40 protein-coding genes and 1 pseudogene (2 of these 41 running past the window's edge) are annotated in these 57,671 nt (G+C 63.1%); 15 read left to right on the forward strand and 26 right to left on the reverse strand.

The window, feature by feature from the left end:
* Positions 1–1,788, forward strand: partial view of a BCCT family transporter gene (locus JFC09_RS09750; RefSeq protein WP_198393820.1) — the 3' portion only. 390 nt of this gene lie to the left of the window's left edge; 1,788 of the gene's 2,178 nt are visible here — the last part of the coding sequence; the start codon falls outside the window, past its left edge; it ends in the stop codon at positions 1,786–1,788.
* A 127-nt stretch (positions 1,789–1,915) separates the two neighbouring features.
* Here JFC09_RS09750 and JFC09_RS09755 read toward each other — a convergent pair whose 3' ends face one another.
* Entirely contained in the window at positions 1,916–2,863 is a 948-nt protein-coding gene (locus JFC09_RS09755; protein WP_332839724.1) for an SUMF1/EgtB/PvdO family nonheme iron enzyme, read from the reverse strand.
* A 44-nt stretch (positions 2,864–2,907) separates the two neighbouring features.
* Between JFC09_RS09755 and betC the strand changes: the two genes are divergently transcribed.
* Both betC and JFC09_RS09765 read left to right on the forward strand, forming a co-directional pair.
* Entirely contained in the window at positions 2,908–4,548 is a 1,641-nt protein-coding gene (gene betC, locus JFC09_RS09760; protein WP_198393822.1) for a choline-sulfatase, read from the forward strand.
* A gap of 278 nt (positions 4,549–4,826) precedes the next feature.
* Positions 4,827–5,360 carry a flavin reductase family protein gene (locus JFC09_RS09765; protein ID WP_198393823.1) on the forward strand — a complete coding sequence of 178 codons (534 nt, stop codon included), beginning with the start codon at positions 4,827–4,829 and terminating at the stop codon, positions 5,358–5,360.
* Between the two features lie 140 nt (positions 5,361–5,500).
* Here JFC09_RS09765 and JFC09_RS09770 read toward each other — a convergent pair whose 3' ends face one another.
* The 7 genes from JFC09_RS09770 to JFC09_RS09800 all read right to left on the reverse strand — a co-directional run bounded on the left by JFC09_RS09770 (position 5,501) and on the right by JFC09_RS09800 (position 13,721).
* A complete protein-coding gene (locus JFC09_RS09770) occupies positions 5,501–7,558 on the reverse strand; it encodes a TRAP transporter permease (RefSeq protein WP_198393824.1) in 2,058 nt (685 codons plus the stop codon).
* A complete protein-coding gene (locus JFC09_RS09775; protein WP_198393825.1) occupies positions 7,555–8,073 on the reverse strand; it encodes a DUF1850 domain-containing protein in 519 nt (172 codons plus the stop codon). The genes JFC09_RS09770 and JFC09_RS09775 overlap by 4 nt, the downstream gene beginning before the upstream one ends.
* Entirely contained in the window at positions 8,070–9,125 is a 1,056-nt protein-coding gene (locus JFC09_RS09780; RefSeq protein ID WP_332839725.1) for a TAXI family TRAP transporter solute-binding subunit, read from the reverse strand. Before JFC09_RS09780 ends, JFC09_RS09775 begins: the two co-directional genes overlap by 4 nt.
* A 156-nt stretch (positions 9,126–9,281) precedes the next feature.
* Positions 9,282–10,373 (reverse strand): threonine aldolase family protein, encoded by a 1,092-nt coding sequence (locus JFC09_RS09785; RefSeq protein ID WP_332839726.1) that lies wholly within the window; start codon positions 10,371–10,373, stop codon positions 9,282–9,284.
* Positions 10,330–11,523, reverse strand: a complete 1,194-nt coding sequence (locus JFC09_RS09790; RefSeq protein WP_198393828.1) for a cation:dicarboxylate symporter family transporter — start codon at positions 11,521–11,523, stop codon at positions 10,330–10,332. The genes JFC09_RS09785 and JFC09_RS09790 overlap by 44 nt, the downstream gene beginning before the upstream one ends.
* A gap of 132 nt (positions 11,524–11,655) precedes the next feature.
* Complete coding sequence (locus JFC09_RS09795) at positions 11,656–12,420, reverse strand: enoyl-CoA hydratase (RefSeq protein WP_232483389.1); 765 nt, start codon at positions 12,418–12,420, stop codon at positions 11,656–11,658.
* Positions 12,421–12,437: 17 nt separating this feature from the next.
* A complete protein-coding gene (locus JFC09_RS09800) occupies positions 12,438–13,721 on the reverse strand; it encodes a CaiB/BaiF CoA transferase family protein (RefSeq protein WP_232483390.1) in 1,284 nt (427 codons plus the stop codon).
* Positions 13,722–13,827: 106 nt separating this feature from the next.
* On the opposite strand from JFC09_RS09800, the gene JFC09_RS09805 reads away from it, so the two are divergent.
* Complete coding sequence (locus tag JFC09_RS09805; protein ID WP_198393829.1) at positions 13,828–14,586, forward strand: GntR family transcriptional regulator; 759 nt, start codon at positions 13,828–13,830, stop codon at positions 14,584–14,586.
* 15 nt (positions 14,587–14,601) lie between these two features.
* Here JFC09_RS09805 and JFC09_RS09810 read toward each other — a convergent pair whose 3' ends face one another.
* The 4 genes from JFC09_RS09810 to JFC09_RS09825 all read right to left on the reverse strand — a co-directional run bounded on the left by JFC09_RS09810 (position 14,602) and on the right by JFC09_RS09825 (position 17,600).
* Positions 14,602–15,012, reverse strand: coding sequence for a hypothetical protein (locus JFC09_RS09810; protein WP_198393830.1), 411 nt, complete (start codon positions 15,010–15,012; stop codon positions 14,602–14,604).
* 46 nt (positions 15,013–15,058) lie between these two features.
* On the reverse strand, positions 15,059–15,343 hold the full coding sequence (locus JFC09_RS09815; protein ID WP_198393831.1) for a hypothetical protein: 285 nt from the start codon (positions 15,341–15,343) through the stop codon (positions 15,059–15,061).
* Entirely contained in the window at positions 15,340–16,161 is an 822-nt protein-coding gene (locus JFC09_RS09820) for a helix-turn-helix domain-containing protein (protein WP_198393832.1), read from the reverse strand. Before JFC09_RS09820 ends, JFC09_RS09815 begins: the two co-directional genes overlap by 4 nt.
* Before the next feature lie 77 nt (positions 16,162–16,238).
* Positions 16,239–17,600 (reverse strand): 2-hydroxycarboxylate transporter family protein, encoded by a 1,362-nt coding sequence (locus JFC09_RS09825; protein WP_198393833.1) that lies wholly within the window; start codon positions 17,598–17,600, stop codon positions 16,239–16,241.
* 226 nt (positions 17,601–17,826) lie between these two features.
* Between JFC09_RS09825 and JFC09_RS09830 the strand changes: the two genes are divergently transcribed.
* Together JFC09_RS09830 and JFC09_RS09835 are read left to right on the forward strand one after the other, a co-directional pair.
* Entirely contained in the window at positions 17,827–19,479 is a 1,653-nt protein-coding gene (locus tag JFC09_RS09830; protein ID WP_198393834.1) for an ATP-binding protein, read from the forward strand.
* A complete protein-coding gene (locus JFC09_RS09835) occupies positions 19,469–20,170 on the forward strand; it encodes a response regulator (protein ID WP_198393835.1) in 702 nt (233 codons plus the stop codon). The genes JFC09_RS09830 and JFC09_RS09835 overlap by 11 nt, the downstream gene beginning before the upstream one ends.
* 39 nt (positions 20,171–20,209) lie before the next feature.
* Here JFC09_RS09835 and JFC09_RS09840 read toward each other — a convergent pair whose 3' ends face one another.
* From JFC09_RS09840 to JFC09_RS09855, 4 genes are read right to left on the reverse strand one after another with little or no spacing between them, the layout of a single operon-like run.
* Complete coding sequence (locus JFC09_RS09840; RefSeq protein ID WP_198393836.1) at positions 20,210–20,986, reverse strand: tryptophan-rich sensory protein; 777 nt, start codon at positions 20,984–20,986, stop codon at positions 20,210–20,212.
* Positions 20,987–21,012: 26 nt separating this feature from the next.
* Positions 21,013–22,569, reverse strand: a complete 1,557-nt coding sequence (locus JFC09_RS09845) for a cryptochrome/photolyase family protein (RefSeq protein ID WP_232483391.1) — start codon at positions 22,567–22,569, stop codon at positions 21,013–21,015.
* Between the two features lie 2 nt (positions 22,570–22,571).
* Positions 22,572–25,556: an FAD-binding and (Fe-S)-binding domain-containing protein gene (locus JFC09_RS09850; protein ID WP_198393837.1), complete on the reverse strand. Its 2,985-nt coding sequence runs from the start codon at positions 25,554–25,556 to the stop codon at positions 22,572–22,574.
* Between the two features lie 3 nt (positions 25,557–25,559).
* Positions 25,560–26,723: a pyridoxal-phosphate-dependent aminotransferase family protein gene (locus JFC09_RS09855; RefSeq protein ID WP_198393838.1), complete on the reverse strand. Its 1,164-nt coding sequence runs from the start codon at positions 26,721–26,723 to the stop codon at positions 25,560–25,562.
* Positions 26,724–27,086: 363 nt separating this feature from the next.
* On the opposite strand from JFC09_RS09855, the gene JFC09_RS09860 reads away from it, so the two are divergent.
* Positions 27,087–28,484, forward strand: a complete 1,398-nt coding sequence (locus tag JFC09_RS09860) for an SLC13 family permease (RefSeq protein WP_269770495.1) — start codon at positions 27,087–27,089, stop codon at positions 28,482–28,484.
* 248 nt (positions 28,485–28,732) lie between these two features.
* Positions 28,733–29,488 (forward strand): DUF429 domain-containing protein, encoded by a 756-nt coding sequence (locus tag JFC09_RS09865; RefSeq protein ID WP_198393840.1) that lies wholly within the window; start codon positions 28,733–28,735, stop codon positions 29,486–29,488.
* A 44-nt stretch (positions 29,489–29,532) separates the two neighbouring features.
* On the opposite strand, the gene JFC09_RS09870 is transcribed toward JFC09_RS09865, so the two are convergent.
* From JFC09_RS09870 to JFC09_RS16905, 5 genes are all read right to left on the reverse strand, one after another.
* Positions 29,533–32,790 carry a helicase-related protein gene (locus JFC09_RS09870; RefSeq protein WP_198393841.1) on the reverse strand — a complete coding sequence of 1,086 codons (3,258 nt, stop codon included), beginning with the start codon at positions 32,788–32,790 and terminating at the stop codon, positions 29,533–29,535.
* Entirely contained in the window at positions 32,787–34,628 is a 1,842-nt protein-coding gene (locus tag JFC09_RS09875) for a phospholipase D family protein (protein WP_198393842.1), read from the reverse strand. The genes JFC09_RS09870 and JFC09_RS09875 overlap by 4 nt, the downstream gene beginning before the upstream one ends.
* Positions 34,628–35,872, reverse strand: coding sequence for a DUF6361 family protein (locus JFC09_RS09880; protein ID WP_198393843.1), 1,245 nt, complete (start codon positions 35,870–35,872; stop codon positions 34,628–34,630). The genes JFC09_RS09875 and JFC09_RS09880 overlap by 1 nt, the downstream gene beginning before the upstream one ends.
* Before the next feature lie 78 nt (positions 35,873–35,950).
* Positions 35,951–36,592, reverse strand: coding sequence for a DUF6308 family protein (locus tag JFC09_RS09885; protein ID WP_198393844.1), 642 nt, complete (start codon positions 36,590–36,592; stop codon positions 35,951–35,953).
* A gap of 16 nt (positions 36,593–36,608) precedes the next feature.
* Complete coding sequence (locus JFC09_RS16905) at positions 36,609–37,826, reverse strand: PD-(D/E)XK nuclease family protein (RefSeq protein ID WP_198393845.1); 1,218 nt, start codon at positions 37,824–37,826, stop codon at positions 36,609–36,611.
* Positions 37,827–38,706: 880 nt separating this feature from the next.
* On the opposite strand from JFC09_RS16905, the gene JFC09_RS09895 reads away from it, so the two are divergent.
* A complete protein-coding gene (locus tag JFC09_RS09895) occupies positions 38,707–39,150 on the forward strand; it encodes a hypothetical protein (RefSeq protein ID WP_198393846.1) in 444 nt (147 codons plus the stop codon).
* A 953-nt stretch (positions 39,151–40,103) separates the two neighbouring features.
* On the opposite strand, the gene JFC09_RS09900 is transcribed toward JFC09_RS09895, so the two are convergent.
* The 3 genes and pseudogenes from JFC09_RS09900 to JFC09_RS09910 form a co-directional block, all read right to left on the reverse strand.
* Positions 40,104–41,480 (reverse strand): restriction endonuclease, encoded by a 1,377-nt coding sequence (locus JFC09_RS09900; protein ID WP_198393847.1) that lies wholly within the window; start codon positions 41,478–41,480, stop codon positions 40,104–40,106.
* A gap of 328 nt (positions 41,481–41,808) precedes the next feature.
* Positions 41,809–43,094, reverse strand: a pseudogene (locus JFC09_RS09905) (ISL3 family transposase); the annotation flags it as partial.
* Positions 43,095–43,350: 256 nt separating this feature from the next.
* Complete coding sequence (locus JFC09_RS09910; RefSeq protein ID WP_198393848.1) at positions 43,351–48,147, reverse strand: DEAD/DEAH box helicase; 4,797 nt, start codon at positions 48,145–48,147, stop codon at positions 43,351–43,353.
* A gap of 459 nt (positions 48,148–48,606) precedes the next feature.
* On the opposite strand from JFC09_RS09910, the gene JFC09_RS09915 reads away from it, so the two are divergent.
* The 3 genes from JFC09_RS09915 (at position 48,607) to JFC09_RS09925 (ending at position 52,126) form a co-directional block, all read left to right on the forward strand.
* On the forward strand, positions 48,607–49,827 hold the full coding sequence (locus JFC09_RS09915) for a coiled-coil domain-containing protein (protein ID WP_198393849.1): 1,221 nt from the start codon (positions 48,607–48,609) through the stop codon (positions 49,825–49,827).
* Positions 49,828–50,548: 721 nt separating this feature from the next.
* The gene (locus JFC09_RS09920; protein WP_198393850.1) at positions 50,549–50,701 is read left to right on the forward strand and encodes a hypothetical protein; all 153 of its coding nucleotides are present in this window, start codon (positions 50,549–50,551) and stop codon (positions 50,699–50,701) included.
* 684 nt (positions 50,702–51,385) lie between these two features.
* Positions 51,386–52,126 (forward strand): 3-hydroxyacyl-CoA dehydrogenase, encoded by a 741-nt coding sequence (locus JFC09_RS09925; RefSeq protein WP_198393851.1) that lies wholly within the window; start codon positions 51,386–51,388, stop codon positions 52,124–52,126.
* Positions 52,127–52,220: 94 nt separating this feature from the next.
* On the opposite strand, the gene JFC09_RS09930 is transcribed toward JFC09_RS09925, so the two are convergent.
* Complete coding sequence (locus JFC09_RS09930; RefSeq protein WP_198393852.1) at positions 52,221–54,260, reverse strand: ABC1 kinase family protein; 2,040 nt, start codon at positions 54,258–54,260, stop codon at positions 52,221–52,223.
* Complete coding sequence (locus tag JFC09_RS09935) at positions 54,260–55,225, reverse strand: NYN domain-containing protein (RefSeq protein ID WP_198393853.1); 966 nt, start codon at positions 55,223–55,225, stop codon at positions 54,260–54,262. The genes JFC09_RS09930 and JFC09_RS09935 overlap by 1 nt, the downstream gene beginning before the upstream one ends.
* Before the next feature lie 184 nt (positions 55,226–55,409).
* Here JFC09_RS09935 and JFC09_RS09940 point away from each other — a divergent pair, with 184 nt between their 5' ends.
* The 3 genes from JFC09_RS09940 to dctP form a co-directional block, all read left to right on the forward strand.
* Complete coding sequence (locus JFC09_RS09940) at positions 55,410–56,456, forward strand: NAD(P)-dependent alcohol dehydrogenase (protein ID WP_198393854.1); 1,047 nt, start codon at positions 55,410–55,412, stop codon at positions 56,454–56,456.
* A 342-nt stretch (positions 56,457–56,798) separates the two neighbouring features.
* On the forward strand, positions 56,799–57,383 hold the full coding sequence (locus JFC09_RS09945; protein ID WP_198393855.1) for a TetR/AcrR family transcriptional regulator: 585 nt from the start codon (positions 56,799–56,801) through the stop codon (positions 57,381–57,383).
* A gap of 13 nt (positions 57,384–57,396) precedes the next feature.
* A protein-coding gene (gene dctP, locus JFC09_RS09950) for a TRAP transporter substrate-binding protein DctP (RefSeq protein ID WP_198393856.1) crosses the window boundary here: on the forward strand, positions 57,397–57,671 show its 5' end (the start). It continues 1,006 nt past the right edge of the window; only the first 275 of its 1,281 coding nucleotides appear in the window; its start codon is at positions 57,397–57,399; the stop codon falls past the right edge of the window.

Consider the following 57,671-nt stretch of genomic DNA (forward strand, 5'->3'; position numbering starts at 1 on the left):
ACGGAGAGCGTGAGCATCGTCGCAGGTGCCGCCTACGACTGGGCGACCCGCAACCTCGGCTGGCTGTTCAACCTCGTCGCGATCGTCATCCTCGTCGCTCTGCTCGCGATCGCGATGTCGCCCTACGGCCGGATCGTGCTGGGCAAGGACGGTGAGAAGCCGGAGTTCTCCACGTTCTCCTGGGTGGCGATGCTGTTCGCCGCGGGCATCGGTATCGGTGTGCTGTTCTTCGGCCCGTCGGAGCCGCTGACCTACTACGTCTCCCCTCCCCCGCACACGAATGCGGCGGAGACCACCGAGGCCCTGCACCACGCGATGGCGCAGACATACCTCCACTGGGGCTTCCACGCCTGGGCGATGTACGCGCTGGTGGGTGGTGCGGTCGCCTATGCCGCCTACCGCCGAGGCCGCTCCCTCCTCATGTCCTCCATCTTCCGCAGCCTGTTCGGTGAGCGTCACACGGATGGCTTCGCCGGCAAGCTCGTCGACATCTTCGCGATCATCGCGACCCTGTTCGGCACGGCGGCGGCTCTGGGCATCGCAGCGATGCAGATCGGCACGGGTGTCTCGCTGGTGTCCGGTGCGGGCCCGCTCACGAACAACATGACGGTGCTCGTCATCCTCATCCTCACGGTGGGCTTCATCGTGTCCGCGGTGTCCGGTGTGTCCCGCGGCATCCGCTACCTCTCGAGCATCAACATCGTCCTCACGGTGGCGATCGTCGGCATCGTCCTCTTCGTGGGGCCGACGCTGTTCCTGCTCAACCTCCTGCCGTCGGGGATGATGGAGTACCTGGGGTCGATGTTCGACATGCTGGGCCGCTCCCTTTCCTGGGGTGAGGAGACGGTCGCCTTCCAGTCGGCGTGGACGGTCTACTACTGGGCGTGGTGGATCTCCTGGTCGCCGTTCGTGGGTGTCTTCATCGCCCGCATCTCCCGCGGCCGCACGATCCGCCAGTTCCTGCTGGGCACGATCTTCATCCCGTCGACGCTGCTGTTCGTCGCCTACGGCATCATGGGCGGCACGTCGATCTGGATGTACACGCAGGGTGCGGAAGGGTTCTCGAACGACATGGCCCCGCCCGAGGTCTTCTTCGCCATGCTCGACAACCTCCCGAACATGGGCTGGCTGTCCGTCGTGAGCATCGCGGTGCTGGCGATCTTCTTCATCACGTCCGCGGATTCCGCGTCCGTCGTCATGGGGATGCTCACGACCGGGGGCGATCAGGCGCCCCGACGCTGGATCGTCATCTTCTGGGGCCTGGTCATGTCCGGCATCGCGGTCGTCATGCTGCTGCTGGGCGATGCGACGGCGCTGGAGGGTCTGCAGCAGCTGGTCATCGTGACAGCTGTCCCGTTCGCGTTCGTCATGCTGCTGGCGATCGTCGCCTGGTTCCGCGACCTCCGCACGGACCCGCACACGATGCGCCACAAGTACGCGCAGGCGGTCATGGACAACGCGGTGGTCGACGGTGTGGACCGGTTCGGCGACGACTTCGCACTGCAGGTCGTGGAGACCGCGCCGGGTGAAGGTGCCGGTGCGATCATCGATTCGGAGGACGAGGACTACACCGCCTGGTACAAGCGCACCGACGAGTACGGCAATCCGGTCGGCTACGACTACGAGACCGGCGAGTGGGCCGACGGCTGGACTCCCGACGGGGAGGACTCCGCGACCGACGTCGCCGATACCGATCCGGCGGAGGACGACACCGCCGCCGAGGCGCCCACCACACCCGCTGCCCCCGCACCCGCAGCTGGGGAGGCCTCCGAGGATCCGGCCCGGTGAGCGTGCGATGCGCAGCGCAGCCCGCTCTCGCGGGTGCCTAGCCGGACGTGGGGTCCTCGCCTCTCGTGAGGTCCTGGCCGGTCGTGAGGTCCTCGCCCCGCGCGGGGGCCTCACCGGCCGGGGCGTGCTAGCCGGTCGTGACGGCCAGGCGGAAGCCGGTGTGCCCCAGCGACGTGTCCGCGGTGACCGCGGTACGCGCGGAGGTGCGGTACCGGCGGCAATAGGAGGCGTGGCACATGTACGACCCGCCGCGCAGGACCGGTCGCTGGTCGGTCGCGCGGAAGGGGCTCACGGTCCATTCCCACACGTTGCCGGTCATATTGTGCAGCCCGTACCCGTTGGGCGGGAACGCCTCCGCCGCCACCGTGCCGACCGGACCGGTGGGGCCATCGGGGAACTCACCGGAGAACGTGTTCATGCGGACCTCCCCGCCGGGCGTGCGCTCAGCACCCCACGGGTAGGGCTGCTGATCCAGCCCACCCCGGGCCGCGTACTCCCATTCGGTCTCCGTGGGCAGTCGCGCACCCACCCATCCCGCGTACGCTGCCGCGTCGCGCTGGGAGACGTGGGTGACCGGGTGGTCGACCCGATCGTCCACGCGGGAACCGGGACCTTCCGGTTCGAACCAGCAGGCACCGGCCACCTCCTGCCACCACGGGGTGGCGACCACGGTCGGGGAGGCGGCCCGCACCTTCGCGGGCAGCAGAGCGGTGAAGACCAGGGAGGTGCCGTGGGCCTCGGCGTCGGTGCGGTGCTCGGTCGCCGCGACGAAGGCCGCGAACTGGGCGACGGTCACCGTCGTCGTCGCGATCGCGAACGGGTCGACGGACACGGTGCGGACCGGACCCTCGCCGTCCTCGGCGTAGGCGAGCGGATCCTCGGCACCCATGCGGAAGGTGCCGCCGGGCAGCCCCGCGAAGCGCAGCTCCGACCCGGCCGCGGCACTGAGCCTCTCCAGCAGGTCCGGACCAGGGCCGCAGTCCTCCCCCGCCGGACCGGTGCGATCGGCAGCGGTGCCGGCGTGAGCCTCGGGCAGGTCGGTGCCCGTCCGGTCCGGGCCGCAGCAGGCACTCACAACTCTCACCTCGTAGACAGTTCCAAGAAAGGACGTGACGCCACGTGACGCCACCCAACATCGTAGTGATCCAGGCAGACCAGATGGCCGCGCAGGCGATGGGGGCGTACGGCGACGACGCCGCGCGCACCCCGCACATGGATGCGCTGGCCGCCGACGGTGCCGTGTTCGACCGTGCCTACTGCACCACTCCCCTGTGCGCTCCGTCGCGGGCGTCGATGATGACGGGGAAGCTGCCCTCGGAGCTGGGATGCTTCGACAACGGTGCGGACTTCCCGTCGTCGGAACCCACGTTCGCGCACCGGCTGCGGGCGATGGGGTACCACACGGCGCTCGTGGGCAGGATGCACTTCATCGGCCCGGATCAGCATCACGGGTTCGAGCAGCGGCTCACCACCGACGTGTACCCGGCGGACATGGACATGGTGCCGGACTGGGAGCGGCCGCTGGGCGAGCGGCTGCAGTGGTACCACAACGCGGACCCGGTGTACGAGGCCGGAGTGTCGACGGCAACCGTCCAGCAGGACTTCGACGACGAGGTGGGCTTCCGGTCGCTGCGGCACCTGGCGGACCGGGTGCGGGCGAACCGGGCGGCCGGGGAGGATCAGCCGTTCCTCATGGTCACCTCGTTCATCCACCCGCATGACCCGTACGAGCCACCGCGGGAGCACTGGGACCGGTTCTTCGCAGGGCAGATCCCGGATCCTGCACATCCGGAGGTGCCGGACGTGGAGCAGGACCCGCACAGCCACCGACTGCGGACGATGTGCGGGTTCGACCAGCGGGAGCCTACGCTCGAGGAGGTCCGGCGGGCGCGGCACGCGTACTACGCGGCGGTCGCCTACATCGATGATCACGTCGGCAGGATCCGTGACCGGTTGGAGGAACTGGGGCTGGCGGAGAACACCGTCGTCATCGTCACCAGCGACCACGGGGACATGCTGGGTGAGAAGGGCCTCTGGTACAAGATGTCGCCGTATGAGCAGTCGGCACGGGTGCCGCTCATCATGTGGGGGCCCGAGGACGTGGTCCCGAAGGGGCGGTTCGCGAACCCGGTGAGCCTGCTGGACCTCGCACCGACGCTGGTGGAGCTGGCCGGTGGCGGTGGTTCCGGTGCGGGCGCTGCGGGGGCGGATGCTGCAGGTTCAGGCGCTCCGGGTGCGAGCGGAGGGTCGGAAGCTGTGACGTCTCCGGTGTCTGCGACGGATGAGGTGGTGGCGAAGGGTCAGGCGGGGCTGTCCCTCTTCGAGTCGATCCGCCGGGAGACGTCCGGGACGTCGAAGCCGGATGATCGGGATGTCGTCATCGAGTACCTGGCGGAGGGCACATACCGGCCGCAGGTGACGCTGGTGCGGGGGCAGTACAAGTTCGTGCTGTGCCCGGGCGATCCGGATCAGCTGTTCGACCTGGTGGCGGATCCGGATGAGCTGGTGAACAAGGCGGCGGACCCTGCGTATGAGGGGATCGCGGATCAGCTGCGGACGGAGTTGGAGGGACGGTACGACTTCGGGGCGCTGGAGTCGGAGATCCTGGGCAGTCAGGAGAAGCGCCGGCTGGTGGCGGAAGCGCTGCAGGCGGGGACGTCACGGCCATGGGACTTCAACCCGGATCCGGAGCAGCGGTATGTGCGCGGCGATTTCTGGGGTGCACTGTCGTATGGGCAGATCAAGGACGTGTCGCGGTAAGAGAGGCGAGTCCCGAACCGCACGTGCGTCGTGCGGTTCGGGACTTTCTGTGTTCACAAGTCGTTGTGTGACCATTCGTGTGCGTTGTTTACGTCCAGCCGTTGGGGGCGGCGGGTCAGTCCTTAGCGTGGGGCTCACGCTCAACCACACAGGCGCCGAGGCCGCGGGGTCATCTGAGCTCGACAGGTCTCGCGGGCACGGCTCTGTCTGTATCGACAGGGTTCACTCGGCGTCACGAGTAAGTGCCATGTGCACGACTTCGACGATTGGACTCAATCATGGCAACAGCGCTCGCGCAGCCCACGCTGACTGACCAGTTCGTGACCGCCTTCCGCAACCACCCCGCTGGCGTCGCGCTCGTGACCGCGGATCCGGGAGACGGTCCCGTCGCGATGACCGCAACCTCCGTGATCTCTGTCGACGCGAATCCGCCGACCGTCGCGTTCTCCGCGTCGGCTCGGTCGTCGAGCACTCCTGCCCTCCTGCGCTCGTCGGGGGTCGTGGTCCACCTTCTCAGCGCACGCCAGCTTCACCTGGCGAAGCTCGGTGCGACGAGCGGCATCGACCGCTTCGCGGATACGAGCCTGTGGGATCGTCTGCCTACGGGTGAGATCGTCTTCCGCGACGCGGCCGCATGGATCCGCGGCCGCATCATCGGCAACCTGCCGGCAAAGGGCGCCACCCTCTTCATGGTGGAGGGTGACGAAGTGGGTGGGCTTCACTCCGTCCCGGAGAGGGATGCGGAACCGCCGCTCGTCTACCACAGCCGCGCGTGGCATTCGCTCAACGCCAGTTCGCTGATCCACGACTGACGAGGGCGTTGACGCACGACACGGCGCACAGCGAGGTGAGGGGTTCATCATCCACGCGTATGATGAACCCCTCACCTATATACGTCACTCGCGGCGATACGCCCGCAGTGAATACGCGCCCACTTTCCGCGGTTCCTGCGTCAGATCGCTCGGAGGCTCAGATTGTCATTCTGCTTCGCCTTGTACATCTGGACTGCGAGCACGATCGCCACAAGGGCTGCTCCGCCGAGGTCCTGGAACATGTCCGGTGTCAGAAGAAGCACGGCTCCAGCTGCGATGACGATACGCAGGTACCACGCCATGTCCTCCATGAAGTGCCCCTCGATCGCAGTCGACAAGAGAAGGACTGCCAGCAGCGATGTCGCAACGACGATGATACCGGTCATGACGTCCACGTCCCTCAGCAGGAGTTCGGGGCTGAACACGAAGATGTAGGGAATCACGAAGCCCGCGGCGGCGAGCCTGAGTGACGCCATTCCCGTCGCCATCGGCTTGCCTCCACTGATCCCCGCTGCGGCGAACGCAGCGAGCGCCACCGGCGGAGTGATATTGGCGAAGAGACCGAAGTAGAACACGAACAGGTGCGCAACGAGCGGTTCGACGCCCAGCGTGACGAGGGCAGGGGCCGCCATCGTCGCGGTGATGATGTAGGCCGGGATGGACGGCAGTCCCATTCCGAGCACCAGGCAGGCGACCATCGTGAAGACGAGGGTCCAGAACAGGATTCCACCCGAAAGCGCGACGATAGCGCTGGCCAGTGTGACGCCGAAGCCGGAGATCGTCACGACTCCCACGATCACGCCCACGGAAGCACAGGCGATCGCAACGCTCAGTGCAGACAGCGTCCCCTCTTCGAGTGCTTCGAGGATCTGACGGAACGACATGCGCGTGCTCTTCCGCAGCATCGCGATGACGATGGTCACCAGGATCGTGAGGAATGCGGAGAAGAGGATAGTCCTACCCGAGAAGAACAGCATGTAGAGCAGGAAGATCAGAGGCAGGAGCAGATGCCCCTGGTCTTTGAGGACATCCCGCACTGCCGGCAGGCTGTCTCGCGAGATCCCCTTGAGACCCATTCTTGTGGCGCGAAGGTGGATCTGTGCGATGAGGCTGATGTAGTAGAGCAGTGCAGGGACGATAGCGGCGAGGGCAACCGTCGTGTAGGGGACGCCGATCGTCTCAGCCATGATGAAGGCGGCAGCACCCATAACGGGTGGAAGGATCTGCCCACCGACAGATGCGGTCGATTCCACGGCACCGGCGAAAGTACGGGTGTATCCCACCTTTTTCATGAGCGGAATCGTGAAGGCGCCGGTCGAGACGACATTCGCGATCGCGGAGCCGTTGATCGAGCCCATGAAGCCGGAGGCGAGCGTTGCGACTTTTGCCGGTCCGCCACGCGTCTGGCCGGCGATCGCCAGTGCGAGATCGTTGAACATCTGGCTCATCCCGGACTTCGCCAAGAAGGCTCCGAAGAGGATGAAGAGGAAGATGTAGGTGGAGGACACTCCTACCGCAGTGCCGAAGATGCCTTCGGTCGTGGCGAAGAACTGATAGGCGAGGGTGTCCCAGTCGTAACCGCGGTGGCGCAGCAGCCCCGGCATGTCCCGACCATAGAGGCCGAATCCGATGAACAGGAGTGCGAGGATCGGCAGCGCCCACCCTGTGACGCGGCGTGCTGCTTCCAGGACGAGCACAACCAGGAGCGTCGCCACGATGATATCTGTCGAGGTGAACCGTCCTGCTTGGATCACCACCTGCTCGTAGTTCTGCCAGAGGTAGATGGTGGGCACGATCGCCAACAGTGCCAGTACAGCGTCGGGGATTCGCCACCATTCCGCTTTAGCGCGCTTCGCGGGGGGGTGCAGCATGAAGGTGAGGAACAGGATGAGGCTCACATGCAGCGAGCGGTGGATCAGCGTCGGAGGTGTCCCGAAGTACGCGGTATACATGTGGTAAAGCGCGGTGAAGATCGCGACACCACTGATGAGAAGCGCCAGCGGCTTCCACTTCGTCGTCCTGATCCGCGACTCTTCGTCGTACTTCGCGGCGGCCTCGGCGGCATGTGCCTCCTGCGCACGCCGGGTTGCTTCGTCCATCGGTTCGAGCGTGATGCTGCCTGTAGGCGCACCACCGCTTCCGCCAGCGGAACTCGCGGCTGTGCGGCCGTCGCCCTTCAGCTTCTTCTCGTCGGTCATATTGGCCTCAGTTCCAAGGGTTCGTTATCTGGAAGCTCGTGAGGATCAATGGCATCCTCCATGTCGTCAATGCCGATCCGGTAGTCGACACGGTGCGAATGGATCCACGTGATGGCTTCGAAGGTACGGTCGATGTCTTCGATGACGACCCATCCGTCTTCCATCCGGATAGTGCCTTCGTCCAGGGGCATCCCCGCCCCGTACTGCTTGAATCGCGTTTCGACCAGCTGAAGCTGTGTGCCGTCGAATTGGAAGGTATCGGTCCACCGCGAGAGTTCGATCGAATGGATCCACGAATGGGTGATCCGGGTTCCTTCTGCAATCGGGAAACGTGCATACTCCTCGCCGGTGCGCTGATGACGACAGACGAGGACTGGTCCCTGTGGAGAGCACGCAGTCAGTCCCACTCCGAGGCCGACGACTGCGAGTCCCCAGCGGAACGCTGCCCGTCTCGAGGGTGTGGGCCGCGCGTCGAAGGCACGGCCCACACCCTCAGGAACGGGGACGAGCGTCACTCGTCAGAAGCATCTGCCTCGGCGGCTCCGTCGCTCCCGGGAACGGAGCTGAGGTCGAGCCCCTGCTCTTCGTAGTACTGCGCTGCACCGGGGTGCAGCGGCACGACCAGCCCCTCTGTGATGGTCTCCAGCGTGATGTTCTCCGCTTCCACGTGTGATGCATGCACCCGGTCGATGTTGTCGAAGATCGCTGCGGTGATGTCGTAGACAGCTTCCTCGCTCAGTTCTGTGGACGCGAGGAGGTGATTCGTCACGCTGACCGTGTCGACGTCGTCATCGTTCTTGTAGGTATCTGCGGGAATCGTGGCTTCCTGGAAGAACTCGTACTCGGACAGCAGATTGTCCCTCCCCTCACCATCGATGGGGACCGGGATGAAATCTGTGCTCGTCGCGAGCTCGGTGAGCGCAGGGTTCGGCAGTCCGGACGTGGCGAAGAGTGCTTCGACGTGGCCGTTCGCCATCTGGTCCGTCGCCTCACCGTAATCGAGGTAGTCCGCGTTGAGGTCGTCGTAGTCCATGTCGTAGGCGCCCAAGACCATCTGCGCGTTGAGTTCCACACCGGATCCCACATCGCCGACGGCGACGTTGCGGCCCTCGAGGTCTTCAACGGATTCGATTCCGGAGGCCTTGGTCGCGATGAGCTGGACCGTGTTTGGGTAGAGCGCGCCGATAGCAGCCAGGCCTTCGCGGGGTTCGCCTTCGAAGGGACCAGTGCCTTCTAGAGCCTGGACCGTTGCGTCACCCATCGTGAACGCGAGTTCGGCGTTCCCGTCCGTGATCAGATTGATGTTCTCCGCTGACGCGCCGGTCGCCTGGACTGACGTGTCGGACCCCAGCTCGTCCGCGAGCATGTCCGACAGTGTGGCGCCGATCTGGTAGTACACGCCCGACGAACCACCCGTTGCGATGGTGATGAATTCCGTGTCCAGATCCCCGGCTTCCTCCGCCGTGGCAGCGGAGTCGCTGCTCCCACCACAGGCCGCGAGTGTCAGGACGGACACCGAAGCGATTGCGGTACCCAGAAGTGTGAGGCGTCGTTGTCTCGTTGTCACAGTGCGATTCCGTTCTCTGTTGCTGACCGTTGTCTGTGAAGTAGATCAGATAACACTGTAACGGATCGAGAGGGGCACGTGACCCGTTCACGGAGCATCGTGGCTCAGTCGGAGAGGCAGCGGGACTGACTACCCGTTTCACCGACGCGGACGTCTTCACCGGCCTGAATCGGCGACCGCGGTGAGGACCTTGACCATTGTTTCCGCACAGAATGCAACGTCGTCGGCGCTGAGCGACGAGTGTGTCACCGCACGAAAGGCCGCAGGGCCTATGGGTTTGACGTGGATCCCTCGCTGCGAGATCTGCTGCTCGAAGTGCTTCGCTTCCGACCGCGACGCCGCAAGAGAGAAACTCACGATGTTCGTCTCGATCGGATCGTTCATGAGGGTGACACTCTCCACGGAACGCAGGGCGGACGCGAGCACCGCGGCGTGCGCGCGGTCCTCAGCCATCCTTTCTCGCCAGTCCTCGAAAGCCAGCAGGCTGGGTCCCGCGATGAAACCGGTATGCCTCATCCCGCCACCCAGACGTTGACGGATCATGGCGGCTTCACGCACGAACTCCGACGTTCCCACGAGGATCGACCCCAGAGGTCCACCCAAGCCCTTGTTCAGGCAGAATTGCAGCGCGTCAACGTGCTGAGCGATCTCCGAGAGCTCGACACCCAGCTTTTCTGCCGCATTGAAGACTCTCGCTCCGTCCATGTACAGGAAGGCCCCGTGCCGATCGACGACTTCCCGTATCTCTTGAAGGTTGGACAGGGAAGAGACGTGACCCGCGTTCAGGTTGTAGGTCGATTCCAGGAAGACCGCGCTCGTAGGAGCGACTTGGAGCGCTGATGTCCGCAGCGCCGCCTCGATCTCGTGAACACGGTATTCCCCGGCGTCCGCACCGACTGCACGCACCTGCACTCCGGAGTTCGCCGCCAATCCGCCGGACTCGAGATTGTAGATGTGGGAGTCCGATCCGAGGACGACCTCACTACCCGGCCTGGACACCACGGCCGCCGCGATCTGATTCGACATCGTGCCGGTCGGGGTGAAGAGCGCGGCTTCCTTCCCGAAGGCTTCGCAGACATGGTCGAGCAACTGCTGCGTTGAAGCGTCCTCACTGAGCAGATCATCAGCGAAGTACTGCCCCCTCAGCGATTCGACCATCGCGGCAGTCGGCTGGATCGCAGTGTCACTGCGCAGGTCATACACGTCACGCATCGGTCGTGTCCTTTGTCCGTGTGGCTTCGGCTTCATCCGGTGATCCGAAGAAGCGATTGACGATCATAGTCAGCGCTCCGTCTCCCGTGACGTTCCCTGCGGCCGCGAAGCTGTCTTGGATGGCGAACAGCGTCAGCATGAGCCCGATCTCCGGGTCTCCGAATCCGAGCACGCTTTGGAGGATGCCCAAGGAGGCGAGGATCGATCCTCCCGGAATACCCACCGCGCCGACCTCGATGACCGCGAGCAGCAGAATGAACACCACGATCGTCGCCGCGCCCGGAAGCTCACCCGTCGTGATGACCGAAACTGTCATCGCAGCAATGGCGATGCCGATGCCTGCGCACGCCTGATGGACAGTGTTGAAGAGTGGAATGGTGAAATCGGTGACCCGGGAGTCGATCGACGTGACTGTCTTGGCCTGCCGAAGTGCGACCGGCATCGTGACGGCACTGGACATCGTCCCCATCCCCGTGAGGTAGGCAGGCACCATCGCTTTAGCCATCGGAAGCGGACTGCGGCGAGCAACGATTCCAGCCACCGAGTACTCGATGATGAGCCACAGCCACTGCATGCAGATGAGGAGAATGAACATTCCGCCGAACACCGGGATGTTCGCGAATATCTCACCCTCAGCAGAGAGCTTCACAAAGGTCACCAGGATGAAGAACGGTATGACCGGAAGCACGATCTTCTGGATCGCCCAGAGGACGATGTCCCGGAACTCCAGGAGCAGCGTGCGGAGGGTATGCGATTTCTCCCACGTCGCACCCAGCCCCAGGACGAATGCGAGGATCAGCGCAGATATCACCGCGAGGGGCGGATCGATCTCCAATTCGAAGAACGGGTCCGGCAGAGGGTTCGCCTCTTGAGCAGCACGCCCACCGTCCACCAGGTTGGGAATGACGACGACTGCGGCCAGTACCCCGAGGGATATGCCGATGACAGTGTCCGCATAGGCGAGAATGACCGAGAAGCTGAGCATCTTCCCGATCCGGCCCTTGAGCTCCGCAATTCCTGCAGCGATGAACGCGAAGACGATGAGCGGAATGAAGAACTGGAGAAGACCGCTGAGTATGACCCGGACAGATTCGGTGCCGGCCAGCACGGAGCTGGGGAGGAACTGGCCCAGGATGAGCCCCACCCCGATTGCGACCAATATCCATATGAGTAGCTTGAACTTCATTGTATGGTCCCTTCAGATCGTAGGAGGCGACTCTGCTGGTCGTCTTCTTGGTACAGTCCGGACCCATCTGGCCGGGTGAAACTGGCTACCTGTCGCAGTGTCAGGTGGTGCGGTCGTAGCGACGAGGGGCCCCTACCGCCCCGTCCACTCCATCGGCTCCTTCGTCAGGAACGCCTCAACAGCGCCGGCGAAGTCCTCGCTGCCGTACACCGCAGAAACGACGTCCGAATCGTCGACCTCTCCCCCGGCGTTCAGCCGCCGCAGGTTCTCCTTGATCGACCACTGCGTCAAAGGAGCACCGCTGGCCACCTCCGCCACCACACGCTCCGCCGCCTCGTCCAGATCCTCGGCGACCTCCGTGAGGAATCCGCTCAACAGCGCTTCCTGCGCATCCACCCGCCGCGCCATCAGCAGCATCGACGCCGCCCTCGGCTCCCCGAACGCGCGCACCAACCGCCGCAGAGTGTTCGCCGACAAGGTGTTGCCCAGCGTCTTCGCGATCGGCACGGAGAACGACGCTTTGCTCGACCCCACTCGGATATCCGCGCAACTGGCGATGCCCAGCCCACCGCCCACGCAGTGACCGTCGATCACCGCGACGACCGGCTTCTTCACCGCCGCCAGAGCACCCAGCACCGCGTCGATCTTCTTCTCGTACTCGACACCGTCCTCACCGGTGAACCCGCGGAACTGCGCGATGTCCGTCCCGGCGACGAACGCCCGGCCGCCCGCGCCGCGCAGCACCAGCACCCGCAACGACGGATCCTCGTCGACACGCGTGCACGCCTCGGCCAGCCCCTGGTACATCTCGAACGTCATCGCGTTGCGGGCCTCGGGCCGGTTGAAGGTGACATGCAGTGCCGCCCCACGGACCTCGGTCACCAAGTGCTCAGTCATCCCCTGCTCCCCCATCATCAGTGATCCGTCCCCGTCGACCCAGCCCTCGACCCACCCGTCGACCCGTCCCGACGCCCGCCCGCAGCAACCTCCGCCAGCACCCGCTCGGTGTCCGCACCCAGCGCGGGCCCCGCGTTGCCCCGCGTCACCTGCGACCGGGAGAACCGCATCGGATTCCCCAGCTGCTCGACCTCACCCAACTCGGGGTGCTGGGCCGTCCAGAAGTAGTCGCGCGCCTTCAAATGCGCGTCGTTGAACACCTGCTCGTAGTCGTTGATGGGCGCTGCGGGGACGCCCACCCGGTTCATCTCCTCGAGCACGTCGTCGACCGTCCGGTTCCGCAGGCGATCCTCGACGACCGCGACGAGTCCTTCGCGGTTCTCCAGGCGCAGTTCCGGTTCCGCATACTTCGGGTGGTCCTCCAGGTCCGCGAAGTCGAACGCCTGGCAGAACCGCCTCCACGTCGCCTGCGCGTTGGCACCGATCGTCACGTGGCCGTCCTTCGCGAGCACCGCCTGGTAAGGGGCCTGTGCCTGGTGGGCGGAGCCGTTCGGCTGGCTCACCACTCCCGCACCGAAGTAGCTGCCCGCTTCCCACACCGCCAGCGACACTGCGGATTCGAAGAGGGACACATCCAGGTACTGGCCCTTCCCCGATTCCTTCCGCTCGTACAGGGCAGACACGATGCCCAGCGCCATGTACAGGGCGGTCGTGAGGTCGGAGATCGGCACCCCCACCTTCGCGGGTGGCTGGTCCTTGAACCCGGTGATGCTCATGAGTCCCGACCGCGCCTGCGCCATGATGTCCAAGCCGGCCAGCGGTGACAGCGGCCCGTCCTGGCCCCACCCCGAGGCCGAGGCGTACACCAGTCCCGGGAACTCCTCCTTCAGGTCGTCGTACCCGAATCCCATCTTCTTGAGCGAGCCGGGACGCAGGTTCTCGACGAACACGTCTGCGTCCGCGAGCAGCCCGCGCAGTGCCGCGCGGCCGTCGTCGGACTTCAGGTCGAGGACGATCGACTCCTTGTTCCGGTTGAGTCGGATGAAAGGGCTCGAGTGGCCGTCGATGAAGGGGCCGGATGCCCGCAGGGAGTCGCCGGTCCCGGGGGTCTCGATCTTGATGACGCGAGCTCCCATGTCCGCCAGCTGCATCGTCGCGTAGGGGCCGGCGATGAAGACGCCCACTTCCAGCACGGTGACGCCGGACAACGGGCCTGCCGAACTCTCCCGCGCAACCGCCGCCGAGGTGTCAGCCCGGTTCCCGGCTTCCGCCGCCTTCTCGTGTGCTGACTCGTCGGCCATTCCCCACCTCATCGTGTCGTGCGTCACCGTCGATTGTCTACAATAGGCGAGCGAGTGCACTGCTGCATACCCTTCGCAGTTAGCTGCCCGAAGAAAGAAGGTCGCGATGACACCACGTTCCACGACCCCCGAGACCGGCCACGCGACCCCCGTCGACTCACTCATCGAGAGCCCCAGCCTGGCCGAGCTCGCAGCCGATCGGATCAGTGAGCTGGTCTTCCGCGGTGAGCTGCGGCCAGGCGACCGACTGGTCGAAGAGCACCTGTGCGAGCGGCTCGGGGTGTCCCGCGCACCGGTGCGCGAAGGGCTGCGCATCCTCGAAGGGTCCGGGCTTGTCGTCCGCCGGCCCCGCGCGGGTGTGCGGGTCATCGACCTGACCCAGAACGATGTGTTCGAGATCCTCACCTTCCGGGAAGGCCTCGAACGCATGGCGGTGGAGCACCTCTACCGATACACGGACGACGTGACAGCGATCGACACCTCGCGCCTGGACGCAGCGCTTTCTCAGCTTGCGCAGGCGTTCGAGCGGACCGATGATCAAGCTGCTCGTGTGCAGGCGAGCTTCGACTTCCACACGGAGCTCGTCCGCCTCTGCGGGAACTCGAGGATCATCGCGAGCTACACACTCATCACCACACAGGTGAAGCTGTGCATGTCGATGAACCTGCGGAAGCGCGACACGGAAGAGAATCCCACACAGAACGTAGCGCGTCACCAGTTGCTGCGAGATGCGGTTCTGTCCGGCGCACTCCCCGCTGCGTTACGCGCGCTTGCAGACCACGGCCACGATTCCTTCGCTCGCGATTTCCTCGCAGTGCTCCCCGGCAGCACACATCGGTCCACTCAATGGATGGCAGGAAGTTAGAGCATCATTGACCCGTCAGCGAGAGAAGCCTCGAAGCCATTCATAGACCTCCGCACGGATCTCGGCCTCTCGAGAGGGGTCGCCCCAGACATCCGCGACCATACTGGCAACAGTTGCGGCATCGGTCAGGAGCTCAATGAGATAGCGATGCCCCAGAGCGACGGCCTCGCCGATGCTCGTGTCCGAGATACCACGGACGAAAGCGTCTGCCGCCTCTTGAGGCGGCATGGCAAGGAGGAGCCGATAGAGATCCGCAAAGTCCTTCGGACGAAGTCGATCAGCGTTCCGCCTCAACTGACTCGGATCCATCCGCTCGTGGATCTTGTATGCCTTCGCACAGAGCAGCGCGGCGGGACCGGCGACATACGCGTCGGCTGTCGGTCCACCGTCGAAAGACCGGAGCGTTCGCCACTGGCGATCGAGCACGCTGAGCTCAGTGCCACGAGTCGCTGACACGGTGTGCTTCCCGTGTCTACCCACACGGGCTGCTCGGATTCGCCGCTTCGTAACCAAGTTCAGTCATGCGCATACTCAAGTTCGGAGATTCGCTCAGCAGTTGCGGAATCACACCAAGGTCACCATCGCGAGTCGTGTCCTCGGGCGGCAGGCCAGGGACCCCCTGGGTGACTTCGATGACCGCGTGTCCTCCGAGGACAGTGAGGGCTTCGATCTGGTCGGCAAAACCGGTGAGGACGTCGATGAGTGCTCTCCGTGAGGTGATGATCTCGATCTCGAGGTCATCGGGTACGCCGCTCATGCTGTGACAGACAGCAGGGAACGGAGGGCGTCCTCAGCTTTGTCGGGCTCCCTGCCTGCACCCGCGAACGCGTCCAGCACTCCTTGTGCGCGTGAGACGAATCGGATGCCACCTTCGGTCTCCGTCCGTTCCAGTTCGTCACCGACGGGGGATATCAGCAACACACCACGACCGGAGCCTGTTTCTTCCAAGTCGAGCTTCGCCACTGCCAGTGGAGGCGAGTCGACGTAGATAACCGGCCTCACTGCTGTCGCGGATGCGCGGTCCCGACGAGTGGCCACGAGCCCTGAGATGGCGTAGGCGAACCCCGCTTCGTCAAGTCGGCGTGCGAGAGAGCGCCATCCTCCGTCAGCGACGACCGTGCGCTGCAAGACGCTACGGCGAGCAATCTTGCCCGCGTTGCCGGCGGACACCGCCACACACACGAGGTCATCGACATCCGTGCGGTCGGACAACCATCCGACACGACCCCACCGCCCCAGCCATCGGCTTACCGCCTCCGTGATCTGACTGTTGGCCGCAGCCGCACAAGGAGCGGTCGGAGAGCCCTCTGCCGCCGACCGCAGGGCAAGGTGCTTTTCGAGGACCGGCCGTGCGGCGGCGATCCCTGACGGGTCGCCGGCGGACACTACGGTGTCACCGTTGATCTGGTGCCCCGTTGCTTCGAGGATGTGCGAAAGGGTTCCCCAGGTCGGGTCGAGCGTTCCCTGCTCGACCCGACCGATCGTCGAAGGCGCGACACCGGCGAGTTCCGCCAATTCCTTGCGAGTCACTCCGCTCAGCACGCGTATTCGCTTGATGATCGTTGCCGCGTCCACGACCCCACCCCTCTTTTTGCGTATACGCAATCCTACTGGACGAGGTGCGTCGGGGACACCCGCCGCCGTTGCACTTCTCAGACGAAGGGCAGGAGGAACGACAGGATCAGCAGCACCATGGCTCCGCCGAGTCGACTGGAGATCTGCAGGAACGGCATGAGCTCGAACCGGTTCGCAGCCGACAGCACTGCGACGTCGCCTGTACCTCCCATATCTGTCATGCCCAGCCCCACACAGATCGTCGCTTCGATGAAGTACATCTTCACCAGGTAGCCGAGGAGACCGGCCGCGATCCCGCCGATGATCACCGTCGCGAGTACCAGGACGATGTACATGGGGTCGGAGATCAGCGCCACCACTGAACTCACGTCGATGTACGCGAAGCTGATCCCCACGAGAAGGGCCGGTGTCCACGCTGCGGCGACGAAGGAGAACCAGCCGGACGCAGCATCTTCGTACGTCTGGGGAAGCAGGCCGAAGATCTTGATGAGCGCTGCGGCAAGGATCGTCCACGCATACGGGTGGATCGCCGGTACGAAGTGTCCGATGACCTGGCCCAGGGTGTAGAGCATCGCCGCGAAGATGACGCCGACGATCAGCACGTTGAACCGGGCGCTGACGGACCGGTCGGGCACCTTGTAGTCCGAGGAGTCCCCCGCGACCCGGAGCAGGTTGCCTTCACCGTTGAATCCCTTGAACAGCTGGCGGCCGTTCTTGCCGAGTCCGTTGAGGACGCCGGCGAAGATGATCGTGAAGATGTTGCCGATGATCACGGCCGGGATGATCTGCGACAGCGCGTCTCCGGAGTCCACTCCCATCTGGGAGGCGTACATCTCGGACATCGGCACGGCGCCGGCCCCCACGCCTCCGCCGATGATCGGTGCGGCGATGAAGAAGATGCCATCCCAGAATCCGCGTCCCACCAGTGCGGAGAGTCCACCGACGCCCGCGAGGACGACAACGACCATGCCCAGGAGGGGCACTCCGTACCGGGCTCCGGCGGAGATGAGCAGCTTCCGGGGCATGCCCAGGATGCTTCCTGCGATGAGCGCCGCGATGTAGAAGTTGATGAATCCGTAGCCGCTCGTGAAGTTCGTCGCAGCTTCCACCAGTGCGTCCGGGAGCAGGTTCATTCCGGCGATGACCGCTGGCAGGACGACGCAGAAGACTGTCGGCGCACCGTAGTCTCTGATGACCGGGATGATGCTGCCCAGCCACCAGAGGAACCCGCCCAGCAGCATGGTGATCGCGAACCCGGAGATCATCTCATCGGGCAGAGCACCCAGGTATCCCGCCACGATGAGGATGGCGATCAGCAGGAGGAAGTAGGGCCATTTGATGCCTGCGATCGTGCCGATGCGGTCACGACCCTCGTGCAGGTCGCCCTCGATCTCCTCGACCGGGGTGATGTACGTGTTGCTCTTCGGAGTGACCGTCATTGGTGACCTCTCTCATCGCCGTCTCGTCGTCGAGCGGAATGGTGGGCGGCGGCATTGCGGACGCCGCATGAGGTGTGACCTCAGTGACATCGGGTCGATGTCCGGAACAGAGTCGCAAACAACGACTGCGCTGTCCTGGTTGCGTTCATATTGGTCGTGGGCCGCGAACGGTGCGCAGACCGTACGATGCCCACAGACGAGGGCGTCCCCAGAAGGGAGGTGTGTGATGAATGCTGCCTCAGCGAGCCGCAGGCGACGGAAGCTGAGCGACGGTCCTCTTGCCCGTCAGCAGTTCTTCCTGCAGCTCGCCCTCATCGTCGCTGTGAGTGTCGCGCTCAGCCTCACCACCTACAGCAGAGCGGTGAGTTCCACACACGAAGCTGCCTCCGACCGGGTGCTCAGCATCGCCGAAACCATTGCGCACACACCGTTCGTCGCCGAGGCGGTGGTCTCCTCCGATCCGTCCGCTCAGCTCCAGCCCTACGCGTTGACCATCATGGATACGGCTGACGTCGACTTCATCACCATCATGAATCGCGACCGCACTCGGTACACACACCCGGACCCTGATCAGCTGGGCAAGCCGTACATCGGCACCATCGATGCGGCTTTGGGCGGCGGCAGTCAGGTCGAGGAGTACACGGGCACGCTGGGCCCGTCGGTGCGGGCGATCGTGCCGATCTACGACGACTCCCAGAACGTCGTGGCCATGGTCGCGGTCGGGGTCACGCTCGAGACACTGTCTGTGGCGCGCGCGGCGTCGCTTCCCCAGATCATCACGATTGCTGCGGTTGCGATCCTTCTGGGCGGGTTCGGGTCATGGAAGCTCAGCCGCTATCTGCGACGGGCGACGCTGGGCTACGGCAATGAGCAGCTCAGGCGCCTCTTCGCGTTCTACAACTCCGCTCTGCATTCCGTGCGGGAGGGGCTCATCCTCATCGACGATGAGGGGCGGCTGGCCCTGTACAACGATGAGGCGGCCCGGCTGCTCGACCTTCCCCCGACCGACGACCGGCGTCCGGTCCCCCTGTCAGAGGTGGTGCTGCCGGACTCGGTCCGCACGCTGCTCTCCTCCGGTCGTGATGCCCTCGACGAAGTCCACTTGACCCGCGACCGCGTGCTCGTCATCAATCAGAACAGGGCGAGCCAGCCGCACGCCGACGACGTCCTCGATGGAGGCGTCGAAGGTGCGGTCGCGACCCTGCGGGATCGCACCGACATCCAGGAGCTCACCGGTGAGCTGGAGACCATGCGCACTCTGTCCGAAGCACTGCGCGCCCAGACACACGAGCATGCGAACCGGATGCACACCCTGGCCAGCCTCATCGAACGCGGGCGGGAGCACGAGGCGCTGGAGTTCGCCGTGCAGGACCGGCAGGAGTCGCAGAAGCTCACCGACGCGTTCGTCGATTCCCTGGATGAGCCGTTCATCACGGCGCTGATGATCGGGAAGGCCGCTCAGGCCAATGAACGAGGGCTCACGCTGACACTCACCGGTTCGGGCGAGGTCCCACCCGGCAGCTTGGATGCACGCGACCTCGTCACGGTGGCCGGAAACCTCCTCGACAACGCCTTCGATGCGGCAGCAGCCTCGGAGGAGAGGCATGTGTGGGCGGATTTCACGGCTGCCGACGGCGAGCTCATCATCACGATCGCAGATTCTGGGCACGGAATCGTGCAGGACGACATTGATACGATCTTCCGTCTGGGTGCCACTGCGAAGACCGGCCCGCCTCACCGACTGGGGCGCGGATTCGGGCTGGTCCTCGTGCGTCAGGCCGTCACGAGGCTCGGAGGTGAGCTCCACGTCGAATCGGACGGTGGAGCGATCTTCACAGTGGTCCTTCCGCTGGCCGAAGGAGGCACAGATGAGCAGTGAGCACACGCTGCGGGTGCTGATCGTCGAAGACGACCCGATGACGGCGGAAGCACACGCCGACTACGTCCGTCGCGTCCCCGGATTCTCTGTCGCCGGCATCAGTCTGAACGGCGCAGACGTCCTCACACGCATGGATGCGTGGGCGGACGCCGGCGACCCGGTCGACATCGTCCTGCTGGACATGAACCTCACGGACTCGCACGGTCTGGAAGTGGCGCGGCGGATCAACCACAGCAGACACGATGCGAACATCATCGCCGTCACTGCGGTGCGCCACCTGCAGGTGATCAAGAGTGCGCTGTCTTCCGGCATCACGCAGTACCTCATCAAGCCGTTCACCTTCGCGGTATTCCGGGAGAAGCTCGAGAACCAGCGGGAGTTCCGGCTGAACCTCGCAAGCAGCGGAGACCTGGCGACCCAGGCCACGGTCGACAATGCCTTCAGCGCTTTGCGCGCCACGCCGCAGACACGACTGCCCAAGGGACTCATCGAAGAGACCCTGAGGGAGGTCTCGTCCGTGGTGCGGACGTCAGAAAGCGCGGTGTCGGCCACAGAGGTCGGACAACGGCTGGACCTGTCCCGCGTGACGGTGCGCCGCTACCTGGAGCACCTCGCGAGTACCCAACAGGTCGTCAAGCAAGCGCGACACGGTGCCCCCGGGCGCCCCGAATTCGAGTATCGGTGGGCCTGAGACCAACGGACACCTCGTCGATCCGGGCGGCAGAGCCGGTCACCGCTGACGGGGGCGAACACCCACCGCCGTGACGAGAACTGCGACCGCGGCGATACCAGCCGCCCACACGATGACCGCGGATTCCAATTCACCGCTGGCCCGACCGACCGCGATCCACACCAGCCCCCACGACAGTGTCAGTGCAGGCGCCAACCGTCCGTGTGTGGCGAGCGCGATGCCCACACCGATGCCACCGGCCACAACGACGACTGCCACCGCCAGGAACTCCCATCCGGCGAAAGGCTCTGCGATCCATCCGGATATCCACGCCGCGATGTTGGCGATGGTCGCAACGGTGACCCATCCCAGGTAGAGGCCGAAAGTGCCATCGGTCAGCAGGGTGTCCGCCCACCCGTGCGAAGGCGATGCCTGCATGAGCAGCAGGATCCGGATGAGCACCAGCAGCAGGGCGATGATGACGACCACGCTGACGAAGACCAGCTCCAGCTGCACCGTCCAGATCCACGCGGCATTGAGTAGCGCGGAGGCTACCGCCCACGGCCTCACCGCACGCTGTCGCTCCGATCGCCGAGGTGCCGGGAAGAGCTGCCAGATCGCGTAGCCCACCAGCCCCAGGTAGATCACGCTCCAGATGCTGAAGGCACCACCGGCGGGAGCCACGGGCGTGCCATCGGCGGAGAAGGCTCCACCGGCGGCCTCGGCGATCGGGGTCCCTCCCAGCGCGCCGCTGCCGATGAAAGCTCCGATGATCGACACCGCCACAGCGGCGGCCGTGATCCCCGGCCAGACCCATGGACTCGTACGGTGTCGCATGACAACCCCTCCTGTGTCCTGGTCGGCTAGTTCTTCACTCGACGGTACTCTGCCAGTGCCTCACGGCGGGACTGTGCGACGTCGACGATCGGCTCACGCTCCTGTTCCTCGCGCGGGACCCACCTGTCCACGTACACGCCGAGGGGATCGAACCGTTCGGCCTGCCGGTGCGGGTTGAAGATCCGGAAGTACGGCGCCGCGTCGTCGCCGCTGCCGGCGACCCACTGCCAGTTGAATGGGTTCGCGCCTTCGTCCGCGTCGACGAGGGTGTCCCAGAACCACTGCTCGCCCTTCCTCCAGTCCTGGAGGAGGTTCTTCACGAGGAACGATGCGGTCACCATGCGCACGCGGTTGTGCATGTACCCCGTCTCCCAGAGCTCACGCATCCCCGCATCGACAAGCGGCACCCCGGTGCGACCCCGCTGCCATGCGCGCAGCGCCTGCGGGTCGTCGTCCCATGCGAAGTCGTCGAATTCGGGCCGGATATTCTCGCTGTCCAACTGCGGGAGCACTGCTCGCCGATGCCACGCGAATTCCCGCCACAGCAGCTCGCCCCGGAATGCCTCCGCGTCCCCAGAGGACATTGCCTCACTCGCGAATTCCACGTTCCGGTGCCACACCTCGTGCGGCGACAGTTCCCCGAACCGCAACCGCGGGGACAACAGCGAGGTGCCGCTCTGGTCGGGTCGGTCCCGCCTCTGGTCGTACCCGTCGAGCACGTCCCCAAGCTCCTCAAGTCGCGCACGCGCGGCAGCCTCACCCGGCGTCCACGTCTGCCGGAGACCGCCCGCCCAATCCGGTGCCGTCGGCAACCACCCGCGCTCACCCAGCGCATCAGCGAAACCGTCCGCGTCGAACCACGTCGACAGATGGCGCCCCGCCACCGTCGCGCTGAGATCCCCCTCCACCGTTGTTCCGGGGTCCCCTGCAACGCTCGTGCCGGGGTAGCCCGCGACCGCCGCGCCGGGGTCCCCCGCGGACGCCTCACCCGCCTGTACGGGTCCCCGCAGTTCCCGAGGCCGTGGATGCGGTTCACGCGGCTCAGGGCGAGACCGGCAGGCGCGAGCGAAAGCCGAATACACCTTGTACCCGCTGCCGTCGTCCTTCGTCACCGTCCAGGGCTCATGCAGGAGGAATGCGGCGAACGACTCGACGGCGACACCGTCTTCCCGCAGACGGCTCATGAGTGCAGCGTCGACGTCACGGTGCGGCCGGTGGTACCGGCGGTTCCACACGACGTGGGACGCCTCGACCTCCTGCACGACCTCCGGAACCACGACGCACGGATCCCCCGCCGCGAGCACGAGCGGGACGCCGTACTGCCGGATGTCCTCCGCCAGTGCTGTGAGCGAATGATGCAGCCACCACCGGCTCGCCGCACCCGGCGTCCGCGCGCCCGCCACCTCTTCATCGATGTGCAGCGCCACCACGGTTCCCGTACGGGCAGCGGAGAGGAGTGCCGGATTGTCGGCGAGCCGCAGGTCGTCCCGCACCCACCAGAGAGCCATCGCCCGGTCCCCGTCGCGCTCGTCGGGTCCGTCGCACTCGTCCCGCCTGTCGCAGCCGTCGCGCCCGTCGCCCATACTCAGACCGTAACCGCCTCCGGCAGCTTCATCGCTCGCGCGGAGAACTCACCCGGCACCGCCGCCACACCCGTGAGCAGCTGTGCCAGGGTCACGCCCTCCACGTTCGCCAGGTCGCTCGCCTGGGTCCGGCACGAATACCCGTCCGCCAGGTAGATCGAATCCGCCGGCGCGTCACGCAGTGCCGGCAGCAGCGCGTTCTCCGCGACGGCGACGGACACCTCGTAGTGCCCTGCCTCCATCCCGAAGTTCCCCGCCAGACCACAGCATCCGGCAAGCTCACGCACGGTCGCGCCCGTCCGCTCCAGCAGCTTGCGGTCCGCGCCGTACCCCATGACGGAGTACTGGTGGCAGTGCGGTTGCACGACGATCGTCCGCCCGGTGAGATCCGGGACGTCGAGCTGGGAGTCGACCAGGACCTCGGCGACGGTGCGGGTGCGTGCAGCGATCGTCTTCGCCCGCATGTCGTCGGGGAACAGATCGACCAGGTCGCTGCGCAGCACCGCGGTGCAGCTGGGTTCGATCCCGACGATCGGGATCCCCTTCTGCGCGTACGGCGCCAGCACCTCCATGGTGTTCGTGAGCCGCCAGCGGGCGGCATCCAGCTGCCCGGTGGAGATGAGCGTGAGCCCGCAGCACGCCTGCGACGGGGGCAGGAGCACCTCGAAGCCGGCCTGCTCGAGGACTTCGACGGTCGCGCGGGCGCCCGCGTCGGACAGGTACTCGGAGAACGAGTCCGCCCACAGCAGCACCTGCGGCTTCTGGCCACGGCGCACGGAGCCGCTCTTCACGTACTCCCCGCGGACCAGCTCGTCCCGGTGCTCGGCGCCCGCAGCACCAACACCGCCAACACCCTCGCCAGCAGCACCGCCACCGCCAGAACCAGCACCCGCTCCCCCGCCGGCGACGTTCTTCTTCGCCCACCGGGAGAACCGCTGCGTGTTGAACGCGACCATGCCGCGGCGGGCGTCCATCCCGCCGCCTGCCAGCACGATCTTCGCCAGCGGTTTGAAGGACAGCGCGGCGTTCGCAAGCGCAGACACACCCGGCACCGTCGTGAGCAGCTTGCCCCACAGCGGCAGCCAGCCCAGCGAGTAGTGGGACATCGGGCGCACCCTGCCCTTGTAGGTGCGGTGGAGGACCTCCGCCTTGTACTGGGCCATGTCCACGCCTGCGGGGCAGTCGCTGCCGCACGCCTTGCAACTGAGGCACAGGTCCAGGGAATCGTGGACGGCCTGGCTGTTGAATGCGTCGATGAGTCCGCCGTTGGTGACCTCCTGCAGGACGCGTGCCCGGCCCCGCGTGGAGTCCTTCTCGTCCTTCGTCGCCAGGTACGACGGGCACATGAACCCGCCTGCCGCGGACGTGTCCGCCCGGCACTTGCCCACGCCCACGCACCGGTGGACGGCGTTCGTGAAACTGCCCTTGTCGTGGGCGAACGCGAACCCGCCGGAGGTCGCCCCGATGGAGATCGCCTGCGGCCTGCGCAGGTCCTGATCCAGCGGCAGCGGGTCGACGATGACGCCGGGGTTGAGCAGGTTCTGCGGGTCGAAGAGCCGCTTGACCTCCTCGAGCGCGTCGACGGCCTCCTGCGAATGCTGGAGGGCCAGCAGCTCGGACCGTGCCCGGCCGTCGCCGTGCTCGCCGGAGGCCGATCCCCCGTAGCGCGCGACCAGTCTGCCCGCGTCCATGAGGAAGTCGCGGAAGATCTCCGTGCCGCCGGGCTGGTCGAAGGGGAAGTCGGTGCGCATGTGGACGCACCCGTCGCCGAAGTGACCGTATGGCAGCCCCGTCACCCCGTAGCTGTTCATGAGGTCGTCCTGCTCGCGCAGGTAGTCGCCCAGGACCTCGGGCGGGACGGCGGCGTCCTCCCAGCCGGTCCACGCCGGGTCACCGGCCGCGGTGCGACCGGCCAGGCCGCCGGCGTCCGCGCGGATGCGCCAGAGGGTCGACGCCTCGGGCCCGGCGGGGATGATCCGGTACGAATCGGTACCCGAGTCCGCCGCGATCACCTTCGCGTTCGCGACGGCTTCTTCCGCCGAGGCCCCACCCACCTCGATCAGCAGCCACCCCGATCCTGCGGGCAGCTCCGGGACCGCCTCCTTGCCCTTGTGGGCGCGGACCATGTCCATGAGGCGGGAGTCGATGCCCTCGACCGCCAGCGGGCGGTGCGGCAGGACGCGGGGGACGGCGTCCGCGGCCTGGAACATGTCCGGGTAGCCCAGGGCGAGGATGGTGGGCGACTGCGGCAGGTCGCCCAGGGACACCACCGCTTCCGTGATCGTCGTGAGCGTGCCCTCGCTGCCCACGAGGAACTTCGCGAGATTCGGCTTGTTCTCCGGCAGCAGGTGCTGCAGTGCGTATGCGGACGCCTGCCTGCTGAACCGGCCGAACTCCGTGCGGATCACCGCCAGGTGCTTCGCTGCGATGTCGGACAGTCCCGGCACCGGGTCCAGTCCGGCACCTGCCGTGAAGGCGCGGCCGGTGCCGTCGATGACGTCCATCTGGACCGTGTTGTCGACGGTGCGGCCATAGGAGATGGCGTGCGGTCCGCACGAGTTGTTGCCGATCATCCCGGCGATCGTCGCGCGGTTCTGCGTGGACGGGTCAGGGCCGAACCGCAGGCCGTGCGGGGCGCCCGCCTTCTGCAGGTCGCTCATGAGCACGCCCGGCTGCACGCGCGCGATCTTCTGGACCGGGTCGATGTCCAGCACCTGGTTGAGGTGGCGGGAGAAGTCGATGACGACCCCCGTGCCGATCGCGTTGCCCGCCTGCGAGGTGCCACCACCGCGCGAGGTGATCGGCACCTTGTGCGCCCGGGACACGTCGAGGATGGCGGTGACGTCCGCGGTCGTCCTGGGGAAGGCGACCACCTGCGGGACGACCCGGTAGTTCGAGGCGTCCACCGCATATTCGGCCAGCCGCCGCTCCGACGTGTCGACAGTGCCTTCGATGCTGGCGGTGAGGTCTGCGATGAAATCGCTCATGGGTCACGAGTCCTTGAGGACCTCGAGGGCGGCTTCGACACCGCCGGACTTGATGGGGACACCGGCCAGCTGCAGGCCCATCTGGACACCCGCGAGCGTGCCGGCGAGCGTGAGGTCGCTCAGATCGCCCAGGTGGCCGATGCGGAACACCTTCCCCTTGAGCTTCGAGAGACCCGCACCCAGCGACATGTTGAACTTCTCGAGGATGAGTGCACGCAGCTGATCCGCGTCGTGGCCTTCCGGCATGACGACGGCGGTGAGGACCGGTGAGTGCTCGGCCTCGTTCGTGCAGAGCACCTCGAGGCCCCACGCGTTGACCGCTGCCCGTGTCGCCTTCGCGAAGCGCTCATGGCGGGCGAAGACGTTCTCCAGGCCCTCCTCGTGGAGGATCCGCAGGGCTTCCTTCAGCCCGTAGAGGAGGTTCGTGTTGGGCGTGTAGGGGGTCTGCCCGTTCTTGCCGGAGGCGAGCATCTCCGTCCAGTCCCACACAGACTTGGGCAGCGTCGACTTCGCGTGTGCATCGAGCGCCTTCTGGCTCACCGCGTTGAAGGACATGCCCGGTGGGAGCATGAGCCCCTTCTGCGACCCGGACACCGTGACGTCGACTCCCCATTCGTCGTGGTGGTAGTCCACGGAGCCCAGGGAGGAGATGGTGTCGACCATGAGCAGTGCAGGATGGCCCGCTGCGTCGATCGCCTGACGGATCTGCGGGATGCGGCTGGTGACGCCGGTGGAGGTCTCGTTGTGGACGACCAGGACGGCCTTGAAGCGGTGGCCCGTGTCCTGTTCGAGTGCCGCCTGGATCTTCTGCGGATCCGCGCCCGTGCGCCAGTCGCCAGGGATAACGGTGGGCCTGAGCCCCCACCTCTCCGCCTGCGCCTTCCACAGCGAGGAGAAGTGGCCTGTTTCGAAGCAGAGGATCTCATCGCCCGGGTTCAGTGTGTTCACCAGCGCGGCTTCCCACGCGCCCGTGCCCGTCGCGGGGTAGATGACGACCTGATTGGCCGTGTCGAAGATGTCCGCCATGCCGGTGAGCACGTGGGAGAAGAGCTCCTGGAACTCCGGTCCCCGGTGGTCGATAGTGGGCATGGAGATGGCGCGCAGCACCGTGTCCGGGACGTTGCTGGGGCCGGGAATCTGCAGGAAATGCCGTCCGCTGTGAGTCATTGTCTTCTTCCCTTTCAGGCGAGGGTGTTGCGCGAAGAATAAGCGTGGAATCCGCGGGATGGAAGGTCGATGAAGAATGCGATCACAGAATCACCGCTGATTCCACGATGCGACATCGGGTTTTCAGATTTTTACGCTACCACAGGCGGCAGGGCACGAAGAACCCCCTGACAAGATGTGGACACACACTAACGCCATACCTTTTTAGCAATAAACAGTCGTTCGAGAAGCAATGTTTTTCAGTATGGGTGAAACGCTTGACGCGACCCCCGGGCCGCGTGCAAGATTTCACAATGACTGGTGATTGATTTCACATTCCGAAATCCAGAAAGAGCGGCACAGGCGCCTCCCTTTCCTTCCTTGATGCACTCTCACATCGCATTGGAGCGAAATGTGTCTCTAGAAATTGCGTCAATACTCGTCCTCGTGGCGCTGTTCGTGGTCGCCACGTTCACCTCCGTCCACATGGGTGCACTGGCACTCATGGCGACGTTCCTGTTCGGCACCCTGGTGCTGGGCGAGGACGTCGACACACTGCTGTCCGGGTTCCCCGCGGATCTCTTCCTCATCCTCGTGGGCGTCACGTACCTGTTCGCGCTGGCGAAGGACAACGGGACGGTCGACTGGATGGTGCAGGAACTCGTGAAGGTGGTGGGCGGCAGAGTCTCGCTCATCCCCTGGGTGTTCTTCGTCGTCACCGCGATCCTCACCGGATTCGGTGCGGTGGTCCCTGCGGCGATCGCGATCATCGCGCCCATGAGCATGGGCTTTGCGAAGCGCTATGAGATCCGGCCGCTGCTCATGGGCCTCATGGTCATCAACGGCGGCACCGCCGGCGGCTTCTCCCCCTTGAGCATCTTCGGCACGATCACCAACCAGGTCGTCGTCCGCAATGATCTGCCGGGCAGCCCGGTGCTGCTGTTCCTCGCGTCGTTCGCGTTCAACGTCGTCCTCGCACTGGTCTGCTTCGCGATGTTCGGCGGACGTGACCTCATGGGCAAGAAGGACAAGGGCCACGGACTGGAGGACACCGGCGGTCGCGGCACAGGGCCTGCGAAGATGCCGGACACCCCGCGCAGCGACCCGGAGCGCCGCGCCGCACGCCGGTCCGTGCAGACGACGATGGTGAGGGACGAAGAGGCGGAGGAAGCGGTCACCAGCCTGGACCGCAACCGCATCATCACGCTGATCGGCCTCATCGTCCTCGCCGTCGCGGTCATTCCGCCGTTCAACCAGGACGTGGGCTTCACCGCTATCTGCATCGCAGTGGTCATCTCCCTCTTCTCCCCCAAGGTGAGCAAGGGTGCCGTGAGCAAGGTCGCGTGGCCGACCGTCCTGCTGATCTGCGGCATCGTCACCTACGTGGGGCTGCTGGAGCGCCTGGGCACCATCGACTGGCTGGGCGGGCAGGTCGCGAACCTGGGCGCACCGCTGTTCGCCGCGCTCATCATCTGCTTCATCGGCGCAGTCGTGTCCGCGTTCGCGTCCACCACCGGCATCCTGGGAGCGCTCATCCCGCTGGCCGTGCCGTTCCTGCTCACCGGTGACATCGGAGAGATCGGGCTCATCATCGCCCTGGCGATCTCCTCCTCCGTCGTCGATTCGAGCCCGTTCTCCACGTCCGGAGCGCTGGTCGTGGCGAACTCGCCCGAGGATCAGCGCGACAGGGTCTTCAAGCAGCTCATGGTGTGGGGCTTCTCCATGGTCGTCATCGCACCGATCGTCACGTGGCTGCTGTTCGTCGTCCCCGGCTGGGGCTGACCGCCAGCCTTCCGTGAGTGACCGTGAAGCGTCCCGTTGAGAACTTTCAACGGGGCGCTTCACGCATGTGCTGGGAGGTCTCAGCTCTCTGGCTTGTGCGCCTTGCCGTCCAGCCACAGCCCAGTGGACTCGTTGTGGGTGCCAAGTAGAAAGACTCTGCGGGGCTTAAGAGAGCGTCTTTCACAGAACGCCCGGTGCCCAGAAAGCAGAACAGACCCGAAGACTTCACACCTCGTATGGTGTGAGGTGTGTTCACTATTGGAGTCGACCTTGCAGCGGGCCCAGAGGGGACTGCGCTTGCGCGAATCGACTGGACGGGCACATCAGCAGGCCTGGTACGAGTACAGGTCGGAATCGACGACTCTCCTATCGTCGACGCCTCACGCGGCGCGACAGCGGTGGGCATCGACTGCGCGTTCGGGTGGCCGGTCGAGTTCGTCGACTTCCTTACTGAGCACGCCTCTGGGCGGCTACCCCCACGATCTCTCACAGGCAAGGACTGGCGACGGCAGCTGTCGTACCGGCACACCGATCGGTTCGTCCGCGACATCACTGGCCGGTGGCCTCTGAGTGTGGCGACCGACCGCCTTGGTCTCACGGCGATGCGCTGTGCGGAGCTGCTCTCCGCGTTCTCCCTCGCGGGTGAGGACGTCGACCGCTCCGGCAGTGGCCGGCTGGTCGAGGTCTATCCAGCAGCGGCACTGCGGTGCTGGGACATCCCGGTTGCCGGGTACAAGAGGCATGCGAGCAAGCGGATTGAGGCGCTCGACAACCTCTTGTCAGCGGCACCGAGGTTGGAGATCACTCCCGACCAGAGGGTCGTCCTAGAGCGCTCCGACGACGCTTTCGACGCCGTTGTCTCTGCACTCGTTGCGGGAGCTCATGCCCGCGGTCATACCTCGCCGCCGCCACATGAGCTTCAGGACGCAGCTCAGGTCGAAGGCTGGATTGCACTGCCGACGTCGCCCCTCGAATCGATCGTGTCTCCGGCCGACCCACGCTGACGAACGAAGAACGCGACCCACTGGATCACGTAGTCAGCGTCGTGTCATCGAGCGGCAGTCCCTTCTGGTTCGCTTTCACCGCTCGAACTACGAGCACCGGTTGGACCCGGTGGTGACAGATCGATCCTCAGATTCGCACTGTGAGAGCCCAGGAATCGAATGAGTTCTTCCTGCCGTGGCTGTCCCATGACGAATCTGTACGCGCCGACAGTCCGCACCAGCGAGCGGTAGTGACGGCTTTCTCTGCTCAACGGCATTGCAGGCACGTATCGTTCGATCTTTGCTTCCCCACTCTTCACCCAGTAGGGGTCGAGTAGGGAGTCTCCGTCGGGTCGTGCGTCCTCAGCTTCCAAGAACATTCGGTGCCACGGGTCGCCTACCGGTTCTCCGAGCGCATGCTGCGCGTATTCGGCGGCGATGTTCTTGCGCACAGCATGACCTTTGTACCGGTGGACACGACCTTCCCGCTGTTCGAGGTCCACGGGGTTGGACGGGAGGTTCCAATGAACGACGGCATGGCTGTATGTATGGAAGTCGAGGCCCTCCTGACCGACAGAAGTGCTCGCGAGGACAAACGGCCAGAACGGCGAATTGAAACCTTCGCGCACAGTTGCTTCACGATCCGACGCACCCTCGCTCGATGGAACGCGTCCGAAGCGTGCCGCGATATGCGAGTTCACAGGGTGTGTTTCGACGGTGGCCCGACTACGTCTCACACGCACGTCGAGGACGCTGTTCTGAGCGGTTCGTGTGGAGGCGGACCGGTGGATCTGGTCCGCCAGATTGTCGGCCTGGTCAGCTGCGGAGGTGCCACTCGGTTCTGCACCTCCGAGCATGTGGGCGTATTCGTCCAGAACGGCCTGGAGGTTTCCCTCGAAGCAGTACCGAAGGACCTGCCTCCAATATGAGTCAGCGTCTTCACTCGAGTCGCCCGTCGCACCGCGAACGATGGCTGTCATGGTGGGTCGGTTGAAAAGATTGCGCAAGCCGAGAGCGGCGTGAAGGGCGTGCTTCCGAACCTCTGCGTCGTAGAGCGCGTTGGAGCCCTCTGTCATTCGCGTCACCGCACGCAGTGCGCAGACCCCAGGTGCCGCAGCCGCGACCACTGTGAGTACGGTAGCGAGGTCCTCCGGTGGCGGACCCATTTCCTCGAGGAGCGGATTCAGAGCCCACTGGGCATGATCGGACAGCCGTATTCCCCCATCGCCATCAGTCCAGGCGTCCTGGGGAACGTCTGCGTCCCACCCCTCACCGGCTGCTGCAGCGCGATCAAGGAGGAAAGGTGCGACACCGTACCAGCGGCGACGAAGCCCCTCGGCCCCCGGTTGCGGGTGAATGCCGGCTTCATTCAGCATTGCTGTTATCCGCGCTTCCACGTGTTGCCCGTACGCTTCAAGATCCAGTGGAAGCTCATGTCCAACTTCTTGCGCCACCGCCAGCGGGTCACCTACGCGAGCAAGAGTGGGAGACGGGTAGACGACGCCAAGGTTCGGTAGATTCCGGGGGAGATCGCGATCCGCATCCCACCCGAACCTCAATGGCGCGGAAACTGAGCGATCGTCGTATGCGCGCCCCCTCTGTGACTCTGAGGGTGACGCAGTGACTGCGAGTCGTTCCATCTCATAACTCACAAGCGACGCGATTGTCTTCGGAACGACATTCCAGGCCGAAAAGATCAGTTTCTTTGTGAAGCGCTGCGCTTCAGGGCTCGCGTATACGCCCCCTGGTTCAAAGTACGGAAGCGACGGGCTGATCCATGCCAACTTCCATGCTCCACTCGACGTGAGGTCACCGATCAACGCACGGAGTTTCGGATTCGCAGGGTCGACGCGTTTATAGTTGCGGATCGACGACCACGGCAGCAGTGATTCCCTGTGGTTTCGGAGAGCGCTAAGCAGTTCTTCGTTGTCGGCGTCCAGGCCGCTGAGGAACTTCTCGTGTGTCTGGTAACCGGTCGCGTCCATCATGTTGTGTGTATAGGGTCCGGAACGCCAGTATTCGAAAGCTCCCCCGGCCCCGATCGCATGCGAGATATCGTCGAGCGCGCGCCATCCTCTGACATCAGAAGGTGTGAGGGCGAGGTCGCCGAACTCCTTCTCTTCTAGCATCCCGTCCCTGTCCGCAGTGGCGGCAAGACGTTCTGTTCGGGACATGACGGAACGCAGAGCTTGCTCCGCATCCGCCCGAGCCCGTTCTGCTCGTTCCACCCCCTCGTCACTGCCTACGAGGATTCCCTTCCTCATGAGGCTCAACGACCGGGTGATCTCCTGTGCCTTCTCTCGTCCGGCTAAGAAGGACACGGTGTCAGTGAAGTCCCGATAGTGGTCGTCGCCGTCGGCCTCGTCGGGCAACGTGTACATCTTGTATGGAGTCGCCGAGAGGACGAGAGTCTTCGCTCCTTCGCCATTAATCACTCGTTGAGCCAGCTTCTGGGCCTGAGGGATGACAAGAGATTCGTCGTCCGCGAACAGGTCTTTGAAGCGTTGAAACTCATCGAGGATCACCAGATCAGGCTGAAGACGTTCAAGAGCCGCATTCGCCATAGCCACGCGCATGCGAGCGATGACCGGGTACCGAGAGCGGCGCAGCTCTTCCGTCCGATGGGGAGTACGAGCCCACCTCGCTTGGTGGTCGAACAACTCCTCGAGGAAGGGGTTCCCGTCGGACCCTCTTTCATCTTCAAGGTGTGCCCTAAAAGACGTAAGGATGTCCGCTGGTACCTGTTCCTGTTTCTGCGACCACGAGAGTTCGTCGTCGAACCTCTCGACGGCGGCTCGTCCCGCGAGGTACGTCGACCAGGATCTCCGTGTGAAGTCGATTGCGGGAAAAGCGCCGGCAAGCATGCGGTGCAGGAGGACCCGTTCAGACACCGTTCCAGCGCCGGTTCCAAAATTCAGGGATGTTCCCGGCGTGAAGGCAATGACCTGCACCCGGTGCTCTCGCGAGCTTCCCATGGTTCGCGGAAGCATGGTGAGCCGGTCAGCGTTTGCCTGCACGTCGCCGTCTGTGAGCTGAGCCAGGCGCGCAAGATTCTGCCGTGCGATCTGATGATTGGAGCAGATGTACACGATCGTGATCGGTTTGCCGGAGCGTTCTGAGTCGACCCAGAGATGGTCGATCGCACGCGCGGCGACCCCCTTCGCGACCATTGTCTTCCCCAAGCCCACCTCGTCTGCGACGAGGAAACGATTCACTGCATCATCGTCACCCCACAGGCGCGCGTACACGTGGTCTACCGTCGCGCGCTGGAACGGTTTCAGTCCCGCGAGGACCGCATCGACGTCGAGGCGCTCTTCACTCATGCCAAGCCCCCTGGAGAAACTGACTCGAGCACAACGTCCCACATCATCAAGAACTCGGGCGGGATCTTTTCGTCTGCGTCCGGGATGCTGCGGAGCTCGTCTATCTGATGCGCGATCTTTGCGAGTTCGCGAGGCTGCCGAGTCGCATGCATGAGTGGTTCGAACAGCACGACGGGCGGCAGCCCACCATCGGGCAGTGAATCGTCATTCAGCATGAGCGACAGTGAGGAATCAGTGTCTCCCTTCACCTCGGACGCTACTGGAGCCGTGACCGGGTCGAGTCCCAGCAGCAAGGCTAGGTACCTCAGCACGCTGGCAGGATTGGAGAGAATTGCCGCCAATGCAGCCTTCCGTCGGTCTACGGCATCACCTGTCAGCTCACAGGTGATCACGCATCGGCGGGTGATGGTCCCCGCGCCGTACGTAGCGGTCGTCTCGACTGCGAGGAACGTGGTGATGCTGGCCGGTGCGACGGTCCATGGGTGATCGCTTCGCAAGTTGCGCACGTCCGTGTCGACTGTATAGAGCCACACCTGTGTCGTCTCGGACAGCTCGTCGTCCGGCGGCTCCAGCACGAGCCGAGCAGTCACTGAGTCCTGGTCGATGATCGATAGGTTGAGTGCCGGCTTGCTGCGCGCGAGCCGCCGGTGGAAATTTTCTATCTGATATCGAATGGCACGTTCAGCGTCGGTTTCGGGATCCCACCGCTCCGGTGAGTATGGCTCGATGATGGACGACAGCCCTACGGGACCGTCTCCAGCGCTCAATACCTCGTCGACTCCAGTGGTACGTGTGGGGCCATGCAGAACAACATTGAACTCCACATTCCGTGTCCAGGCAGATTGAGTGAAGTTCGCGCTCCCGGTCACTGTCAGCGATTCGCCTTCCTGACCGTCAATGATCGCAGTTTTCGCGTGAAGACCGGTCTCAAACGCCCACGGCGCAGCCCCGCGCGAGCTATCCATGTCGGGTTCCGTGTCTTCGTCGTCGGGTTGATCAACTGCTGTGTGCAAGACGAAAGTGTCCCAGGATGCCAAACCTTTCCGACCAAGCTCGTTCATGGAGTCCGCGCGAGAGATCAACATCGCGTCGGGGGCAGCGGCACGCGCGACTTCCAGTTGAGTTGCGGCTAGGAACGGGCTGATGACGAGGGTTCGCACCGCAGACTGGGGGAAGGACCATGAAGCCTCCCCCAATCCCATCGGAACGAGTTCTCCTCGGGTGAATGGTGGCGGAGCAGACAGCCGAATAGCAGACAGCGTTCTCGCAAGGTCGTCGACTGCGTGCCGACGCTTGGCAGAAGCGGGTCTGATGCTCATCTCTGGAAGCGTTCTGATGAAATCTGCGGCGGGAGCTGCGTCGATCACACCATCGGAAGCCTCTTCGAGTACCAGGACGGTGTCCCATGAAGTGTCTTGTGTGAGGTTTCGGCTTGTCACGATGACCCGGTGATAGAACTCGTTGTCATCGTTCACATAGCGGACGGCCCACATTTTGGGGTGGAAACTACCTTCCTGGTCTGGTGAGTCCACTTCGACAACGCTGTCTTCGAGGAATGCAAAGATCCGACTGTGGGAAACCGGGATATGGATTCCGCCGGCCTGAACGAAGACAGTCGTGCGGTCGATGTGACGCTGTACCGCGTCCAGAGTCGTGATCGGGTCGTTAGCGATCGCGGTTCCGATGTCATCAGCACTTGCCATGGCGAATGACATCGGTGCGACGAGAATCGATTCGAGGGTCAAAGAGTAGGTCGTGGCAACGGCGTGGTCGATATCGAAGTCGGGTGGCGGGCGCAACGCGTCGGTCAGGAGCACCTGATCATCAGGGCTGAGCATCAGTCAGTTCCCCTCACGTCGTAGAGATCCTGCAGATGCTGGACCACGTAATTCCAGCGGAAGTTGTTGCGGCCTGTTCCAGCGGCACCCGACCACGCGTCAAGTGCTCGCCGGTTGCCAGCGGCGAGACGAGCGCGTGCCCCCTTCTTCTCTCGCTCTCGCGATACGATTCGCTGGTTGACGTCAGCCGATTTGATGAGCTGGTCGGCAGTGGTTGCAGCGTCGACCGATGCGATCCAGTCCCGCACAAACGTCATGGTGGATCGGGACAATGCCCGGCCGGTGGCTGTCACCATGAGCCAGATTTGATTCTGCTCTTCTGCGGTGGGCGTCCCTTCTGCCTGCGCCTCATCGAACCACTCGCGAATCCAGTCGATGTAGTGACCTTCGTACGTTGTTTCATCGTCGATGTAGCGGCCTGTTCGTCGAGCGAGGACGAGGTTGTACACAAGACTGGCGCCATGGACGGCGATCGCATACTTCTTCGCACGGGTCACGAGACCCCGCAGGTCCGGTGGGAGGTCGACTGCGATCTCCGGCGAAGCGAAGGAGTCCGGAGCACTATTCAAGTCGGTCCACGATGTCGGCTGATTTTCCACCAAGTGTGCAAGGAACGAACCAGGAGCACGATGAGTAATCGCCTCCCGTAAGAACTGCGCGTCTTCTGGCCTCAAGGTGAAATCGGCAGCGCTCAGAAAGTCCGGTGGCGCCGCGGGGAGTCCTTCGTGCAACCCAGTCGGGGTGAGATCAAGTGCAGCCTCAGGATCGTCTGCACGTGGAAGGACACGCCGTTGCTCCCGCCTCAGCAGGCAGCGTTCGAAGTACTCCCTCACGGTGAAGCCTCGCTCGAAAACACCCCATGTGGAGAGCATGCCCCAGTAGACGGTGGAGGCCGTGCGTTTGAGGTCCGAACCCGCTACTCGGCCGATGACTCCTTCGGCCTCCCCACCGTTCAGGAGAGACTGCGTCAGCTGGAACTCGCTACGCGTGAAGGCCGCAGACATCTCTGACACTGTTGCGTTGCGCTCACTCGCTAACTGCATCGTCCACGGGACGAACAGTGCATAGCGAATGCGCGTGTGCAGTGTAGATGTGCCGGGAAACAGCGTGTCAGAAAAAGCATCGCGAATTCCGCCGAGCCCTAAGTCATCGACCGTCGTCGAATCACGGAACTGGTCCACGATTTCCATCATGCGACGGCGCTGCTCTGCATCCGTCGCTACCCATCCGAACACTGAAGACATAGTTCCAGCCTGAACCGTCACGGGCTCAGCAACGAAGTACAACTCGCGGAACGTCTAATCTCAGTCGGCAGAGCCAAATCAGCCCTCGCTCTCCCTGCCAGACATCCAGAGCATGACGTCCAGTGCTCGCAGCGATGAGAGGTTCGGTCGGCTCGCAGCAACACGAACCGTCTCGGCACGCTCTTCCAGGTAGTCGCCGTCCTCCTGGAAAGCCTCCCACCAGACTCGCCACGAATCAGCTCGACCGAGGCCAATGACTCTGTTCACGACCGAGTCTTCAATGGGAATCAAATGTGGCCGCTTGCGCGCGAAAATCTTGCTTGCCCGTGTCGGTCCGACGCCCCAGCGGTCGCGATGTGCGGCACGCAACAACTCCCAGAGCTTCTGCGCAGGCGATTGGAGCCCAAGCGTATCTTCATATTCGGTTTCGGTTATCTCTCGTAAGTCGCACGACGGCACTTGCGATAGAAGCGTACGGATATCTTCCGCGTACGCAAACAGGAGCCCTACACCGGCTGGAGCTGGAATGTGAACGGCAAGACACGAAGCGGCGTATAGGTCAGAGGAATTGATCGTATTCGGATCAGCAGTACCCGTTCCAACCTGTTCGAAATATGCACCTGTATACGGCGTCTGGCCAGCGCCGCGCCCGTAATAAGTCTCCGCCCACACACGTGCTTGCTCGTCGCTGACTCTTCTAACCGCTTCAATAATCGACATATGCCTGACCTCTCTGTCATTTTTCCGTCGACGGGCCTATTCCTACCCCTATCACGTCACCCCGCAACGGCAAGTGCACCAGCATCTCCCGTGGCCGCTCCCCCGTCGTCGCCTCCAAAGCCTCGGCATACGCTGCTAGCTGCCCCACGTAGTTCTCTCGCACATGATCCACAGCATCCTTGCCTGGGTACGTCTTGTGATCGACCAGCACATGCCCACCATCAGCCAGCATGATCCGGGTGTCGATCCACCCCTCCATCACCTGATGGAGGTCGTTTCGCCACGTGATCGGCTGCTCGGTGAGGATCTTCGAACCCGGGTACGTCTCCTCCACCCAGCGAGCCCACCGCTTACCCGCCTCATAGAGCACCTCTGGCTGCAGAACATCGCCCACGGCCCACCGATCAATGATCCGCCCCGCCGCCTCGCGTGCCATCTCCTCGGGCATCACGTGATGAGGGATCCCCAGATACGAGTGCACCGCATCACCGACGATGTCCCAATCCACGACACCGCGCGCAACCAACGGCTCGCCCAACGTCGCCGCCACACGAATGTCAGCGTCGATACCCTCCGACGCAGCACTGCTCGCTGTCAACCGTGCCGGTACGAACTCCTCACGCACCGCCGGTCTACGCAGCGGTACATCCGTGAACGCATACGGCGACACCACAGCCGTCTGCTCCACCACCTTCGGCTCCGCAGCGATCACACTCTTCCGCATCATCACCGGCAGATTCGTCCCAACAGACCCATCCGCGCGCAGGTCGTTCACCCGCAACTCTGCCTCCGAGTTCCCCACCGCCGCGTCATCCCACTCCACCACCGGGGCATCACCGCGCACCGCCTCGCCCAGCGCGTTCCCCTCCCCATCAGGAGTCGCGAATGCCATGACGCTGTAGAGCTCCGCCCGCGTAAGCCCCACGTAGTACAGACGCGCCGACTCTCTGCTTTCCGCTTCCTTCCCCGCACTCACCACCGCGCTCGCATCCAACCGCTCCCGTAGATCGGCGTATCCGTCCAGCACCCGCGGCAGGAATCGGATCGACCTCCCTCCAAGCGGATGCATCACGTCGAACGACTCCGCCTTCTGGACGCTCACCGCGCGGTGTCCCCAGCCACGCGCCTGCGGGATCCCAGTCACCACCACCGGCCACTGCAGTCCCTTCGACTGGTGCATCGTCGCCACGAGCGCCGCTTCGTGCGCTGTCACGTCGCTGTAGTCGTCTGCCACCTCCGCAAGGTACGCCAGCAGTCCTACCGCACTCACCGGTGCATGTACATCTCCTATTTCCCTGGCCCAGTCACCTCCGCGCCACTTCGCCCCCGGCTCACCACACTCCCAGTGCCGTTCCTGCTCACTGGCGACATCAAAACAATCGGGGCAATCAACGCCGTAGCAAGCACCCCGACCGCGGTCGCTTCCAGCCGACCCTCCACGTCCGATGCAAAAATGCTGGTCTAACGTGCCCACGACGGATGCGAGGCGAGACTATCGTTCAGAAGTACACATACGTCACCGGACCCGCCTGGAAGTCGTGCGCAGACGCTTTGAACTGTCCTGCAAAGGGTTTGGTGGGGTAACCACCGGTTCAATGTCGGCAGCCGACAACAGGCCCTGCACTTCGCGGCATTTCGCTAGTTACCACCGACAAGGTATTGCAAAGTGCACTCGATAAAATAGATGCTCCGTTCTCCGCACACCTTTTCGGGAACCCAACTCAGCTTAAAGCGACTACTGAGTCGCACGCAAAGCAAAACAAAGCAATCGCTTCACCCGCACACCTTTCGCGAAGATCTCAGGGGCCGCTCAAGTGAAAGCGACAACTTCAGATGCGAATCAAAATCACAACGTCGTAACACGGATCCGCGGCCTACTTTACCGCCGGCGACCGCCCCGCCGATCAGCGCGAAATAAGAGATATCTAGACGCCGAAGCGACCTGTACGGCCATCACGATGACGGACTTTACACAGTCTTCAACATCGTCAACTCGACTTCACCCTGGTCAACTATTCATTGCAGTGAACATGCATACTTCCAGCCTGACCGCCATTCGCGTGAATACAGGCATGTCACCGCATACATTTCCTCTAACCGTGTACTATCAGAGTATGTCACGCAATTTGATGGGGATCATCGCCTCTGCGGCTGCTCTCACTCTATTGTCTGCTTGCTCTGATCGCGCCACCGTCGAGGAGTTTGCAGGCGGCGTCGCTCCCGTCAAGAGTTACGTAACTGATTGGCTTTCCACCTGGCACGACTCCGAGTTCACCAGCGACGATATCATGGATCGAAAAGCCAGTTGCCTGGACGTTACCAGCGCCGGATTTCACACTACAATCGATGCCGAAATTGACCTCGCAGCTCTCACAAGGGACGACATGGAAGGGTATGTTGGGGCCCCCGCAAGGAAACCGAAGCCGCTGTACCAGGACACTTACGATGAAGCACTAGCCGCTATCGACGCGGCGAACTCTTACATCCTACACTGCTCAAGCGAGGCAACAGAAGACTGCTGGGTGCACGTGAATGGGTTCCTCCTTGAGATGGAATAGTTTTCAAACAAGCTGCATCGCTGGGAGCCATATTTATAACTCTTGTTTTGCACACGCACCCGTGGTCGCAAACCGGCATCAACCCTCAAGCACCTACCGTCACGGCAATCACCGATCCGACTACGGTTTGCGATGCGGCAGGCACTCCCCGCTTCTTGGACACCGCGCCACGTAGGTCAAAAAGCGTGTTTAAGACTTGCTTCGATCTGCATACCGGCTGTATCCCTCGGAGCGACGAGGTGATGGTGATGAGCAACTTCCCCTTATTTAGCAGACGCGGAGCATCCCAGCGGGAGTTAGCCGCGCTTGGGTTTAAGAAAACGCAACTGCGGAAGCGGCTTGCCGATTCAATTGAGTCGGCCAGAGGCCTGGCCGTATAGGATTCAACGTGCGCTGCGCACGAGTACGGATTCGTCGAGCGGGAATCCGTTCAAGACGCAATAGAAGCTCTTCCACACAGACCAGCAGGCGCAGGTCGAAGTGGCATAGGACTCATATCAACGGATCGTGACCTCGAAGCGGAAGCAGGAGACGGCAACCGGGAACGCCCGGATATAAGCTGTCATCGGCGCAGTCAGAGGCAAGGCTCCAGGACCGTTGACAGAGTTGGCCGCCCCGGGCCAGACACTGATACTCCGAGAAAGTGATTTGCTACCTCACTTCGAGCAGCACGGAATAAGTAGTTGACCAACAGATGCTATCAACGGCCGGAACGGGCACTAGCCAGGGACAGCCCTGGAGACCAAGAGTCTCGCTAACTACATCGCCAGAGCGCTACTGGATCCCGGAAAGTTCTGGCCCCTGCTACGCCCTATTTTCCGACGAGCCACCATAGCTCAAATCGGCGCAATGACGCTTACAATCCCAACCCTTGGAAATACGAATATTCCAGCGAGCTTCGAAGGCAACACGCATACTGTCACCTCCAGAAATCAGCTGCACCTACCCTTTTTTCATGAAGTCCGGCACACTCCACGCTCAGCAAGCTCAATAGCATAAGCAGATCCAGGAACAATGGACCCATCAAAAGCAAACTCAAAGCACGCCATTCCAGTCTTTTCCGCCCACTCAAGCGCTTGCATGGTGTATCCCGACAGTGAAAAAAACACAGCGCGCTTTCCATACACGGAACAAACTCCTGTCAACCTCTGCAACTTTTCCCGAGAGGTTTTGACGCCTTCCATTTTGACTTGCGCAATCGCCTCGTCTGAGATCACATCGATACCCTCGTCTGAGCCAGGCGGCGTTATCGAAACATTACGGAACCCTAACGCATGCATCACTTCAGCACTGTAGAGCTCTGCCTCCTCAAACGTTTTGACAAGTCGCCGGTCAGGGAACGTTGGGCCGATATGAGCAAATCGACGCTCCGCGGCATCATGACTAAACACGTTGAGCCTGGGGTCGTCATCCACCACAAGCGAAATCATCTTTGGTTCCCCATATGCCGAAACCATTCGGTCAAAGACATCGTTTCGGAAATCCTGATCACGGGCAAGATGCAACGACTCGACATCTGGACGGTGAATCACGAGAAGATCACGCTGTAGAACTCTGTGCTCACTAGCCGTCAAATCGCGTAGCGGTAAAGGCTTGACTTGAAGCTGGTCATAAATAAGATTCGAGAGCACAAAGGATTCCGCAGAAGTGAATTGACTATATGTTGGAAACACTGCATCGTCTCGACGCCTGTTATGAAGCTCTGCGTAAACCATGTACTCCCAAGTAGCATCGTCCCCTGGTGTTGACTCCCGCACCCCCGTATCCATCACATCGTTCAAACGGATGCCTATCACCCCAACCGTCTGGAGCACCTCATCATCAGAATCGATCCACAAATGATCCACATCCAAACGAGTCGACTCAGCGACCGGGAGATCGCTCGCCCACATATACGGCGAGTATTTGGGTATGCCGAGTTCCGCGAACCGCAAATCAGGACGTTTTAGATTCCCGTTCTTTTCGAAGTCAAGCCATCGATCTAGATGCGCCCGATCAAATGCCGGACCGACAGTGATCGATTCGTAAGTTGACGGAAAGTGCAATAGATAATCAAGCAAAGTATACTCTGGCATGTTATCGGCCGCGGAGAGAGTCATTAGGGCGAGTAAAGCCTCGTCGGAAAAGTGGCCTCCAACGGCTAGAGACGCCGAGGTGCAACCCAAAGGCAAACACGAATAATTCTCCAACTCGAAGATATCCCACTCCTCACCGTTCCAGTGAACAATAAAGTACGGATATTCATCTTCTTCTATTTCAAACCCGATTGATGCAGCCCGCGTGGCCTCGTCGCAGTCCCATCTGTACCATCCCACTTCTCTAGCACTCATCCGTCAGTCCCTTCGTAAAGCGCTCGACTAGTTTTCGGCTTCACTGAAGAACCAACTGAACAACCTAGCGCTCCGCGAAAGCTCGCGCTTTTGACGTTACTGGTAACCTTGCTTCTGCTATGAGGCCGCTTCGCATCATACGTTAGTTCACCTGATAGTGCGAACGAATACTTCATGAAACTTGTGCCATTAAACTGTTCTTCTACAGCACCTCACTGCGCAACTGCAAGTCCTTCTGTATCACCTGCGTCGACTCCTCCAGCGTTGTCTCCAGCGCCGGAGGTCGCGGTGCCAGGAATCCAGATATTTTTGGCCCATATCCGACTCGTCGTAAAGGATGGTGTAGTAGCGGTCTGAAGCCTCCGCAATCGAGCAGGGCTCTAGTGATGAAGTGAAAACCCCAGGGCGGTCCCTCACAAATGTCCGAGCCTGCCATTGATCGCCTCCGTTGGTCCTTTACTCGTTCCAGGCCGCTCGGAGTGTGCCAGCACGTCCGCGGCCCTGCGCTTCAACATTCGTCCCAGGGCGATCAGGCTCCTTCAACGACCCCGGCACCGAGTGTCTCGATGACCGCTTCCGTGCCCGCTTGCACCTTTCGCGGGGTCCGATGCCTGGTACGCCGCGACGATGCGCTGATACATCACTCACCTTGCGCTCACCTACGCATGCTCGTCTGCATGGAACACTCGCGGCAACTTCTCGAACTGCCTTTGGCTCAACATGTCCGCACCCGTACGCAGCACACGCCGAACCCCGTACAACTAGTCCCCGGCCCATCCACGGTGCCCCAGCGTCTCCTGCTGCATACGATGCCGGCATCGGTCTAACCCGGTACCGGCAAGCACGACGATGTGGAACGGATCCATCACCGCCATGGCATCGGGCAGCACTTCCGTGGTTGCGGTCCTATAGAGCTCGTGAACCCGTCCAGCGCTTCTCCCTCGAGGCCCTGCCGAAGCGCAGGTGTCTGCGCGTCGAAACAGGACTTGAACACCTTCTTCGATCGCCTGACTCCATGTCCAGCAGCCCGGACAGGTCCGTCCCATTACGGATCGGCATCAGATCGATGATCACCGTCACGTACTGCTCCCCACGCGGGCGGTGTCGCCACACGTGCTGATCGACCCTGATGACGCGGACCCCATCGAACCGGGTGGGGTCAGCGATGAGCAGCTACCTACCTGCTTCCCGAACGGCAGTATTGACCGTATTCCACGAGGCTGCCCGGTTCTCAGCGATCCGGGTTCTGGAAGACCCAGGCGATCACGACTGTTTCAGCGCCCACAGGACCGCCAGTAGGGAGAGCTACGCGGAGGCTGCCTGAGTCATATCTTGGCGCCACACGTGACGGCACTCAATGCACCGGTACGTGCGCACACGCGCATGGAGGATGGTCGGCCGCCACCCCACTCGCAAGTACGCAAGCCGGCGGACGACTGTCCCTCGCGGGACACCTTCCACACCGCATTCACGGCAGAACTCGTCCGGGTCGATTCCCCGATATGTAATGACCCCGTGAGAGGCGGTGACGTCCTGCCCGGTTGCGGTCAGTCCGAGCCCGTCCAACAGACAGAAGGTATCGAGGTCAGGCATCTTGAAGTTGGGGCTGTCCATGTCGAGGTATTCCAGAAGGCGAGCGTGAGAAATTCCATCTTCAGCGAGGACCTCGCCGTCCATCCCTGTAGCGACGAGCCCATGCCTACTGCGAGGGCGCTAAACCCTCAGTTACGAAGAGCGTAATCACTGCCTTCGCGCCACGACCTAAAGAAACTCGACCACGCCAGCCTGCAAACAGCAAGCAGCACTGTGCCGATAGCCCCTGACAGAGACGGTTGCGTCCGACCCCGCGACGATCAGCGACCAGCGCTGGTCAGTCGAGACCGAGATCTGGCAGGTCGTCGATGATGCTCATCGTATCGATACTGAGAGTGGTCACTCGAGCGATGAGGTCGATTATGTAGCGCGGCTGCTCGTGTTCGCGAGACCAGCCGTTGGGATCGTTGACGATCCGTGAGGCATTGTCGGTCTTGATTTGGTAGCGCTCGAGGATCCAGTCCAGACCCGATCTGGAGCCGAGCATGTACCGTTGTGCCTCTTCTGGGATGCCTTCCAGGGTGATGTAGGGGTTGTAGCGGATGGTCGACTTGTCCCAGGCGCCTGACTTGCCGCCGTATTTCATCTTCGTGACCGCGAACCGCTCGTACTCATCTGCCGGCGCGACCGCGGAGATCACCTCTGTCAGCGGATACGGGTCCGTATTCTCATAGTCGATGTGCAGGTCGGCGAGCTTCCGGCCTGCCGAGACGAAGACATCGAAGCAGTCTCTGCTGGGGACTTGGGGGATACGGGGGAGGGACTTCTTCAGTTCGGCTGCGTACCGGGTGCGGTACTCCTCGGAGTGGAGGAGTCCGTAAACGTAGAAGAAGAGGTCGTCCTTCGACACGTCACTGCCATAGGCGTCCCTGTACTGTGCGAGTGCCCAATCGGTGATGTTGTCCTGGCGCTGAGGAGCTTCGAATAGACTGGCCTCTTCCGGGGGTGTGTAGGAGTATCGGGCAAAGAACTGACCCTGCCCTGACCCCCAGAACGATAGATCCGGAACCTGATCAGTACTGATTGTGGAGAACGGCTTATCGTTCCCCGGGCCGACCACGTAAAATCCGATGTTTTCGGTCTCGGGAGCGGGGAAGTCTCGTTGCAACAGCGCAGGTCGGTGCAGGATTGGCGGGTGGGCTGTCAGGTGTTGTTTGTTGAATGGCCGGTACAAAGCGGGGCGAATTGCATTGTCGTCCAGCTGAATGTGATGTCCTGCGGAGAAGCGGCTCTTGAGACTTGAGGACCAGCTGATCTTCGTGGGGTCAGTATTGATGAAGTTCTCGACTGGTTCGGGGCGCCCGGCGTCCTCCCAGCGGTCGATCTCGCTGTTGTAGAACTTGATCATGCGCGCAGCGTTGGCGCTGACCTTTTCGCTGGAGCTGTTGTAGACCCACGCATCCCGACCCGTCTCCAGCCCTCGCCCATAAGCAGAAAAGAAGGTCTTTCCGGTCTTGTCTTTCTTGTCGGCGATGAGGGGGTAGGTCTCGTAATGGGGGTCGCGCTGGTTGATCCAGTCTCCGTATGTATTGGGAGTGAGCGTCTCCCAGTCGACAGTAGTCAGGCTATTGGTTTCGAGAATGCCGAGTTTGGTCTTCCGGTCGAGGTAATCCCCGATGTCCTTGTAGTGCAGCCGGCAAGACTCCACCGCCCCGGGCCGTTTCACCAACAGCATGAGTGCAATGGTGGTTCTGCCTCCTTCACCAAAGACGTTGTCCTTCTCCTTTCGGCGAAGCTCTCCGGCGGTACGAGCGTTGCCGCGGAGGTTGTAGATGTAGATGTCGTGGAACTCGTCGGTCAGTGTCTTGCGGAGTCCGTCGGCGGTGTTGCCATCGATGTAACCACCATTGGAGACATAGCAGACGGCCCCACCGTTGGCGGATGGCAGGATCCGGTTCGAGGCCCACCGGATGGCGCGGATATAGGAGTCATACAGCGAATTCTTGTTCGTCGCCGTTGATCGTGCCGCATAGGTGGTGCGGATCGACTCATCCAGGGTGGGGTAGGACTGGTTGGCGTTGTTGTCGTTGCCGCTGGTCTGGCCCACGGAGTAGGGCGGGTTGCCGATGATCACGCGGATATCGAGATCGTTCTGCGCTACAGCCCGGTCGCTGTTGCTGGTGAACACGCGAGTATCCAGCGTGTCACCGTCCTCGGTCATCTGGAACGTATCGGTCAGCACCACACCTTCGAACGGTACGTAGCCGACCGCGTCGGGGTCTTGGCCGGCGGTTTCGGCGTTCTCGCGCTGGATCCCGTGGAAGGTCGCTTCGATGTTGATCGCGGCGATGTAGTAGGCCATCAGCAGGATCTCGTTCGCGTGGAGCTCGTTCGCGTATTTCCTGGCCAGATCAGCCGGTTCAATCAGGCCCGACTGCAGCAGGCGCGTGATGAACGTACCTGTTCCGGTGAAGGGGTCCAGCACATGCACCCCTTCAGCCGACAGGCTCGTCCCGAAATGTTCACCGAGAGCCTCGTTGACGCAGCGGAGGATGAAATCGACGACCTCGAGAGGTGTGTAGACGATGCCGAGGGATTCGGCGGTCTTGGGGAAGGCGAGTTTGAAGAACCGTTCGTAGAGTTCGGTGATGATCTTCTGCTTGCCCTCGGCACTGCTGATGCCCTCTGCACGGATTCGCACGGACCGGTAGAAGTCCTCGAGCGTCTCCGTCTCCGTCTCAACGTGGAACTCAGAGAGCGCGGCCAGCATCGCGTCCATCACCTTCGAGACCGGGTTGTGGGCAGTGAAGTCATAGTCCTCGAACAAGGCGTCGAAGACGGGCTTCGTGATCAGGTGCTGCACCAGCATGTCCACGGCATCCGCTTCACTGATCCCGTCGTTGAGGTTCCCGCGCAGCCCGGTGACGAACTCCTCGAACCGCGCCCGGATCTGCGGGTTCTCGTCATCGGTCACGATGCTGGTGATACGCGCAGTCTGGCGGTCGGCGATCTCTTTGACATCGGCCGCCCAGTCTTCCCAATAGCGACGATCGCCCACCTTCTTCACCATGCGGGCGAAGATCGCGTTCTCCCAGTCGGTGGCGTTGACCATCGAGAACAACGCTTCGGCTGAGCCTTCACTGCTCGCCGAGTCGCCCGTGCCAGCCTCTTCACCGTCGGTACCGATGCCGATGACGTCAACGGTGGTGTTGGCCTTCTTATCGAGGTCGATCTTGTTGATCATCGCCTCGAACCGGTCATCATGAGCCCGCAGCGCTTGGAGGACGTCCCAGACGACCTTGTACTTCTTGTTGTCATTCAGCGCCGTCTCCGGGTCCTGAGTCGCAGGGACTGCGATCGGCAGGATCACGTACCCGTACTCCTTGCCCGGCGCCTTGCGCATGACCCGACCGACGGCCTGGACGACGTCGACCTGGGAATTGCGGGGATTGAGGAACAGGACGGAATCGAGGCTGGGGACGTCGACACCTTCGGTGAGGCACTTCGCGTTCGTAAGAATCCGGCAGACATCTGCCTCTGTCGACTCCTGCAGCCAGTCGAGACGCTTGGAGCGTTCCAGCACGTTGAAGGTCCCGTCGACGTGCTGGGCCTGCATCTCCAACAGCGAGTGGCCGTCCTTGCGGTTGACGAGGAGCTCGCGGCCAACTTTCTCGAACTGCTCCGCGATGGCCTTGGACTCTTTGATGTTGCGGGCGAAGGCGACTGCCCGGCGCATCGGAGAATCGTCCGTGATCGACAGGCGCGTGTCGTTGACTCCCCGCTTGGACAGACCATTCCAGCAGCCGACGATGCGGGCCACGTCATCGAGGTTGAGGTCTCCGTCTTCGGACAGAAGCTGCTGGAAGGACGAAGCGACAGAGCCTTCATCGACGGCGAGGATGAGCACCTTATAATCCGAGAGGTGTCCCAGCTCGACTGCGCGGCCGAACCCCAGGTGATGGAACTGGGGCCCGTACGTCGCCTCATCATCCATCGAGTAGACCGCCACACCGTCCTGGGCGGCCTTGTTCTTGGAATCCTCGACATAGATCCGCGGTGTCGCGGTCATGTAAAGACGCTTGGATGCCTGAATGAAATCGTTGTTGTGCACGCGTACGAACGCGGAATCATCCGCCCCCGGCTGCGAGATCCCCGTGGTCCGGTGGGCCTCATCGCAGATGACCAGATCGAAGCCTGGCAGCCCCTGTTGCTGGGCCTGGTGGATCACATCGATCGACTGGTAGGTGGAGAACACCACCGAAATGGCCTCTGCCCCGGTGCTGATCGCGAATCGCGCTGCGAGTTTGTCCGGATCCGTCGTCGCGGGAAACCCCAGATCGTGGGCGGAGACATCTTCGTTCTGCTTCCGTCCCACCGAGGTGTCCGAACAGACCGCAAAGGGTCGCAGGGGCATGTTCGCCTGTGCCGTCCACTCATTCAGCGTCTGCTGCAACAGTGCGATCGAGGGGACCAGGAACAGCACCGACCCACCGACTGGAACATATTCCTCAACCAGGGACAGCGCCGTGAACGTCTTACCAGTGCCACACGCCATGATCAGCTTGCCCCGATCATGACCCTCGAACCCGGTGATCACGTCGTCGATGGCTTCGCGCTGATACTTCCGCGGCTGCTTACCCGGCTTCGCGACCAGCTGTGAAGGCTGATCGAAATCGAACACCGACCAGTCGATCGTGGATTCTGCGAAATCACGCAGCCGCACCCGCTGGACTTCCTTCGTCTGGTCTGCGAGTGCTGCCTCGGCGTGGCTTGACCAGGTGTCCGTGGAAGTGATGATCATGCCGCGTGAGAACGGTGCCTTGCCCAGCTCGGTGAAGAAAGAATCGATATGAGACTTCTGTAGCGCCCGTTCGGGATCGTAGAACTTCGCTTGGATCGCGACCAACTCGCCTGTGTACCGGTCTTCGGCAACGAGATCGATGCCGGTGTCGACGCGGCCAGCACGTCCGGGCCAGTCCTGCCACCGCCACACGCGAGAGAACTGATCCGCGTACTTCGGCTCCGTCTGCAAATACGACTCGAGCAACGACTCGAACTTCGACCCCTTATCTGCCTCGCTCGTCGCTGAGAAGTACAGCCGGTCGAACACCTCGTCAAAAGCCACCGCAGTCATACCCGCCATTATGCTTCAGAACCGAATCAGAGAGTAAAACTGCGACGTGAGTGTCGCTGGTCATGATCCTGCAGCCACTCCAGGCTCAGACAAACGCTAGCGAGCTACGTCAACCGCGACACCAAAGGTTCCGCCTGCAATCACGATCGCTGCATAGCATCCGGCGCGGCCTCAAAACGCCTAACCCCGAAACGCATAGCGCTCACTCCACGAGGCCCCGCCTCCCCTACAGTTGTTTGAAACCACCATAGGGACACCGCAGGGGCTAATCTACTGCGAAACGCGACGGAGTTTAGCTACCTAGAAGCACCCGTGAACCGACCCTGGTCGCGCCGCTGCACTCGCCTCACTGCGGACCGCCTCCCCCTCGATACTATGCGGTAGGCCTGTTCGTCATCCTTCGAACGGCGATACGGTAGCGTGCCGTTCGACGGCCGCAGAAAATGCAGGAGTCTCTTGATGACGTGGGAAGAATCGTACCGAGAGCACGAGCTCTGGACGACTGTGGATGAGGCGCTCACTGCGCTCGTGGAGATAGCTGACGAGGGGATTGATGACGACGCACTACAACTGCGGGCAATGCTGACCCAGATCGCCGGGCATTCGGACAGTCCTCACCCTGCCCTCACTAGCCCTCACCTGACGTCAGTTAACAAATGCCTGGAATCGATCCTCTCTGCAATTCCAGACAACCTTCCCTCGGTGTTCGTAAAGCGACCCAACCAAAATCAGCCATCGCTCTTTACTCAACTCGCACAGTATGTCAGGTCGTGGCCAGCAACCGGGTCGACAAGCATTCGAGGATTGAACTCGCAAGTGACTCAGATTGTAGGATCGCTCGCGTCTCTCAATGAAGTCATCAACGAACGGCTCACCGAGCTGACTGCCGAGGTGGAGCAAATCAAGGCGACCGCCACAGCGTCACTTGAACAGCACCAGTCCGATCTGTCGGAGAAGCGTGCGGAGCACGCCACCACTCTCGAGGAGATGTCAACCGAGCTAAAGACGAAGTTTGAGGAGCTGGATGAGGCACTGGACGAGGCTGATGGGACGATTGAGCAGCAGAAGACGCGCCTCGACAGCGCCCTCACCTCCCATCAGGAGGCGTTCATGAAGCTTCAAGAGGAGCTCTCCCAAGAGTGGAAGGAGCGCCTTTCGTCGAGCGACGGGCAACTTCAGGCGCACGTTGCAGCGATGGAGCAATATGAAGAGGAATCGCGCCAGGTCCTTTCCGCCGTCGGCGTGAACGCAACCGCGACGGACTACGGGCGGTACGCAAACGAACAGTCACTCGCGGCGAACCGATGGCGAATCGGGGCCGTGGTCGCACTGTCGATCGCTGCCGTTGCATTCCTGGCCGCCGCGAGCCTGTCGTTCTTTGGAATCGGCACGAACCTCGACTGGTGGCAGGTCGTCGTGCAAAAGGTAGGTGCCCCTGCGGGAGCCGCCGCACTCGGGTATCTGCTCCTCCAAGAATCGGGCCAGCATCGAAAGGAGGAGCGTGCGGCGCGCCAGGTCCAGCTGACACTTACTGCGCTTGAGCCGTTCATTGCTAACCTCCCAGCGAAGCAACAAGAGCTGATCCGTGTCGAGACGGCTCAGAGCATCTTCGCGCCCCAGCGAGGAGGGGACAAAAAGACGGTCCCTGGGGCGAGGGAATACGCGACAAGTTCGCAGTAATTGTCAGAAGGGGATGCCACCGCCGATCATTTCGAAACGAGCGCCACGGTCAACGGCACGGGTGCGAGCCTCTAGTGCCTGAGCCAGCTCAGTATCCACGTCATTTCGGCAGATTCCGATGTGCCGTCAATTATGGCTAAAATTGAGCGCCCAAGTTCGTCGAATGTGCCAGCCGCACCGTCCATAGAGATGCCAGAATAGATTTCTGGGCCTCGATCCTCAATGCAAAGGTCATCGACGAGTTCATCCGGGAGAGCGATCGGGATTCAGTGCTAGCGTCCTGGCGCACAGCCCGTGAGGAAAGCCTGTTTTTGGATAAGTCTGCTGGCACCGAACACACACTTCTAGAGTCCTACTTGTACAGACTTTGAGCGCCGATGACGTCATCTCGCTCCATTGACTCCGGACGCAACTATTCGAGCATCTTCTTCAACGGCACCTGGCTCGCAGATCATAGACTGCTCCCTCTGGACATGGACGAACGCCGCGAGTGTGTTCGCTGCTACCAACAGATTCACGGCGTCTCCGTCATCTGGCGAAGTAGCTCCTCGCCGATGTAACGGTCGCAGTGCTGCAAACGCCGGGGCAACCGAGGACGAACCCATAAACGTCCACTCCCCCAAGACCGCGCAACCGAGGTCGGTCGCTCGTGCTGACGTCATCTGCAGGACGACGCGCCGCACACTGCGCGGTACGGCCGCAGACGGACCCGGAGGAATCCGTGGCGATCATCGACACCGCCCTTCCGTCCACCATCCGCACCAATTTCTCCGTCGCGCGGGCTGCTGCCAAACTACCGGATGACGACCCAGGTCACGTCCTCGTGCTCGCCAACGAGCGGGCCGTCGGACTCCTACCCGAGCCGCAGTTGTAGACGACGGAGGCGATCTCTCCCGCGCGCGTCGCACATCCGCGAGCCCCGTCCCGGCAAGTGAAACAGACTCGGCCAGTTAACACTCTTGAGATTCGGTCGCGGAGAGCCAACCAAACCGACGATGCCTCGGAAGCAGCTCTTCCCCGACGTCACGGCACGGGCTGAGAGCGACGAGCTGCTAATCGCGACCTTCCGCAATCACCGAGAAGTCATTGGCTCCGTGGCTGACCAGCCACAGACATCCTCCCTACCCACAAGTCGAGCGACAGGGAGGCGGAGCAGCGTCTACTCACCGTCCTACCGGAAGCGCCGTCTTAGCGGCGCCGGCAGGACGCGCGCCCATGCGGAGCACCAACACTCAGGAGTACGGGACGCTCCCGGCCTCATCCAGTCGGACCGCACAAGTCGAAGGCCCAGCGGCTCTATTACCGGCTGGGGTTGCTCATCTCCCAGCTCCACCAGGCTCCCCTTCCCACCTCACGCGGGAGTCTAGTGACCGTCTTCCGGTGCGGCCTTGTACTGGTGAACACGATAGACCCACCGCCCGGGCACGCACTCGTAGGCGCTGTGGGGAAGCGTGTCGTGCTTCTCGTGAACCCCCAATGTTGAACGATTGTTAAGTCTGCGCTAGAACTGTGGCTGTACCCACACGCAACGGCGCACGCCGGGATCGAGGACACACGCATGCAGTTCAAGGACAAGACCTTCATCGTCACTGGCGGGGCCTCCGGGCTGGGGGCCGCAACGACCGCTGCGTTCATCGAACGCGGCGCTCGCGTCATCGTCGCCGACGTCAAGGGTGAAGCACCCGAAGGCGCCACCTTCGTCCAGACGGACGTCACGAACGAAGACAGCGTCCAGGCCCTCGTCGACCAGGCCAACGCAGACGGCACGCTGGCCGGCGTCGTCAACTGTGCCGGGATCGGCGTCGCCCAGAAGACGGTGGGCAAGCAGGGCGCCCACGACCTCGGCGACTTCACGAAGGTCATCCAGGTCAACCTCATCGGCACCTTCAACGTCATCCGGCTGGCCGCTGCCGCGATGCAGAAGAACGAGCCCGGTGAGGACGGCGAACGCGGCGTCATCATCAACACCGCCTCCGTCGCCGCCTACGACGGGCAGATCGGCCAGGCCGCCTACTCCGCGTCCAAGGGCGGCGTCGTCGGCATGACCCTGCCCATCGCCCGCGACCTCGCAAGCTCCGGCATCCGTGTCGTCACGATCGCCCCCGGACTGTTCCTCACCCCGATGATGGCCGGCCTGCCCGAGGCCGCACAGGCTTCCCTGGGCCAGCAGGTGCCGTTCCCGTCGCGTCTGGGCAACCCGTCGGAGTACGCGGAGCTCGCCGGTCAGATCGTCACGAACCGCATGCTCAACGGTGAGGTCATCCGTCTGGACGGCGCGATCCGCATGGCTCCGCGCTGATCGCCAGCAGGCTTATCAGCACTTCGCTGACCATTCTCTCCTGACAGGCACAACGATCCCCGCACTCTTCGACGTGCGGGGATCGTTGTGCCTGTCAGCCTCTGCGATCGCTGGCTCCGTTGCCTGGCTGACGCGCGAATACGAGCATGAGTGCCCGCATGCTCAAGACGAAGCCTCCGAACAGCAGGACGAATCCGAAGAAGGTGTACAGGTGGATACCGGCTGCCAGCAGCGGGCCCGCGTCACTGATGATGAGCATGATCGCACCCAGCACAGCGGCACCGGCCAGCACTGCGATGATCATCTGCTGGAACAGGTTGGTGAGGAAGACACGGTCGGAGGGGTTTGCGAGCATCCGCACGTTCATCGAGAACCGCCCCTGCTCCAGGTCCTCACTGATCTTGTCCACCCGTCGCGGCAGGCGCTCAAGCGCCGGCAGGAGTGAGACGACCCGGTGCTGCAGCGCGTCCTTGATGTTGGTCGTGGCGAACCTGTCCTTCATGAGACGGCCGCCCTGTTCCCGTGCGACCTCGACGACGTCGAAGTCCGGATCGATGACGCTCAGTGTCCCTTCGACCGTGGCCAGCGCGCGGAAAGCCGCACCGATCTGGGCGGGGACGGAGAAGCCGTGGCCCAGCACCAGTGAGAAGAGGTCGTCGAACATCTTCGCGCCGCTGATGGACCGTCCGCCGTGCCGATAGCGGGTGATGAGCTCCCCCACAGCGCGTTCCACTGCCCGCTCGTTCAGATCATCGGGTCGGTCGAGCAGCTCGATGAGCGCATCCGTCGCCCCGGCGGTGTCGTTCTTGTCGATCGCGTAGAGCATCATCCCCACCGACCTCTGGGTCCCCGGATCCAGACGACCCACAGAGCCGAAGTCCAGCAGCCCCAGCGAGCCGTCCGGGGTGATGAAGATGTTGCCGGGGTGCAGATCCGCGTGGAACACCCCCACGGTGATGATCTGCTCCAGCGTCACACCCAGCAGATCCGCGGCCAGCTCGCTGCGCTTCGTCGCGGACAGCCCCTCCAGCTGAGTGCTGGCAGACGACACGGGACCGCCGGGCAGCTTCTCCATGACCAGCAGCCGCTCACCGGACAGTTCCGCATACGCGTGCGGGACGGACACCGAGTGCTTCCCGATGTCCTGGAGGGACGCTTCGATGCTGCGCATGTTGTCCAGCTCGATGCGGTAGTCCAGCTCCTCCTCGAGGGATTCCGCGAAACCGAGCGCCAGCCCGTGGACCCCCAGATTCCGCCCCCACACGGTGGTGCGTTCCAGCCAGCGGGCCAGTCGGAGGATGATGTCGAGGTCCCGGGTCACCTGTTCGAGTGCCTTGGGCCGCTGGATCTTCACGATCACCTGCGTCCCATCCAGGAGCGTCGCCTCGTGCACCTGCGCGACCGAAGCCGCCGCCAGGGGCGTCGAGTTCACCTGACGAAAGACCGCGTCGAGGTCTCCGCCCACCCTGTCCGCCAGGGCCGGTTCGATGACCTCCCACGGTTCCGGTGCCACGCTGGTCTGCAGGCTCTCGAGCTCCTCGACGAACACCGCCGGAAGGATGTCCCGGCGGGTCGAGAGCATCTGCCCCATCTTCACGAAGGTGACGCCCGCTTCGCTCAGCGAATCACGCAGAGCACGCGCCGTCTTCCGCTGACGGTCGGGGCGGTCGCTGCTGCGGCCGAACCCGCGGATCTGCGACCCCAAGCCGTGGCGCACGGCGATGGCGATGACTTCGGAGTAGCGGCGGCCTCGGCGGTTGCGGGCCTTCCAGCCGAACAGGACGGACCGCACGGTCGGCAGCGAACCGGTGGGCACGGCGACTTCGATGACGACGAGGGCACCGACCCCCAGGGCGAAGATCCAGCAGGTGGCCAGCACGAGGAACATCGCGGCGATCGGCGGTGCGACCTCCAGGCCGCCCGGGTTCTGGCCCGTCGCCGCACGGAACAGGTACTGCACTGTCAGCGCCATGACGCCGCTCATCACCAGACCGACCGCGATGGTGCGGGGCCAGCCGGTGGGGACGCCCAGCACTCGGCGGACGACCACAGCGGCGAGCCACGACTGCAGCGCGAGGAACAGGAAGGCAGCGACGACGACGAGGACGTACCCGCCGAAATCCAGGACCTCCATCAGGACCGCTTGCCGCCCGAGCGCTTCCGCAGGCGCACATGCATCTGCCCCGAGTCCGTGCGGTGGTCCAGGTAGGCCTGTTCGGTGATCAGGTCGCTCAGCTTCCGGTGGCCGAAGTCGCGTGGGTCGAAATCAGCATGAGTCCGGTTGAGGTGCTGTCCCAGCAGACTCAGGGAGGCCCACCCGTCGTCACCACTGGTGGCGTTGATCGCCTTCGTCAGAGCACTCTGCAAGTTGATGCGCGACGCGGTTCCGCTTCCGCCGGAGCGGCCGCCGTCGTCCTGCCCGTCCGCCGAGTCCGCATCGTCCTCGTCCACACCCTCGTGGGAGAAGGTGACGGCATACCCGCTCCTGCTGTCGCTGGTGGCTTCACGAGTGTCAGTCTTCGCGGCATCGCTCTTGGCGCTCTTGCTGCTGGAGGTTTTGCCGCCCGCAGGAGTCTTCGCCTCAGCGGTCTTGGCGGGTTCGCGGGTCTTCGGAGTCTCCTCCACCTCGGCGGTGTCGTCGTCGCTGCCCAGCAGCTCGAGGTAGATGAACTGGTCGACGGCGTTCCGCAGCGAGACAGGTGTGCGGCGGCGACCCAGGCCGATGACCTTCTTCCCCGATTCGCGCAGACGAGTGGCGAGCCGGGTGAAATCCGAGTCGGAGGAGACGATCGCGAACGCCTCCACGTTCCCCATCCACAGCAGGTCCATCGCATCGATGATGAGCGCCGAGTCCGTGGAGTTCTTCCCCGTCGTGTACGCGAACTGCTGCACCGGCTGGATCGCCCACCGGTTGAGCTCCTTCTTCCACCCGGACAGCTGCGTCGTCGTCCAGTCGCCATACGCGCGCTTGATGGTGGGGGTGCCGTAAGCGGCCAGCTCTTCGAGCACCGCCCCCGTGTGAGTGGAGGACACGTTGTCGCAATCGATGAGGACAGCGATCCGCGTGTCGTCGTGGGAAGAGGTGGAGTGAGTCGCCATGCCCTCACCCTAGTGGGGAGGAGCGTGCCACCGGTATCGACGGACACCGGTGACGCCCAAACCAGCACTGCTGTTCGGCCCATTGTGGCGTCCCCCACATGCCCTTATGCGCACCCGCTTGTGGTTCCTAGGGTGGGTCTTGCACGGATCTTCTGATCGTGCTTTCTCTGTGAAAGGCAGTTCGATGCGCGCGATAGTTTTCGAGGACTTCAAGACCTTCCCCACGCTCAAGGACGTCGACAAGCCGACTCCCGGCCCCGGCGATGTGCTCCTCAAGGTGGCAGGCGCGGGAGCGTGCCATTCGGACGTGTCGATCTACGACGAGTTCACGGCGGACAGCCCCGTCGCCTTCCGGCCCCCGTTCGTTCTGGGCCACGAGAACTCCGGATGGATCGAGGAGCTGGGTGAAGGCGTGTCCGGCTTCCAGAAGGGCGACGCCTACCTGGTCTACGGGCCCATCGGCTGCGGACGCTGCCGCGCGTGCTCCCGTGGGCAGGACACGTACTGCGAGAACGCGGCGACGAACCCATACGCAGGTGTGGGACTGGGCCGCGACGGCGGCATGGCCGAGTACGTGACCGTGCCCGCCCGCAACCTGGTGCCCCTGGGCGACGCGGATCCGATCGCCGCGGCACCCCTGTCGGACGCCGGTCTCACCCCGTACCACGCGATCAAGGAGTCGCTGCCGAACCTTGCAGGCGGTGGCAAGCACGCTCTGGTCATCGGGCTGGGCGGCCTGGGACAGATCGGCGTGCAGATGCTCACGGCGCTGACCGGCGCAACAGTCATCGCGACGGACATGAAGGACGACGCGATGGCGAAGGCTGAAGCCGTCGGCGCCCTCACCGTCCCGGGCGGGCCCGACCAGGTCGAGAAGATCCGCGAGCTCACCGGCGGCAAGGGTGTGGACGCAGCGTTCGACTTCGTGGGTGCGTCTGCGACGATCAGCGTGGCCGCGAAGTCGATAGCGTACAAGGGTCGCTGCACGATCGTCGGCATCGCCGGTGGCACGTTCGAATGGTCGTTCTTCACGAACCCCTACGAGGCGACGCTCACCAACACGTACTGGGGAACGATCGAAGAACTCCACGAGGTCGTCGACATGTACCGCGCCGGCCAGATCCACCCCGAGGTGGAGCAGTTCAGCCTGGAGGACGGGCTCGACGCCTACCGCAAGCTGCAGGCGGGCGAACTGTCCGCTCGCGCTGTCGTCGTACCGCACGGGAAGTGACATAGCCGCACGCCGCTGCGTGTGAAGCGACTGGAGGCGTCCCCTTGAGGGGGCGCCTCCAGGTGTTTTAAGAGGACGTGGGGTCGATCGCGAGGCTGTCGCCCTTCTAGTGGGCTTCCAGTTGTTGACAGGGGCAGAACGGGCGGGCATGCTCAAAGACAGAATCTGACATTGACGTCAGATTTGGTCGGGTGTGGGCTGACCCTGCTCGTGACCTGACCTCGCATCTAGAACAGAGGCGGCTCTCCCGTGACCAGTGCAACCCCTAGAGTCGAGAACTCCTCACAGGCTTCCACCCGCCCTGAGCATTCATCGAAAGGGCAGCGGACCCGCGCCCAGTTGGTGACTGCCGCACGTCAGGTGTTCGCCGAACACGGGTACTTCAACAGTCGGCTCTCCGACATCACAGACCGCGTGGGATGCTCGACCGGCACCCTCTATACGTACTTCCGCAACCGCGAAGACATCCTCGCCGCCGTCATTGAACACGCGCAGCAGAATGTCCTCCGCACTCCACACACCAGCGACACGGACGTCGACCCCGTCGAGCGGATCCACCGCGCCAACAAGGAGTACATCGACTCCTACTGCGAGAACGCGGACCTCATGGCCGTGATGGAGCAGGTGTCCCACGTGGACCCGAGCATCAAAAAGGTCCGGAAGGACCGGTCGAACGCCTTCATCGCACGCAATGCGCGATCGATCGGCAAACTCCAGGACCAAGGCTTCGTCAACTCCACCCTGGACCCCCAGCTGGTGTCGAAAGCGCTGTCGTCGATGGTGAGCCGTCTCTGCTTCAACATCTACGTCGACGAGAAGGACCCCGCGTACGCCACCGAGGAAGGACGTGCGGAGCTCATCCGCACCGTTTCCGTCCTCTGGACCGAAGCGCTGGGCCTTTCCATGCAGACGCAAAACCACTCATGACAAGGAGTGCAGAATGACAACACCCTGGCGCACGATACCGATCGCGTTCACCGCGATCGGCATCCTCGCCCTCACCGCAGGATGTGCCGGAAGCATCGGGGCTTCCGCATCTGGCGAGGCGGGAGAAGGCTTCGAATATGGTGCCATTCAGGACGAGGTCAACGAGGTCATCGCGGACCTGGACCCGGTGACGCTCGTGTATCAACCGGCATCTAGCTCACCCGACGACACCGGCGCGCCTTCTGCGCTCGCGTACAAGGAGGCGATCGAAGAACGATCCAATGGACA

This window comes from Brevibacterium yomogidense (genome assembly GCF_016107685.1).
GTDB classification, from domain to species: domain Bacteria; phylum Actinomycetota; class Actinomycetes; order Actinomycetales; family Brevibacteriaceae; genus Brevibacterium; species Brevibacterium yomogidense.

Coding starts and splice junctions, on each gene's coding strand:
- JFC09_RS09765 (WP_198393823.1), top strand. CDS start 4,827: ATGGCAACAGCGCTCGCGCAGCCCACGCTGACTGACCAGTTCGTGACC.
- JFC09_RS09770 (WP_198393824.1), bottom strand. CDS start 7,558: ATGACCGACGAGAAGAAGCTGAAGGGCGACGGCCGCACAGCCGCGAGT.
- JFC09_RS09785 (WP_332839726.1), bottom strand. CDS start 10,373: ATGAAGCCGAAGCCACACGGACAAAGGACACGACCGATGCGTGACGTG.
- JFC09_RS09790 (WP_198393828.1), bottom strand. CDS start 11,523: ATGAAGTTCAAGCTACTCATATGGATATTGGTCGCAATCGGGGTGGGG.
- JFC09_RS09795 (WP_232483389.1), bottom strand. CDS start 12,420: ATGACTGAGCACTTGGTGACCGAGGTCCGTGGGGCGGCACTGCATGTC.
- JFC09_RS09800 (WP_232483390.1), bottom strand. CDS start 13,721: ATGGCCGACGAGTCAGCACACGAGAAGGCGGCGGAAGCCGGGAACCGG.
- JFC09_RS09805 (WP_198393829.1), top strand. CDS start 13,828: ATGACACCACGTTCCACGACCCCCGAGACCGGCCACGCGACCCCCGTC.
- JFC09_RS09815 (WP_198393831.1), bottom strand. CDS start 15,343: ATGAGCGGCGTACCCGATGACCTCGAGATCGAGATCATCACCTCACGG.
- JFC09_RS09825 (WP_198393833.1), bottom strand. CDS start 17,600: ATGACGGTCACTCCGAAGAGCAACACGTACATCACCCCGGTCGAGGAG.
- JFC09_RS09830 (WP_198393834.1), top strand. CDS start 17,827: ATGAATGCTGCCTCAGCGAGCCGCAGGCGACGGAAGCTGAGCGACGGT.
- JFC09_RS09835 (WP_198393835.1), top strand. CDS start 19,469: ATGAGCAGTGAGCACACGCTGCGGGTGCTGATCGTCGAAGACGACCCG.
- JFC09_RS09840 (WP_198393836.1), bottom strand. CDS start 20,986: ATGCGACACCGTACGAGTCCATGGGTCTGGCCGGGGATCACGGCCGCC.
- JFC09_RS09845 (WP_232483391.1), bottom strand. CDS start 22,569: ATGGGCGACGGGCGCGACGGCTGCGACAGGCGGGACGAGTGCGACGGA.
- JFC09_RS09850 (WP_198393837.1), bottom strand. CDS start 25,556: ATGAGCGATTTCATCGCAGACCTCACCGCCAGCATCGAAGGCACTGTC.
- JFC09_RS09855 (WP_198393838.1), bottom strand. CDS start 26,723: ATGACTCACAGCGGACGGCATTTCCTGCAGATTCCCGGCCCCAGCAAC.
- JFC09_RS09860 (WP_269770495.1), top strand. CDS start 27,087: ATGCACTCTCACATCGCATTGGAGCGAAATGTGTCTCTAGAAATTGCG.
- JFC09_RS09870 (WP_198393841.1), bottom strand. CDS start 32,790: ATGAGTGAAGAGCGCCTCGACGTCGATGCGGTCCTCGCGGGACTGAAA.
- JFC09_RS09875 (WP_198393842.1), bottom strand. CDS start 34,628: ATGCTCAGCCCTGATGATCAGGTGCTCCTGACCGACGCGTTGCGCCCG.
- JFC09_RS09880 (WP_198393843.1), bottom strand. CDS start 35,872: ATGTCTTCAGTGTTCGGATGGGTAGCGACGGATGCAGAGCAGCGCCGT.
- JFC09_RS09885 (WP_198393844.1), bottom strand. CDS start 36,592: ATGTCGATTATTGAAGCGGTTAGAAGAGTCAGCGACGAGCAAGCACGT.
- JFC09_RS09895 (WP_198393846.1), top strand. CDS start 38,707: ATGTCACGCAATTTGATGGGGATCATCGCCTCTGCGGCTGCTCTCACT.
- JFC09_RS09900 (WP_198393847.1), bottom strand. CDS start 41,480: ATGAGTGCTAGAGAAGTGGGATGGTACAGATGGGACTGCGACGAGGCC.
- JFC09_RS09910 (WP_198393848.1), bottom strand. CDS start 48,147: ATGACTGCGGTGGCTTTTGACGAGGTGTTCGACCGGCTGTACTTCTCA.
- JFC09_RS09915 (WP_198393849.1), top strand. CDS start 48,607: ATGACGTGGGAAGAATCGTACCGAGAGCACGAGCTCTGGACGACTGTG.
- JFC09_RS09925 (WP_198393851.1), top strand. CDS start 51,386: ATGCAGTTCAAGGACAAGACCTTCATCGTCACTGGCGGGGCCTCCGGG.
- JFC09_RS09930 (WP_198393852.1), bottom strand. CDS start 54,260: ATGGAGGTCCTGGATTTCGGCGGGTACGTCCTCGTCGTCGTCGCTGCC.
- JFC09_RS09935 (WP_198393853.1), bottom strand. CDS start 55,225: ATGGCGACTCACTCCACCTCTTCCCACGACGACACGCGGATCGCTGTC.
- JFC09_RS09940 (WP_198393854.1), top strand. CDS start 55,410: ATGCGCGCGATAGTTTTCGAGGACTTCAAGACCTTCCCCACGCTCAAG.